A 57,671-nucleotide genomic window follows, 5' to 3' on the forward strand; every position below is an offset into this window, starting at 1 on the left:
GCCCCAGTCGCCCGGCAACGGGCCGTCGCCACTGGCCGCCGCTGCAGCCCCCAATCCCAACCGCCCCAGGTTCGGCAGGGACAAAGGCCCGCGGCGCAACGGACCATCGGCTTCGCCACGGGCGCACGCCTCGGCGATGTGGCGCAAGGTATCGGCGCCTGAGTCGCCAAAAAGGGCGGCGTCGGCACTGGCACCGATGCCCAATGAATCCAGCACCAACACGATGGCCTTGCTCATAGTATTTCCTGGATCAAGTTGCGTTCGGCCAGGCGTGCACCACCTAATCGATAGGCTGCGCGCAAGGCGGATGCGCCCTGCTCGGCTTGCTCTGTATTGCGCGCGTGTACCCAGCCCAAGGGCCTTTGCGCGTTCACCTGTTCACCGACAAAGGCCAACTCGCTGAAACCGACTGACAGATCCAGCACGTCGTCTGGATGACTGCGCCCGCCGCCCAATGCGACCACCGCCAAGCCCACCGCCCGGGTGTCGATCTCGCTGACGCAGCCCGCCTCCTCGGCCCATACCGGTACCGACACGGCGGCCTTGGGTAAATGCTGGTCGGGGTTGTGGGCAAAGCCTTGCGGGCCACCCAGGGCACTGACCATTTGCTCGAAGCGCTGCAAGGCTGCCCCGCTCTGCCACGCCTGAAGCAATTGATCACGGGCCTGAGCCTCATCCCTCGCCAGGCCAGCCATCGTCAGTACCTCGGTAGCCAGGGCCAAGGTCACCGCCCACAGGCGTTCACTGCGCACCTCGCCCTTGAGCAGTGCTACCGCTTCGGCAACCTCCAGGGCATTGCCGGCACTGCGGGCCAACGGCTGGTTCATGTCGGTGATCAGGGCACGGGTGTTGACCCCGGCACCGTTGGCCACGGCGACGATGCTCGCGGCCAGTTCGCGCGCCTGTTCGGGCTCGGCCATAAATGCACCGTTGCCGGTCTTCACATCCATGATCAATACGTCGAGGCCAGCGGCGAGTTTCTTGCCGAGGATCGATGCGGTGATCAGATCAATCGACTCAACCGACCCGGTCACATCGCGGATCACGTACAAGCGTTTGTCCGCAGGGGCAAGGTTGGCCGTCTGGCCGATGATGGCGCAACCGACCTCGGCTACCACCGTGCGCAAACGTTCAGGGCTGGGTTGGCAGTCGTAACCGGGGATGCTCTCGAGCTTGTCCAGGGTGCCGCCGGTATGCCCCAGGCCACGCCCGGAAATCATCGGCACGTAACAGCCGCAGGCCGCCAGCAAGGGCGCCAGCAGTAAGCTGATCATGTCGCCGACGCCGCCGGTGGAATGCTTGTCGACGACCGGCCCCGGCAGATCCCAACTCAATACTTGGCCGGAGTCGCGCATCGCCTCGGTCAAGGCAATCCGCTCGGTCACGTCCATGCCCTTGATGAACACCGCCATGGCGAACGCCGCCACCTGCCCATCGCTGAGACTTCCGTCGGCAATCCCGGTGACAAACCGCTGAATGTCCATCGCGGCCAGGGTGTGCCCGTCGCGTTTACGGCGAATCACTTCTTGTGGCAACCACATACTGTGCTCCTTACAGTGAGATGAAAAAGCCGACAATCGCCGCGCTCATCAGATTGGAAAGCGTGCCGCCGATCATGGCCCGCAAGCCCAGCCGCGCCAGTTCTTGGCGGCGTTGCGGGGCGATACCCGTCAGGCCGCCCAGCTGAATGGCAATCGAGGACAGATTGGCAAAACCGCACAGGGCGAAAGTGACGATCACTTGGGTGTGGACCGACAACAGCGGCACACCGGCTTCGGCGGCTTTGGCCGGGGTCAGGTAGTTGGCCAGGTCGGCATAGGCGACGAACTCGTTGAGGACCAGTTTTTCACCGATAAAACCGCCGGCCATGACCGCCTCGTGCCACGGCACCCCGAGCAGAAAAGCGATGGGCGCCAGCACGTGCCCCAGCACCAGTTGCAGGGTCAACTGCGGGTAGCCAAACCAGTTGCCGGCCCAGCCCAGTAGCCCGTTGAACAGGGCGATCAACGCGATAAACGCCAGCAGCATGGCGCCGACGGACAGTGCCAGGCGCAAGCCGACCTGGGCCCCTTCGGCGGCAGCGTCGATGATATTGGTGGGGCGATTCTCAGCCTGTCCCAGTTCCTCGACCACCTGTTCGGTGCGGGCTGGTTCGGTTTCCGGCTCCATCAGTTTCGCCATCAACAGAGCACCGGGCGCCGACATGAAACACGCCGCGATCAGGTACTTGAGCTCCACCCCCAGCCCGGCGTAACCCAACAGCACCGAGCCGGCCACCGCCGCGAAACCGCCGACCATCACCGCGAATAATTCAGAGCGCGTCAGCTTGGCAATGAATGGCCGAACCACCAGCGGTACTTCCGACTGGCCGATGAAAATCGCCGACGTCACCACCATCGACTCGATGCGGCTGGTGCCCAGCAACAGGCGCAGGCCGCCGCCCACCAACCGTATGATCCAGCCCATCACGCCGATGTAATACAGCACCGAGATAAAGCTGCCGAAGAACACGATCATCGGCAATACGCGGATAGCGAATACAAACCCACCGCTGCCGAACACTTCAAACATGTGCGGCGAACTCAGGCCGCCAAACAGAAACTCGATGCCTTTGTTCGCATAGAGCTGCAGTGATGCCACCGCCCCCGATAGCGAGGCCAGCACTGTCTGGCCCCAAGGCACGTACAGCGCAAAAGCACCGATCAACACCTGGATCAAAAACGCTACCGAAACCGTGCGCCAGTTGATCGAGCGGCGCTGATGGGATAAAGCAATGGCAATGAGAATAAGGGTCGCTATTCCGACAAGACTGATCATGCAGGCGTCTCAACAATGGACCAAGCGGACGCAGGCCCGAAGGCCTGCCCAGGATTAGAAAGCGTCGAAGGCGCCCGGCAGCAATTGCGCCAGGGTCCAGGTGCGCGTGGCGGCCGGGTCACTGCCCTGGCAAATCACCACTGCATCCTTTGCCATCAACTCCAGCATCACCTGGCGGCAGGCACCGCAAGGGCTTATCAGTGAAACGTTGGGTGCATAAACCGCCATCGCCTTGAAACTGCCCGGCGCATGGCCCTGGCCGATGGCGCTGAACAAGGCACTGCGCTCGGCACAGTTGGTCAGCCCGTAAGAGATATTCTCCACGTTGCAACCCTGTACCACCTCACCGTCGGCGGTCAGCAACGCCGCGCCGACCGGGAAATGGGAGTAAGGCGAGTACGTGCTCTCGGCGGCACGCTTTGCCTGTTCCATCAAACGTTCTTCAATTGTCATTCACAGGGTCATCCCATCTTGTTGCGAGCACGGCCAGGGAGGTCGTGACGCTCTTGTGGTGTTATTTAAATAACAATAGATGTGATTATTCAATCTTTTTTTGCGCGCGTGCACAACGGTGTCTGGCGGAACGGCTTGAACACTCCCGCCGCACGCGGGGATGTGTAGTTTTCACAAGTAATTTCCCCCTCCCCTAGGTATGCTCCGCGTTTATTGCCGACCACTGAAACCGGGATGCCAGCCCACGCGCAGCTTATGGAGCCGTATCCTCAAGGACGTTTGAACGATGAGTACCCCCGCGCTGGACATCAGCAGCCTGACGCCACTGCCTTACCACCAGCAGGTAGTCGATTACCTGAAAGCCAGTGAACCTGCCGTGTGGAGCTGGGCCTCGTCCCTCGGGGTTCAGCAGGAACATGCCCAGGATGTGCGTGCGCAATTGCTGCGAGACACTTACCGCCTGAGCCCCGAGACTCATCCGCAGGCCTATCAGGCTTGCGAGACGGCGTTGCAGTGCTTGCAGATCCAGGCCCCTGCCACGCTTTACCAGGCCGGCGATGGCGCGATGAATGCGAGCCTGTATTATCTGGCCGGCGAAGTGCATGTGGTGTTCTACGGGCCGATCCTTGAACGGCTCGATGCCCAGGAGTTGCTGGCGTTGCTGGGGCATGAACTGGCGCATTACCGTCTGTGGTCGGAGCACGACGGTGACTTTCTCACCGCCGACCGGATTCTGAATCACGCGATGGCTGACGTGTACACCCCACCCAGCCTGGAACAGACCGCGCGGTTATATAGCCTGCACACCGAGATCTACGCCGACCGCGGTGCGGCGCTGGTGGCCAGCGGTCCAGAAGCGTCCATCACCTCGCTGGTGAAGATTCACACCGGGATTGTCAGTGTCGACGCGGCCAGCTATTTGCAGCAGGCCCGTGAACTGGACGGCAAGGATGCGCAGCTGTCCCAGGGCGTATCGCACCCGGAGGCGTTTCTGCGCTCCCAGGCCGTAGACAGCTGGTGGCAGCAGCTTCCGGAAACGGACGCCTGGCTGCACCGCCGGTTGCGTGGGCCGTTGTCGCTTAGTCGCCTGAATGTGACCGACCAGGTGGAGCTGACCGCCCTCACCCGCGGCTTTATCGCCAGCTTTATCGGCGCCTCGGTGTTGCAGTCGGAGGTGGTGCTGAATCAGGTGCGGGGGTTCTTTCCCGACTGGAAGGACACTGAAACGCCCCTGGACCTTGGCACGCTGAATGCCGAACGTATCGACGCGAGCATCCACGAATACCTGCACTTCATCATGCTCGACCTGAGCCTGGTGGACCGCGACCTGCGCGACGACGCGTTGCTGCATGCCGCGCGCACCGCGAAGAAGCTCGGCAGCGCTGACGACTTTATCAACGTGCTCAAGCGCGATATCAAATTACCCAAACGTGAGCTCGACCCGATCGTTCGCGCGCTCAAAGCGGAGGTCGACACATGGACCCAATAACCCAACCCGTCACCTTCACTCAATTGCTGCAAAGCCACGATGGCGCTGCCGTGCCCATCGACGATGTGGTGTTCCTGGCGTTGCCGCTGCTGCGCCAGGTGGCGCAATTGCATGAACAGGGGCGTGTCGCCCAGCTCAGTTACCTCAACGTGATGCTGGGGCCAGAGCGCACCCTGCAACTGCGCAACCTCGAGGGCGTGCCGCCGCGCCTGGCGCTGGAGGCAATCAAGCAGGTGCAGCCCAATCCGGAGTCGGCGCTGAATATCGTCGGCACGGTGCGCCTGACCCGGGATTCGGAAAGTGGCGTGGCCATTACCGACCTGCAGGTGCAGGAAGACCCGCACCAGGCCATCGACCGCCCGGTGTTCCTCACTGACTTGCACAGTTGGGAGCATCGTCTCGGGCATCACGACGAAATCACCGATATTTTCCAGCTCGGGCAGTTGCTGGCGTGCCTGGCCTGTGGGCTGGATTTTGCCGATATCAATGACGTAAAGACGTTTGCCCGGCACCGGCGCAACCTGTTCCAGCTCAACGGCCGGCTTAACCCGGTGCTGGCCAACCTGATCGTCGAGATGACCGAACTCAACCGGCACGAGCGCGCCACCGATGTCAGTTCCCTGGCCCGGCGTCTGGAGTCCTGGCGCGAGCAGCCGGCCAGCCTGGATGTCGAGCGTGTGCTGGCCCAGGCCGAAGGCCCGGCGTCGCGGCGCACCGTGGTGCTGGAGCACCTGCGCAACCGGTTGTTTGACCTGTCGCGGCGCAATCGCCTGCTGCACTTCCGGCCGACTCAGGCCAACGTCAACCTGACCGTGGCCAGCGTGCCGCTGGTGATGCGGATTGAAAGCATCCGGCCTGAAACGCTGTGCACCTGGCAGCCTACCTTCGGTGGTTTCTCCGAGCAGGTGTTGAGCGGCAAGCCGGTTGGCCTGCAGCAATGGCTGCGGTTTGAAGACCAGACCTGGCTGCAGGCGTCCCTCGAACGCATCATCCAGGAAACCCGCCGCGACCGTGCCGAGTTCGGCTTCAGCAACCTGCGCCTGGTGGTGGCCTTCATGCGCTGGCACAACCTCAAGGACACGCCGGAAGAACGCATCGTTACCCCGTTGTTGTGGCTGCCGGTGGAGCTGAGCCGCAAAAAAGGTGTGCGCGACCAGTTCATGTTGCAGTGCGATGAGACCGAGGCCGAATTCAACCCGGTACTGCGCCATCAATTGCGCCAGCTCTACGATATCCAATTGCCGGAAACCGTCGACCTGCAAAAAACCTCGCTTGAAGAAATTCACGCGGATATTGCGCGCCAGATCAAGCTGACCGAGCCTGGCGTGGAGTTGCGCCTGCAAAGCAAACCGCAAATCGAACTGATCCACCAGAAGGCAGTGCAGCACCTGCACCACTTCCAGCGCCGCCGCGCCCGTCAGCGCTCGGCCATGCCGTTGGTGAAGCCGGATTTCAGCTACGACCGCGAAGACTACCGCCCACTGGGCCTGCAACTGTTCCAGCAAAAGGTGCTGCCCAGCGCGTTGCCGCTGCGCCTCGCGGTCGGCGGCAAGCCGTCGGTGCGCGACCAACATCCGCAGATGGTCGCCAGCAGTACTGAAAACAGCACCTTCGCCCTGCCCGAGAATCAGGGGCATCGCTACGCCTGGGACATCGACCTGACCCAGGTCACCCTGGCCAACTTCAACTATCGCAAGATGTCGCTGGTGCGCGATTACGCGCAGTTGATCGACGAACCGGCGCAGAACGAAGCGTTTGACCGGATGTTCTCCATTGAGCCGCGGGAGGTCGAGGTCCAGGCACCGGACCCGATCCCGCTGCCGGAACAATGGAACGTGGTGGCCGGCGATGCGACGCAGAACGCTGCCGTCAGCCTGGCCCGTACCGGGCGCAATTTCATCATTCAGGGGCCGCCGGGGACCGGCAAGTCCCAGACCATCACCAACCTGATTGCCGACTATGCCGGTCGTGGCCTGCGGGTGCTGTTCGTGTGCGAAAAGCGCGCGGCACTGGATGTGGTGTTCCATCGCCTGCAACAGAGTGAACTGGGTGAGTTGTGCTGCCTGATTCACGACTCCCAGACCGACAAAAAGGCCTTCGTGGGCAACCTGCGCGAGTGCTATGAGCGCTGGATTGCCGGCGATGCCCAGTCGCCGCAGTTGCAAGCCCGACGCAACGCCACACTGGCCACCCTGGGCCAACAGTTGGGCCTGATCGAGCGCTTTGAACAGGCCATGGCCGAGGTGCCGGAGACCCTGGCCTGCTCAGTGCGCGAGCTGGTGCGGCATCTGATCGACCTGCCGGCCGTGGCTGCCAAGTTGCCGCCCGAAGTCCTGGAGCGCTTGCCCGAATGGCGCCACTGGCAGGCGCAAAGTGAACTGACTGGCCGCCTGTATCAGGCGATCAATGAGCGCTTCGGCCTCGACAGTTTTGCGCGTCACCCTTTCAGCCACCTGGCCTCAAGCCTCATTACCCACGAACATGCCTATGGCCAGCTCAAGGCGTTCCTGGATGAGGCCGGTGGGCTGATGGACAGCGTCGAGCCGTTTCTGGAGTCATCCTCCAGCCTGCTGTCCAGTGACACCCGCCTGGCGGATGCGCGGGTGCTGACCCAGGCAGCCGAGCAACTGACCGGCGCCAACCTGGCATCGCACCTCGACCTGTTGGAACCGGGCTCACCCGGTTCCCAGGCGTTGCAGGCCGAACAAGCCGCTCTGCAAACGCTGACCGTGCAACAACACAACGCCGCTGAAACCACCCGCCATTGGCGCGACAAACTCGCGCCCCAGGACACCCAGGCCGCGCAGGATCTGGTGCAGCGCCTGGAAGGCTCGTTGCTGCGTTGGCTGCAACCTTCCTGGTGGCGGCTGCGCGGCGAGTTGCAACGGCGCTACGACTTTAGCCAGCACGCCGTGCGCCCCAGCTACCGCAGCGTGCTCGATAACCTGGCCGGCGAACACCGCGCCACCGCCGAGTTGCAGGCCGAGCAGCAGCGCCTGCAAAGTCACTACGGCATCCAGGACATCGACCAGTTCGTGCAAAACCTGCAAGCCCTGCTCCAGCAACTGAGCACATCACCGTTATTGCGCCAGTGGGTCGAAGGCCTGCGCGGTAACCCGAACGCCCTGCCGGGTGTACGCCAGGAAGCCAGCCTGCGCCAGCCGGTTGCACGCCTGGCCGAGCTGGTTGCGCAGCACTGCGTGTTCGAACCGGCGCCGAGCCTGGGCGAGTTGGCCGAATACCTGCGCGACCTGCGTGAAGAACTCGACGAACTGCCCGACACCCTGCCCCTGCTCAATGAGCTGCACCAGGCCGACCCCGTCTGCCTGTTGGCCGTGCAGCAGCACGCCTTGGCGCAAAAGGCGCTCGATGGGTTGATTGCCCAGGAAAACCTGACCCGCCTGTATCGTGCCAACCCGCAACTGGCACGCTTCGATGGCCCGGCCTTGAGCCTGGCCGCGCGGCAGGTCAGCCAGGCTGAAAGCAGCCTGCTCAAACACAACGCCCATGTGCTCAGCGCCACGCTGCACCAGCGTTTCCTGGAACACGTGAAGCAATCGGCGATGTCGGTGACCCAACTGGACGCCCAGGCCCGTGAGTTCAAGAAAGCCTATGCCAAGGGCCGCCGTGAACTGGAACACGAGCTGGGCAAGACCATGCGTTATCGCTCCATCCGCGAAATGGCGAGTGGTGACAGTGGCCGCGTGATCAACGACCTCAAGCCTATTTGGCTGATGAGCCCGCTGTCGGTGTCCGACACGCTGCCGCTGACCCCGGACCTGTTCGACGTGGTGATTTTCGACGAAGCCAGCCAGATCCCCAGCGAAGAAGCCGTGCCGGCCTTGAGTCGTGCGCAGCAGGTGATCGTGGTGGGTGACGAGATGCAATTGCCACCCACTAACTTCTTCTCCAGCGCCGGCGAACAGGACGATAACGAACTGATTGCCATGGAGGACGGCGAGCAGATCGCAATCAACCTCGATGCCGACAGCCTGCTGAGCCAGGCCGCGCGTAATTTGCCGGCAACCCTGTTGGCCTGGCACTACCGCAGCCGCCATGAAGCGTTGATCAGCTTCTCCAACGCGGCGTTCTATGAAGGCCGGTTGATCACCATTCCCGACCGGCGTATCGAGCGCCCTGCCCCGGCCCATGCGGCCCTGGACTCCATGGATGCCCAGGCAGTAATTCAGGGCGCCGATACGCTGCTCGACAGCCCGATCAGCTTTCTGAAAATGAGCGATGGCGTCTACCTGAGCCGCAGCAACCTGGCCGAAGCACGCTACATCGCCAACCTGGTGCGTGAGTTGCTGCAACGCGAGACCGGCCTGAGCCTGGGCATCGTGGCCTTCTCCGAAGCCCAGCAAGGCGCCATTGAGCAGGCCCTGGAAGACCTGGCCGCCAGTGACTCGGCCTTTGCCACGCGCCTTGAGCAAGAGTATGTGCGTGAAGACGCCGGGCAGTTCAATGGGCTGTTCGTCAAGAACCTGGAGAACGTCCAGGGTGATGAACGCGACGTGATCATCCTGAGCATCTGCTACGCACCAGGACCGAACGGCAAGATGCTGATGAACTTCGGCCCGATTAACCAGCGCGGCGGGGAAAAGCGCCTGAACGTGATCTTCAGCCGTGCGCGTAAGCGCATGGCGATTGTCTCCAGCATTGAAGCGGATGCCATCACCAACACCCACAACGACGGTGCCGCGGCACTGCGCGGGTTCCTGCAATTCGCCCAGGCCAGCGCCAACGGCGACGCGCCGCGCTCCCAGGGCATCCTCGCCAACCTCAACCCGGGCGCCAAGCAATCCTTTGCCGTCAGCCTGCCCAAGGACAGCCTGCGCAGCGCCCTCGCCGCCGCGTTGCGTAAACGCGGGCATACGGTGCAGGAATACGTCGGGCGTTCGCAGTTCCGCTGCGACCTGGCGATCAGTGACGCCAGCGGTGAACACTTCAGCCTGGGCGTGTTGCTGGACGGCGATACAGCGGCCGCGACTGACGTGCGTGAGCGTTATATCTTCCGCCCGACCGTGCTGCGCAGTTTCGGCTGGAAGATTATCGACGTGCTCAGCCATGACTGGCTGCGGGCCCCGGAAGAGGTGCTGAATCAGATTGAAGCGCTGCTACGGGGTGAAGAGGCGCCTGCGCTGCCAGAGCCTGAACAGGAAGTGGAACCGGAAACCGTTGAGGTCGAGGCGCCGCCAGCCCCTGAAGCACAGACCCCGATGCGTGAGTTCACCTTTGGTGAAGGCAATTCCAACAAGTTCTGGCGTATCGGCGTCACGGAGGCGGACGTGGTGGTGAACTTCGGTCGCATCGGCACCAAGGGCCAGACCTTGATCAAGTCCCTCGACAACCCCGAACGCGCAATACGCGAAGCGGAAAAGCTGATCGCGGAGAAGCTGCGCAAAGGCTATCAAGAGCAGGCGGGGTCAATCACTCCGGAATGATTCAAGGACACTATAAATTTCGGAAATGACCTGCCGTGTCGCGCCCTCAATGGTTCCTTCATTGCGGCACAACACCCAGCCGTGATCCGCAACCGCTTGCTCGAACGCCTGGGTACAGGCGACATGTTCTTCCAGCCTGTGGATCACGGTACTGCTCAGCCCGCGCCGGCGTGCAGCGGCCCTTGCCCATGAAATATCAGGGTCGGTGACCACCCCCACATGCAGGTCCGGCACTTGCACGTTTCGATCAATGTTCAATTGCAGGATGTCTGCCAGCGGGACGCCCCGGCGAAACGCGGCATCCGACGGGTACCAGCGGTCAATCAATACGATGCTGTCTGCCGGCTGTTGAGTCAGCACGTGGCGGGAAATCCAGGCACGGCTATCAGCGAAGCGCTTACACACCTCCCACTCCAACGCCCGGCTGGGCGTTCCGGCGAGTTGGTTAACCAGGACCATCGTTTCACTGCGATAGGGATCGCTTTTTCTCTCGCACAGCCGTATCACCTTTTTGTTGTCCGCCCGCAGTGCTTGGGTAACGGCTTCCAGCAGCGTGGTTTTGCCGGTGCCCTTGGGCCCGTCCATGGAAACAAACAGCGGGCGGTCAGTGCTCTGGTTCAGCACGGCTTTTCGATCCGGGTGCGCAGGGTTTCGGCAATCACTTTCGCCAATGCCGATTGATCAAACGGCTTGGGTAAGCGCGTCAATGTGGTTTTGAGGTCCAGGGATATCTCTGCAAATCCAGACGAAAGAATAATGGGAAGCTTGGGGTACAGCGCCTCGATGTTGCCAGCCAACTCAATCCCCGTCATATCCGGCATGGCCATGTCCGTAATGAGCAAGTCAAAGCACGTGCCCTGCGCCAGGAGCGCCAACGCAGCGTGCCCGTCTGCCGCCGCCACAACATGATGGCCCAGATCTTCAAGCATGGCCCCCGTGCTGATCAGCACCAGCGGGTCATCGTCTACCAGCAGAATCTCGAGGCTTTGCTGATGGGGGGCATCGGGTGTGTTTGCAGTGGATGCCTGCGCCGCAAACTGTGTGGTATCCATCAGCGCCACCGGTAACCAGAGTTCTGCGGTTGTGCCCTCTCCTTCCTTGCTTTTCAGCACAAAGTGGCCCTGTGACTGGGCTGCCAGGCCATGGACCATCGAAAGACCAAGCCCCGTGCCTTTTCCTGCGCCCTTGGTGGTGAAGAACGGCTCCATGGCCCGTTGCAAGGTCGCGTCATCCATCCCGGGCCCGGTGTCGGTGACAGCGATGCAAATCAGCCTTTCCGAGTCATTCGGCCTGCCGGGATACGTATCCTCCCTCGCCGAAATCAGAATCCTGCCCCGGCCTTCCATGGCGTCCCGGGCGTTGATTACCAGGTTCATCACTGCCATTTCCAGTTGGCTCATGTCGACCAGTACCGGCCGCAGGATCAGTGGGAACTGTGTGTCGACGCTGATGCCTGCGCCTAGCATGCGGGACAGCAGGTCTGACATGTTTCTGATCAGCTCGCCTACATCCACAGGCTGCGGATCAAGCTCCTGGCGACGGGCAAAGGCCAGCATCCGCTGTGTCAGCGTCGCACCGCGCTGGGCGCCGGCGATGGCGTTATTCAGTAATGAGTAGGTTCTGGAGTCCGGTGGGACACGCTTCTTGGCGAGTTCGAGGCTCCCAAGAATCACCATGAGGAGGTTGTTGAAGTCATGGGCGATACCGCCGGTGAGCTGCCCCAGAGACTCCATTTTCTGGGCCTGGAATAACGCCTCCCGGGTTTCCTTGATCTCCTGTTGAGCCTGAACGCTCTCGGTAACGTCCCGGGTGATTTTCGCGAAACCCACGAGCTCGCCCTGCTCATTCTTTATCGGGTCGATAACGACATGCGCCAGGAACCCCGTACCGTCTTTGCGCAGGCGCCTTCCCTGCCCTTCATACCGACCTTCCCGGATAACCGTTTCAAGGGCGCGTTGCGGGACATTGTTGTCGACGTCCTCAGGCTGGAAAAACAGGGAGTAGTGTTTGCCGATGACTTCTGCCGGTTCATATCCCTTGATGCGCTGGGCACCGGCGTTCCAGGTGGTGATCACGCCGTTGGGGTCCAGCATATAGAGCGCGTAGTCGGTGACGCCTTGTACCAGCAGGCTGAATTGCTGCTCGCTCTGACGCAGGGCCTGCTCCGCAGCCTTGCGCTCGGTCAGGTCCCGTGTGACTTTGGCGAAGCCAATCAGCGTGCCATCGTCGGCGCGTATCGGGTCGATAATCACCAGCGCCCAGAGACGCGTGCCATCTTTCCTGATGCGCCAACCTTCGCCCTCGAAGCGGCCTGACTGTTCGGCGCTTTTGAGCGCTCGGCCGGGTAAATCCGAGGCCAGGTCTTCGGGGGTGTAAAACAGCGAAAAATGCCTGCCCAGCACTTCACTTTGTTCGTACTGCTTGATCTTCTTCGCGCCCGAGTTCCAGCTCCGAATCAACCCGTTCGTATCCAGCATGTAGATGGCGTAGTCGACCACTGCGTCGACGAGCAGTCGATACCGGTCGTCCTGATCGAACGACCCTTGTGCAGGTTGGGATGGCATCAGGAAAGTCTCGGGACAAATGAGTGGCTTGAACCCTCAGTATGTCTAAAAAAATCCACTGCCAACCAGTTTATTCATCTGAACGCCTTTTTTGAGTCAAACACCGCCGTTGCGAGCGAACCGCGGAATCTTCAACCCCAGGCTTTCCCGCAACGTCGTACCTTCATACGCCGTGCGATACACACCACGCGCCTGCAACAACGGAATGACCTCCTGGGTGAATCGGTTGAACTGCTCCGGATGGCCGATGTAGATGTTAAAACCATCCACCGCACGGGCTTCAAACCAGTCAGCCATCTTGCGCGCGACGGTTTGCGCCGATCCGACAAACGCCCCCGGGCGCAACTGCCGACCAAACTCCACCGCCTGGCGCAACGTAAAGCCTTTGTCCCGTGCCTGGTCAGCAATGCGTTTGGCCGCCGTGAAAAAGCTGCTGCGTGCAGCCTCCAGGCTTTCCTGCGGAAACGGCGCATCCAGGTCGTACTGACTGAAATCATGCCAGCCGAAATTGCGCCCGAACTCCTTCAACGCCAGCTCAAAACTGTGGTCAGCCTGGTGGTAGTGCTGCTCGATTTCACGGGCATGCTCATCAGTGTCGCCCACATAAATCTCGGCACCGGGCATCACCAGCAGTTGCTCCGGTTCGCGGCCATGTTGCAGCGCCCTGCCCTTGATATCCCGGTAGAACGCCTGGCCCTGCTCGATGCTGGCCGCGTGGGTGAAGATCACATCGGCCGTGGCAGCGCCCAGATCACGGCCTTGTTCCGAATCGCCGGCCTGGAAGATCACCGGCTGGCCTTGGGGTGAGCGCTGGATGTTCAGCGGCCCGACCACCGAAAAGTGCTCGCCCTTGTGATTCAGGCTGTGGAGTTTGCTCGGGTCGAGAAATTGGCCGGTGGCCCGGTCACGCACGAAGGCCTCTTCCTCATAGGAGTTCCACAGCCCCTGCACCACCTGGACGTGTTCGGCTGCGCGGCCATAGCGGGTGTCGTAGTCATAATGCTCGTCGCGGCTGTAGTTGCCGGCGGTACCGGCGTCGCCACTGGTGACCACGTTCCAGCCGGCGCGGCCTTTGCTGATCAGGTCGAGTGAGGCCAGGCGGCGCGCGACGTTATAGGGTGAGTTGTAAGAGGTGGTCAGCGTGCCGACCAGGCCCAGGTGCCGGGTGCTTACGGCCAGGGCCGATAACAATGTCAGCGGCTCGAGCCGATTCAGGTAATGGGATGGCGAGCCCGGGGTGATGAACTGGCTGTCGACGATGAACATCAAGTCGAACAACGCCGCCTCGGCCTGGCGCGCAATGTCGATGTACCAGTCGACGTTGACGCTGGCATCGGCGGGCAGTTGAGGATCGAGCCATAGATTGTGGCGGCCGGGCCCGCCGCAGCCCATGGTCAGGGCGCCAAGTTTCAGCTGTCTTTTGGTCATGTCAGAGGTGTTCCTTGAAGCATTCAGGGCTGGGTTTTGGCGACGGCTGGCTGCAACGACGCCGCAAAGGAATCGTCGAACAGCCTGGCTGCCGGGTACGACTTGACCAGGCCTTGGCTTGCGAAAAAGTCCACGGTCTTTTGCGCCTCTACAGGCGATTGAGCCGTCAGTGGTTCGACCGTCGTGCGCGCCCGGGCAAACCAGGCGCGGGCGATATCAGCATCAGCCCGGGTGCGTTTGGCCCAGGCGTCGGCATAAGCGTCGGTATTGGCCGGGCTTTGGCGCGTCCAGTCACGGGCTTTTTTCAGGCGTTGCAGAAAATCGCTGATTTGCGCACGTTTGCCGTCAACGGCCCGGGTGCTGGCAGCGATGAAGCTCTGGGCCGGGATCAGCCCTTCAGCGGTCGCCAACACGCGTGCACCCTGGCGTTCCTGTTGGGTGACGTAGGGTTCCCAGGTGGCGATGACGTCAACTGAACCGCCTTCCAGTGCATGGGAGGCATCCAGCGCGCTGAGGTAGCGCAACTCGAGGGAGTCTTTTGGCACGCCGGCTTTATCCAGCGCGGTCAGCAGCAGTTGCTGGCTCCAGGAGCCTTTCCAGAGGGCTGCGCGCTTGCCTTTCAGGTCGGCAAGGCTGTGGATCGACGAATCCTTTTTCACCAGGATGGCCACGCCGTCGAGGCTTTGCTGACTGACTGCAATCACTTTGATCGGCGCACCCAGTGCGCCCAGGAACAGCACGGGGGCATCACCGAGCAAGCCGATGTCCAGGCTGTTGGTGTTGAGCGCTTCTGCCACCGGTGAGCCGGCGGTGAATTGCTTCCATTCGAGGGTATAGGGCAGATCGTCAAGCACCCCCGCCGCTTCCATCACGGCCTGGGCGTTGTAGCTTTGGTCACCCACCACCAGGGTTTGCGCGTTCGCGCTCAGGCACAGCAAAGCAGCCATCCCGGCCGCCAGTTTTCTCAGGTAACGCACGTTCGTCTCCAGATGCCCTCGCAGGCATTTCAAGTCGATCCGCGCGTACGGTCTCGGCAGTGTTCGTAGGGCTGTCTACGATGGGGTGCAAACCCATGCCTGTAAAATACTTATAACGCATAACCTAATTCAATATTAATGCGCATAACGCATTTTTTGTAAGGCGCCGAGCGAACTGACATTGCGTACCCGTCGGCACCACCTACACTGATTTGAATTCGGCAGTTCTTCAGCTTTTTTTCGGCGGGCCTGGCCCGATGCACCTGCACTCATTGCTCAACCAATACAGCAGTTAACCGACTGACTAATCAGAGTAACTATGAAAGAGCAGCCTCGGCAGCTTGCATCGGCACCGCAACCAGTGGCGCACACCCGCGCCCTTTTTCGACAAACACACCTTCTGGCTCCGCTGAGTCTGCTGTGCATCGCCCTCGCCGGCTGCACCGTCGGGCCGGATTTTGCGCGGCCCGATGTGCCGGCGAACGCCGATTACTCACGGGAGAAGCTCACCTCCACGGCCAAGGCCGACATCGACACTGGCGGCGCAGCGCAGCGGCTGATCGCGGGGATGGATATTCCCGGGCAATGGTGGACGCTGTTCCGCTCACCGGCCCTGAATGCCCTGGTGGAAGAAGCCTTGCGTGCCAACCCGGATGTCAGCGCAGCCCAGGCAGCGTTGCGCCAAGCCAATGAGCTGGTGTATGCCGACCAGGCGTCGCTGTTCCCTTCCGTCAGCGGCAATGTGCAGAAAGCCCGCGAGAAAGTCTCGGGCGTCACCTCGGGCATCCCGGAGTCGCCGATTCTCACGGTGAGTTCGGCCTCGCTGAGTGTGTCCTATGCCCCGGACGTGTTCGGCGGCACGCGTCGGCAAATTGAGTCCACCTCGGCCCAAGCCGAGTACGAACGCTTCCAGCTGGAAGCGACGTACCTCACCTTGACCTCCAATGTGGTCAATACGGCAGTTAGCCTGGCGTCGATACGCGATCAAGTCGCGGCCACCGAGGAGATCATCCGGATCCAGAGCGGCCAACTCGATCTCCTGCAGGCGCAGCGACGGCTGGGGGCCATCGGCGACACCGATGTGCTCACGCAGCAGACCGCACTGGCGCAAACCCGTGCCAGCTTGCCGCCGCTGCAAAAGCAATTAGCCCAGACCCGCAACCAGTTGATGGCCTACCTCGGGCGGTTTCCCAATCAGGACCGGGACGAGCGCTTCAACCTGGCCTCCTTGCACTTGCCGGAAGAACTGCCCCTCAGCCTGCCTTCGGCGATCGTCGGCCAGCGGCCGGATGTGCGTTCTGCCCAGGCGCAACTGCATCAGGCCAGTGCCAACATTGGTGTGGCCGTGGCCAATCAGTTGCCCCAGTTCAGCATTACCGGTTCCGTGGGTTCCACGGTGGCCAGCGGGACCAAATTATTTTCGGCCGGCAGCGGTGTCTGGAGCCTCGCCGGGTCGATCACCCAGCCGATCTTTGATGCCGGCGCACTGGAGCATCGTAAACGCGCGGCCGTGGCAGCCTATGACGAGTCGGCAGCCCGCTACCGTGGCACCGTGATCGGCGCATTCCAGGACGTGGCCAACGCGCTGCGGGCGCTGGAGGCCGATGCCGATGCACTGAACCAGCAGGTGGTGGCCGAGCGCTCTGCGCAAGCCAACCTCGACCTGGTGCAGGCGCAGTTCAAGCTCGGCGCCGTGGCCTACATCAACCTGCTCACGGCCCAGCAAACCTACCAGAACACCGTGCTGGCCCGCGTCAAGGCGCAAGCTTCGCGTTACAGCGATACCACTGCGCTCTTCCAAGCATTGGGTGGGGGCTGGTGGAACCGAACCGATGTGGACCCCGCGACCAAGGGCCGGCCTGATCGCTTCGGCCTGCCGTCGTGGAACGAGATCATGCCGGCCAAGAACAAGGCAGCGCCTGCCGATTCGGCACGGTTCAACTGAACTGAACTCTTGAAACAGCGAGAACACCCATGGCTGATGTCATTACCGCTTCTCCCCTGCCACCCGAGCCCGGCGCACCGCGCAAGCGTCGACTGTGGCGGCCGATGCTCATCATGATCGTGGTGGTGCTGGTGATTGTGGCGATTATTGCCGGGGTGAAGTTCGTGCAGATTTCGGCGCTGATCGCCCAGTCAAAAGCGCCCTTGCCCGCTTCTGTGGTCACGGCCATGAAGGTGCCGTTCAGTGACTGGCAACCGAATGTCACCGCCGTGGGCTCAATGAAGGCGGTACGAGGGGTGGATGTGACCACTGAAGTGGGCGGCATCGTGCGCACCATCGGCTTCACGCCGGGGCAAGAGGTGGCGGCCCAGGCGCTGCTCGTACAGCTGAATGCCGACTCGGACATCGCGCAACTGCACTCCCTTGAAGCCACGGCCGACCTGGCCGTGATCGTGCTCAAGCGTGACAAGGCGCAACTGGCGGTTAATGCCATATCCCAGGCACAAGTCGACACAGACACGGCGGACCTGAAAGCCAAACTCGCCGCCGCCGAACAACAGCGCGCGCTGGTGGCGAAAAAAACCATTCGTGCACCCTTTGCCGGGCGCATCGGGATCACCAGCGTCAATCCCGGCCAATACCTCAACCCCGGCGACAAGATCGCCACGCTGCAAACCTTTGATCCGATCTACATCGATTTCACGGTGCCGCAGACTCAAATGGAGGCCATTGCCATCGGCCAAGGGGTTTCAGTGACGGCCGACGGCCTGTCGAATCAAACCTTCACCGGCAAGATCAGCACCATCGACACCCAGTTCGACTCGACCACACGTAACGTCACGGTGGAAGCCACCGTCGACAATCCCAAGAAAAACCTGGTGCCCGGGATGTTTGCCCGCGCCGTTGTCACCTCCGGTGCGACGCAGCGCTACCTCACCGTGCCGCAGACATCCGTCACCTACAACCCTTACGGCACCACGGTGTTCATCGCCACATCGACCAAGAACGACAAGGGTGAAGAAGCCCTCACGGCGCAACAGACCTTCATCAAGACCGGGCCAACCCGAGGTGATCAGGTGGCGATTCTGTCGGGCGTGAAGGAAGGCGATCTGCTGATCACCAGTGGCCAGATGAAGCTCAAGAATGGCTCGCCCGTGAAGGTCGATAACAGCGCCGCGCCGCTGAACGATCCTGCGCCGACTCCCCAAGAACACTAAAGGTGTCCCATGAAGCTTACCGATACCTTTATTCAGCGGCCGGTCTGGGCGATTGTGGTTTCGCTGTTCATCCTGATCCTGGGGCTGCGCTCGATCTTCGAATTGCCGGTAAACCAATGGCCACGCACCGAAAATACCGTGGTCACCATCACCACCGCTTACTACGGCGCGGACGCGTCCACGGTGGCCGGCTTTATCACCCAGCCGCTTGAATCGGCTATCGCCCAGGCCCAGGGCATCGACTATTTGTCGTCAACCAGCATCACCGGCGTCTCGACGATTACCGCCACGCTGCGGCTGAACTACGAGGCCAGCAAGGCACTTACCGAGATCAATACCCAGGTCAACTCGGTCAAGAACCAACTGCCGGCGCAGTCCCAGGAGCCGGTGCTGACAGTGGCGGTCGGGCAAACCACAGACGCCATGTACCTGGGTTTCTACAGCGACACCCTACCCACCAATAACATCACCGATTACCTGGTGCGGGTGGTCAAGCCCAAGCTGGATTCGATCCAGGGTGTGCAAACCGCCGAAATCCTCGGCGGCCGTCAGTTCGCCCTGCGCGCCTGGATGGACCCGACCAAACTGGCGGCGCATAACGTGACAGCCCAGGACGTGTCCACCGCCCTGGCCAACAACAACTACCTGTCGGCGGTCGGTTCCACCCGCGGGCAAACGGTGACGGTCGACCTGACGGCCGGGACCGACTTGCACACGGTGGATGAATTCAAGCGGCTGGTGGTCAAGCAGAAAGGCGATGCGCTGGTGTACCTGGAGGACGTGGCCACCGTCACCCTCGGCGCCGAAAGCTACGACAGCAGCGTGGCGTTTTCCGGCAAGCGCTCGGTGTTCATCGGTATCAAGACGGCACCCAATGCCAACATCCTGACGGTCGCCGACAGCGTGCGCGAGGCCTTCCCCGAGCTGCAATCCCAGCTGCCCACCGGGGTGCGCGGCGAAATCGTGTATGACTCCACGGAGTTCATCAATACCTCGATTTATGAGGTGGTGAAGACCCTTGTCGAGGCGATGATCATTGTGGCGGTGGTGATCTACCTGTTCCTCGGCTCGTTCCGCGCGGTAATCGTGCCGTTGGTGGCGATCCCGCTGTCGCTGGTCGGGACCTTCTTCATCATGTACCTGCTGGGGTACTCGATTAACCTGCTGACCCTGCTCGCCCTGGTATTGGCCATCGGCCTGGTGGTGGACGACGCGATTATCGTGGTGGAAAACGTCGACCGGCACATCAAGGAAGAAGGCAAAGGTGTGCTGGAGGCTTCGCTGGTTGCAGCGCGTGAGCTGGGTGGGCCGATTCTCGCGATGACGGTGGTGTTGATTGCCGCGTACGTGCCCATCGGGCTGCGCAGCGGCCTTACCGGCGCACTGTTCAAGGAATTCTGCTTCTCGCTGGCAGGTGCCGTGACCGTGTCGGCCGTGGTGGCGTTGACGCTCTCGCCGATGATGACTTCCCGGCTGTTCAAGACCGGGCAGGAAGAAGGTCGCTTCGCCCGCAAGCTCGATCAGTATTTTGACTGGTTGCGAGGCCGTTACCACCGCGTGCTCTCAGGTGGCCTGAACGTATGGCCGGTGCTGGTGACGTTCGGCTTTATGCTGTTCCTGCTGGTGGCGGCCAGTGGCATGACCGCCAAAAGCGAGCTGTCGCCCACCGAGGACCAGGGGCTGGTGTTCATGCAGATCAAAGGCCCGCCGACCGCCTCGCCGCAGCAGATGGAACGGATTGCCGACCAGGCCTTCCAGGTCGCCAACAAAGAGCCGGAATACGCGCAGATGTTCCAGCTGACCGGGCTGCCCATTCTCAACCAGGGCCTGGGCGGTGTGCTGCTCAAAAACTGGGGCGACCGCTCGCGCTCCCAAGCTGAACTGATATTGGAACTCCAGCAAAAATGGAACCAGATACCCGGCGCCACCATCGCGGCCTTCCCGCTGCCATCGCTGCCGGGCGCCCAGGGCTTGCCTGTGCAGTTCGTGATCACCACCACCGACTCGGTGGAAAACCTCAATGAGGTCGCCCAGGCCGTGGTGGCCGAGGCCCAGAAACAACAGCTGTTCTATTTCTCCGACATGGACCTGAAGCTCGACAAGCCACAAGCCAAGCTGGTGGTGGACCGGGAAAAAATTGCCGCACTGGGCATGACCCAGGCCGACGTCGGTGCGGCGTTATCCGCCGCTCTGGGCGGCAACTACGTGAACTACTTCTCCACCGCCGGGCGTTCGTACAAAGTCATTCCCCAGGTGTTGCAGGTTGACCGCCTTAACCCGGACCAGATTCTCGATTACTACATCCGCACGCCCGCAGGCGCAATGATCCAGGCGCGCACCGTGGCGCATATCGAAACCACCACCCAGCCGGAGTCGATCAACCACTTCCAGCAACTTAACTCGGCGACCCTGTCGGGCGTCAGCGGCGTGGCCCAGGGCGAACTGCTGGCGAAACTGAACACCATCCTGACCAACATTGCGCCGTCGGGCTACACCTCGGACTTCTCGGGTGAATCGCGCCAGTTCATGCAGGAGTCCGGCGGGTTCTTCGGCTTGCTGATGTTCTCTATCCTGATCGTCTACCTGGCCCTGGCGTTCCAGTTCGAGAGCTTCCGCGACCCGGTGGTGATCCTGTTCTCGGTGCCCCCTGCACTCTTCGGCGCGCTGGCGTTCATCACCATGGGATTTGCCTCGATCAACGTGTACACACAGGTGGGGCTGGTGACGCTGCTGGGGTTGATCACCAAGCACGGGATTCTGATCGTGCAGTTTGCCAACGAGTTGCAGCGCGCCGGTCACAGCAAGCGTGAGGCGATAGAAGAAGCGGCCGGCGTGCGCCTGCGGCCGATCCTGATGACCACGGCGGCGATGGTGCTGGGCGTGGTGCCGCTGGTGTGGGCTTCCGGCGCCGGGGCTGCGGGACGGCATGACATGGGCCTGGTGATCTTTGCCGGGTTGTCGATCGGCACCGTGCTGACGCTGTTCATGGTGCCGGCGATGTATATGTTTATAGGTTCTACGCACCATCAGGAGGCGCAGCAGCCGGTTCCCGTGTAGGAGCGAGCTTGCTCGCGAAGGACGTTAACGATGACGCGGGCATTCAGAATGAACGCGGCGCCCTCAGGTTCTTCGCGAGCAAGCTCGCTCCTACAGTGGGTCGCTGGTGTGGGCTTCCGGCGCCGGGGCTGCGGGACGGCATGATATGGGCCTGGTGATCTTTGCCGGTTTGTCGATTGGTACCGTGCTGACACTGTTTATGGTGCCGGCGATGTATATGTTCATAGGTTCTACGCACCATCAGGAGGCGCAGCAGCCGGTTCCCGTGTAGGAGCGAGCTTGCTCGCGAAGGACGTTAACGATGACACGGGCATTCAGAATGAACGCGGCGCCCTCAGGTTCTTCGCGAGCAAGCTCGCTCCTACAGTGGGTCGCTGGTGTGGGCCTCCGGTGCCGGGGCTGCGGGGCGGCATGACATGGGCCTGGTGATCTTTGCCGGGTTGTCGATTGGTACCGTGCTGACGCTGTTCATGGTGCCGGCGATGTATATGTTCATTGGCTCCACGCACCATCAGGAGGCGCAGCAGCCGGTTCCCGTGTAGGAGCGAGCTTGCTCGCGAAAGACGTTAACGATGGCGCGGGCATTCAGAATGAACGCGGCGCCTTCAGGTTCTTCGCGAGCAAGCTCGCTCCTACAGTGGATCAGATCATCGGCGAGCTACTCACCACCCGCAGCGCCAAGCCTTCGTACGCATCCAGGGTGATGGTGAAATCGCCCTCGGGCGTCAGATCGCCTTCCACCCGCTCATTGATGATGTCCACCACCGGCCCTGGCGCGATATTGGGCAGGTGCAGGGTTTCCGTGATGGGCGTGGAGCCGAAATTAAGCGCCGTGATCTGAGTACCTTTGCCCGCCGGCAGTTCGTGAACCATGATCAGCAGCCCTGGGTGTTGCACATCCGGCACCAGGATCTGGCGGCTGGCGGCGATGTCGTAGGCTCGGCGCACGGCGAGGATTCTTTGCAGTTGCGAGGCAAACGAATCCGGGTCGGCCAGTTGGGTGATCAGGCTGCCGTACAAGGTTTTCGGACGCGGCATCTGCCCGGCGGATTGCTCCGCGTCGGGGTTCAGGTCCACCAGGTCATAGGCGCCGCGATGGATCCAGCGTGTGTCGCCATCGAGCATCAAGTGGGCCACCTCTTCCGCCGGCAAAGGCAGTGCGCCTACCAGGTCCCAGCCGGACAGTGCAAACACCCCAGGTTGCATCGCGTTGTACATCACCAGCAGCAGGTGAATCTGGCGGATCTGTTGGATATCCGCCGGGGTAATCGCTTCAAGGTCGCGAATGCCCAACGCCGCCGTGATGATGCTGGCGGTGGTGCACGACACGCCGTTGGTCACGAATTTCAGGTTATAGGGTGCGTGTTCGCCGGCGAGGCGTTCGTACATCTGTTCGCGGATGTGCTCGCGCAGGATGCCGCCGGGAAAGGTCTGGCCCTGATACAGGTAGTTGTCATGGGCGTGCAGGGTCCAGAAGTGCACCAGTTCCAGGGTCAGTTCGTCATGGTTCTGCAAGGCATGGATCAGCGAGCCGGGGTCGATGCCCAGGGTGTGCATCTCCCGCAGCATCAGGCGCAGGAATTCGGTATCGCCCATCAATAACGCGTGCTGGTACGCCGGCCGGGTGATGAAGTCGTAGGACAGGTCGGCGCCGCCGTGGGACATGGCGGCGATGTCGTCCACCGTCAGGTTCAGTTCCTGAAAGCTGAAACCGCCCGCCTTGCGAATCGCGCCGCCGAGTATCTGGTTGCCGGTGATGGACAGCGGGTGGCTTTCAGACCAGGCGTTACCTTCGAGTTTTCGCTCCACGCCGAGGAAGCCGTTGGCGTCCAGGCGCAGGATCTTCGCGCCCATCACGTCGATGGCGTGCAGGGCGTCGCCGATGATCATCTGCTGCGCGGCGAAGGTTGGGTCCAGCCAGTTCAGTGACGGTTGGCCTTCCTTGAAGTAATGCAGGTATACCCAGCGCCGGGGTTTGCCATCCACGCCGATCACCACATCGGTCGCGCTCCAGTCGGTTTCCTTGACTCCGGGCTCGAAGAAGATCACCCGTTGCAACTGGCCGACGATGTAGTGCTTGTCCCTCAGCACGTCGACCTGCTGCGGGCTGAGGTTCTGTGCATCACGCCCCTCGGCAATCTCGGGCAGCAATGGCCAGTCTTCCTCGCGGATTTCCACCATGTGGTAGAGCCCGGGGTAGTCTTCGTAAGCCATCTCGGCCAGGCGGAAGTCCGCGCCTTTGCCGGTGTGGGACGGGATCACGTCGTCGATGATCACCGCGTTGTGCGCGGCGGCCATGCGCGCCAGGGATTGCAGTTGGGCCTCGGTGCCCAGTTGCGGGTCGATGTCGAAGCTGATGCGGTCAAAATTGCCGTCAATCGTGGGGGTGTGCTCGGTGCCGGAAAGACCACCCGAGCGCTTCAACGGGCCGTTGTGAATGCCCTGGATGCCGATCTTTGACAGTGCATGCCATAACGTCTCATCGCCCAGGGCTTCGAGTACGCTGCCGTTTTCACGGGTGACGATGGACGCCGGGTACGCAGTGAACCACACCGACGACAGGGCTGAAGCATCGCGGGGCCGCGTATGGGCATACGGCTGCTGCCACAATCTGCCTTGCCCCGAGTAGAGTTTGGCGCGCTGCTTTGCGGCCTGCAGCATTGATTGTTCTACCAGCCAGGCCACATGTTTCTTATCGGCGTCCGTCATAAATCAATCACCTGCACCCATGAAGTAGTCGGTTGCGGTGGCTGTATGTGAACCACCGTTCGTTACTGTATGAGGCCCCGGGTGACGATTCGTTGCATCCGAGATGGCTGCCCTTCCCGGCCTAGACCCACCCACCGTCCACAATGAAGTTCTGTGCGGTGCACATCGCCGAGACATCAGACGCCAGGAACAGCGCCATATTGGCGATATGTTCCGGCTGCACACTTCCCGGCAAACACTGGCTGCGGCTGATCAGTTCCCGGGCGTCATCATCCACCCACATCGCCAGTTGTTTTTCGGTCATCACCCAGCCCGGCACCAGTGTGTTGACCCTGATCCGGCTCGGGCCCAGCTCTCGCGCCAGGGCCCGGGTCATGCCGTGGGCGGCGGCTTTGCTGGCGGCGTATACCGGGTAGCCGCTGGAAGCCATCATCCAGCCAATGGAACCCAGGTTGATGATCGCCCCGCCCCCTGCGGCTTTCATCATGGGCACCACGGCCCGGGCGGCAAAAAAGGCGTGCTTCAGGTTGACCGAGATCAGTTGGTCGAATGTCTCTGAGTCGACTTCATCCAGGGTGTGCCGAACGTCATTGGCGGCATTGTTCACCAGCACATTGATCGGCCCCAGGGTTTGCGCCAGGCGCCCGATGGCGGCCTTGTAAGCGATCTCGTCGGTGATATCGCAATGGGCGAATTCGACGGCATGCCCCTCGGACGACAGGATTGCCGCCAAGCGGTCGCCCTGCCCTTGCGCCCGGTCCACGAACGCAACCTTGGCACCCTGGCGTGCGAAGGCTCGCACCATGGATTCGCCAATCCCGGAAGCACCGCCGGAAATCAGCACGGTTTTATCTCGCAGGTCCGGGTACATCGCCTGTGCGCCAGCCTGTTGTTCAGTGTTCATGTGACGGTCACTCCGCTGTATTTAGTCTTATTTTATATTGCAAAATTTGCGAATTTGTCTATATATCAGCACTGCATCTGATCGAAATACAATAAATAGTCGAACTATTTAATCAACAACAATAAAAGGTAGCTCAGTCATGCGGCAATCCCGATTCCTGCTTACCGGCCTCGGCCTCTCGTTGGCGATAGCCAGCCTCGGCGCTCAGGCGGCTGGCCTGTCCAGCGAACACAAACCCTTCGGCAAAACCAATGACGGCACCGCCGTCGAGCAGTACGTGTTGCGCAACAGCCATGGCGTACAAGCCACGGTGATCACCTACGGCGCTGTGTTGCAGTCGCTTAAGGTACCGGACAAACACGGCCAGTTCGCCGATGTGGTGCTGGGCTTCGACAACGTCCAGGGCTATCAGGCCGGCACCGCGTTCTTTGGCGCGACCATCGGGCGTTTTGGCAATCGCCTGGCCAAGGGCGCTTTCGAGCTGGACGGCAAACACTATCAAGTGCCCCTCAACGACGGGCCGAACTCCCTGCATGGCGGTGCGCTGGGCTTCGACAAACAGGTGTGGAAAGCCCAGCCAGTCAAGCAAAAGGACTCGGTGGGCGTGACCCTGAGCTACCTGTCGAAGGACGGCGAGATGGGCTTTCCCGGCAACCTGAAAGTCGATGTCACTTATAGCCTCAACGACAAAAACGAGCTGCACATCGACTACAAGGCCACCACTGACAAACCCACCGTGCTGAACCTCACCAACCACAGTTACTTCAACCTCGCCGGCGCGGGTAACGGTGACGTGCTCAAACAGCTGGCCACCTTGCACGCCAGCCATTACACCCCGGTCAACAGCACCTTGATTCCCACCGGCGAACTGGCCCCGGTGGCCGGTACACCGATGGACTTCCTCAAACCCACCGCCATCGGCCAGCACATCAAGTACGATCACCCCCAACTGAAATTCGCCGAACCGAAACAAGGCGGCTTTGACTTCAACTGGGTGCTGGATACCCAGGGTGATGTGGGCAAAGTGGCTGCCGAGGTTCACGACCCGCAGTCCGGGCGGCGCTTGCAGCTCTATACCAGTGAGCCCGGCGTACAGTTCTATACCAGCAACTTCCTCGACGGCTCGATCAAGGGCAAGGGCGGCAAACCTTATGCCCACTGGAGCGCGTTCACCCTGGAAACCCAGCATTACCCCGACGGCCCTAACCAGCCGAACTTCCCGTCAACCCGCCTTGATCCCGGGCAGACCTACACCCAAAACACCGTGCTGAAATTCTCCGCCGACTGAACCCGCTTGATCGTTCCCACGCTGCGTGGGAACGATCAAAGCTTGCGCAGGGATCAGCGTTGTTTCATGCGGTCGATCACCACCGCCAACAGTAGGATCGAACCGCGGATCACATACTGGTAGAAGGTGTCGATGTTCTTCAGGTTCATCGCGTTCTCGATGATCGCCAGAATCAGCACCCCGGCAATCACGTGGCGAATCATGCCAATCCCGCCGCTTAACGACACCCCGCCCAACACGCAGGCAGAAATCACCGTCAACTCGAAACCCTGGCCAATCATCGGCTGCCCGGAGGTCATGCGTGAGGCAAGGATCACGCCGGCCAAGGCGCCGATCACCCCGTGCACGGCGAAGATGATGATCTTGGTGCGATCAACGTTCACCCCCGCCAGCAACGCGGCTTCCGGGTTGCCACCGATGGCCATGGTGTTGCGCCCGTAGGTGGTGTAGTTGAGCAGCCAGCCGAAAAACAGGAAACACACGATGGTGATCAGGATCGGCACCGGCACGCCGAACAACTGGCCGTTGCCGAAGACGAAGAACCCATCCTGGGAGACGCCCACCGCTTTGCCATTGGCAAAGATATAGGCCAGGCCGCGCACGATCTGCATGGTCGCCAGCGTGGTAATCAGTGCATTCACCCGCAGCTTGGCGATCACAATCCCGTTGATCAACCCCACCACCAGGCCCATCAGCAGTGCGGCACCGATGCCGAGCAACACGCTGTCGGTGTCGCGCATCACGATCGCCGCCACGACCCCGGCGCAGGCAATCACCGAGCCCACCGACAGGTCGAAATGCCCTGACGCCAGGCAATACAACATGGTGCACGCGGCAATCCCTGTGGTGGAGATCGCCAGCCCCAGGCCGCGCATATTGAGCGGCGACAGGAAGTTGTCGATCAGCAAGGTGCAGAGCACGAAGATCCCCACCGCCGCCATCAGCATCGCCCAGTTGTCGAGCAGGCTGCGCAGGTCCAGCGGTTTGCGCGCCGTGGGCACAGCAGTGTTTTGGCTTGTCATAGTCACCTCGTCAGTTCCCCTGGCTCGCGGCGCGTTGGCGCGGCAGGGCCATTTGCAGCAGGTTGGATTCATTGGCGTGTTCGCGGCTCATCTCGCCGCGCATCGCGCCCTCACACAGCACCAGGATGCGATCGGAAATGCCCATCACCTCCATCAGGTCGCTGGACACCACAATCACCGCAATGCCGCGAGCCGCCAGGTCATGGATGATCTGGTAAATCTCGGCCTTGGCGCCGATATCGATGCCCCGGGTGGGCTCGTCCAGTAGCAGGACTTTCATCGGCATCGACAGCCACCGCCCGAGAATCGCCTTTTGCTGATTGCCGCCGGAGAGGTACATGATCTTCTGCGCCGCCGTGGGCGTCTTGACCTTCAGCGCCTTGATCTGCGTGGCAGCGTTGTCTTTCTCCCACCCACTGCGCAACAACCAGCCAAAGCGCGAATGGGCACTGCGCGCACTGATGTTGATGTTCTCGGCCACGCTGGACAGCGGCACGATGCCCTCCTTCTTGCGGTCCTCGGGGCACAGCAAAATACCGGCGTCGATGGCGTCACGGGGTGAACGCAGGCGCAGCGCATGGCCGCACAAATCGAGGCTGCCGGCACTGCTGCGTTCAAGGCCTCCCAGCAGCCGCAGCAACTCGGTACGCCCGGCGCCCACCAACCCGAACAGGCCGAGAATCTCGCCCTGGTGGGCCTCGAAACTCACCGGTTCGCGCAAGCCGGGGCCCAGCAAGCCGTTGACCTTGAGTGCCACCGCACCCCGCTCGCGGGGCCGGTAGTCGTAGATGTCCTGAATGTCGCGACCGACCATGCAGGTCACCAGTTGATCGTGGGTCAAGCTGCTCATGTCCTCGAACGTGCGCACATAGCGGCCGTCCTTGAATACCGTCACCGCGTTGCAGATGCGGAACACCTCTTCCATGCGATGGGACACGTACAGCACCACTTTTCCCTCGTCCCGCAGGCGACCGATGATTGCCATCAGGCGGTCGATCTCCCGTGCTGACAGGCTGCTGGTGGGTTCGTCGAACGCAATCACATGGGCGCCACGGGACAGCGCCTTGGCGATTTCCACCAACTGGCGCTGGCCCAGGGACAGGCGGCCGACTTTCTCCTGGGGGTCGATTTCATCCGCCAGGCCCTTGAGGCACGCCAATGCCTGCTGGCGCAACGCGCTGCGATTGATCAAACCAAAGCTGGCCGGCAGGTGCCCGAGGAACAGGTTTTCGGCCACGCTCATTTCCGGCACCAGGTGCAACTCCTGGTGGATCACCGCGACGCCGCTGGCGATGCTGTCGGCCGCGCACTTGAAAGCCATGGTGTGCGCGCCGATCTGCACGCTGCCTCTGCTTGGCACATAGGCGCCACCGAGGATTTTCAGCAGCGTGGATTTACCGGCGCCGTTCTCGCCCATCAAGGCGTGAACCTGCCCCGGGTGGGCGCTGAAGCTGATGCCATCCAGCGCCTTGACCCCGGGAAACGTCTTGCCGATATCGTTGAAGCACAGGCTGGCACCGGTGCTGTGGGGGTGTTTCTGTTGCGCGTGCATAACCACCTCGTCACACAGGTCAGGCAGCCCTGTCAGCAGGGCCGCCGGGGAACGTCAGCGGTCTTCAGTTCCACAGACCGATCTTTTCCAGCTCCTGCTTGAAGTTCTCGCGGGTGATCAGCGTCACCTCGTCCATCGCTGTGTACTTCGGTGGTTCCTTGCCGGTGGTGACCCACTCGAACATCATGCTCGCAGTGTTGTAACCCTCGATGTGCGGGCTGGGCAGCATGGAGCCGAAGAAGCCGCTGTTGGCTTTCTTCAGTTCGCCGATGGCGTCGGTGCCGTTGATGCCGATACCGATGACGTTAGCGGCGGCAAAGCCGGCGCTTTCGGTGGCGCGCACGCCGCCGAGCACGGTGTTGTCGTTCATGCCGCCGATGATCAGGTTTTTCGCGCCGCTGGGCAGTTTCACCAGTGCCGAGTTGGTGGCGTCCATGCTGCCGGGTACGTCGAGGGTCTTGAGGGCGGCGAACAGAATGTGGTCGTCCGGAATACCCGCAGCCTTCAGGGATTTGACCGAACCGTCGGTGCGTTTTTTGCCGGTGTCGAGTTCGTTGTAGGTGTTGATCACCGCGTAGGTATCTTTCCAGTCCCAACCGCGTTTTTTCGCTTCAGTGGCCATGGCACTGCCCTGCTTCTCGCCCACTTCGAAGGCGGCCATGCCCAGGTAAGGCACGTCCTCCATGAAGTTGCCCTTGGCATCCACAAAGCGGTCATCCACGGCGATCACTTTCAAGCCATTGGCTTTGGCCTTGGCCATGATGGCCGGGCCCAGTGACACGTCCGGCGGGCAAATCACAAAGCCCTTGGCGCCGTTGGCCGCGAGGCTGTCGATAGCCGAGAGGGTTTTCTCGCCGTCGGGCACGGCGATCTTGATCACTTCAAAGCCCTTGTCCTTGCCGGCTTTTTCGGCGAAGGCCCATTCGGTCTGGAACCAGGGCTCTTCGGCCTGCTTGACCAGAAAGCCGATTTTTACTGGCTCTGCTGCCAGTAACAGGCTGCTCAGGCTGACGGCCGACACCGCCACAGCGGCGCAGCACAGGGAACGGATACCACGACGACGATTCATAGGGTGACTCCTTGTTGTTGTTTTTGAATGCGTTAAACAGCGGTAAAGCCAGTGGGTTATCCCGCAAAGCGGTGACAGGTTTTCCCCGGCACATCGACCTCGATCGCCAGCACCGCGCCGTCCAGCGGGTGATTCAGCGGGCTGGCGGCACTGGTGATGTACAAGGTCTTGAGGTCGGGGCCCGCGAACACGCAACTGGTGGGACGGCTGACCGGCAACTCGATCACCCGGTCGACTTCGCCGCCCGGCGTCAGCCGCAGCAGGCAACCGCCGTCCCAGCGGGCATTCCAGATATAGCCTTCGGCGTCCATGGCCGAGCCGTCCGGGCCACCACGAGCGTGAGGCCCGAACCAGACGTGCGCGGGTTCAAGCTGACCATCGTCGGTGATCGCGTGCCGATACAACGTGCCGTCCAGGCTGTCGCCGAAATGCACGTGGGTGGCGGCGTCGTTCCAGAGCAAGGTGTTGGGGATGCCCAGGCCTTGCAGCAACGGCGTGACCTGCCCGTCGGCATCGACCCGGAACAGGCCGCCGGAACGCCGCAGCACCGGCAAATCTTCACCGTTCTCGCCGATGTTGTTCTGCATGGTGCCCAGCCACAGCCGGCCCTGGGCATCGCAACGGGCTTCGTTGGCACGGTTGCCCGGTTGCGGGTCGGCGACGCAGAGCAAGGTCAGGCGGGGATCGCTCGGCGCCGAATCGAGGTCGAGGCGATACACGCCACTGCTCAGGGTTACCAGCGCATCACCGCTGGCACACGGGATAAATGCCGAGACGGGCTCAGGCAGTTGCCAGGTGTGCAGTTGCCCGTCTTTCAGGCGTAACGCCTGCTGGCCGATGATATCCACCCAATACAGCGCCTGGCCCTGCTCGTCCCAGAACGGGCCTTCGCCCAGCCGAGCGCGGTGCGGTGTGACGGCATTCCACGACATGAAACCTCCTGCTTTCTTGTTGTTTTCAGGTGGTACGGGTCACAGCGCGTCGCGCGACGGCTGCCCATCTACCAGACGCTGAATGCGCAACGGGTTGGCATTCTTCAGCGCGTCGGGGAGCAGGCTATCAGGGTAATTCTGAAAGCACACAGGTCGCAGGAAACGCTCGATCGCCAGGGTGCCCACCGAGGTGCCGCGAGCATCGGAAGTCGCCGGATAAGGCCCGCCGTGGACCATCGCGTCACACACCTCGACGCCGGTGGGATAACCGTTGAGCAGGATGCGCCCGACCTTTTGTTCCAGCAGCGGCGTCAACTCGCCGAACTGGGTGAAATCCGCCGGCTCGCCAATGATTGTTGCCGTCAGTTGGCCGTGCAGGCCGTGCAACGCGGCACTCAGTTGCGCCTGGTCGGCGACTTCCACGAACACTGTGGTGGGGCCGAACACTTCTTCTTGCAGCACTTCATCGCCGTTGATCAGCAGGCTGGCATCCGCTTTGAACAGTTGTGGCTGCGCCTGATTGCCGGTTTGCGCCTGGCCCGCCAGGTGCTCAATGCCAGAATGGGCCAGCAGCGTATGCAGGCCTTTGCCGTAGCTGCTCAAGGTGCCGGCATTGAGCATGGTTTGCGCCGGCTGGTCGCCGATCAGTTGGGCGACCTGTTGGATGAATGCGCTGAACGGTGGCGATGCAATCCCGATCACCAGGCCCGGGTTCGTGCAGAACTGGCCACACCCTTGCACCACCGAGGCGACCAGGTCGCGGGCGATGCTGTCTGCCCGGGCTTGCAGCGCCTGGGGCAACAGGATGACCGGGTTGATGCTGGACATCTCGGCGAACACCGGGATCGGTTGCGGACGTGCCGCCGCCATATCACACAGGGCGCGGCCACCCTTGAGCGAGCCGGTGAAACCCACGGCCCGGATTGCCGGGTGCTTGACCAGTGCTTCACCCACACCGCCACCGAAGATCATATTGAACACGCCGTCGGGCATCCCGGTGCTCTGCGCCGCCCGCATGATCGCATCGGCGACCCGCTCGGCAGTGGCCATGTGGCCGCTGTGGGCCTTGAACACCACCGGGCAGCCGGCCGCCAGCGCGGCGGCGGTGTCGCCACCGGCAGTGGAAAAGGCCAAGGGGAAATTACTCGCCCCAAACACCGCGACCGGCCCGAGACCGATGCGGTACTGGCGCAAATCCGGGCGTGGCAAAGGCTGGCGATCCGGCAGCGCCTGATCGATCCGCGCACCGTAGAAATCACCGCGCCGCAGCACCTTGGCGAACAACCGCATCTGGCCGCTGGTACGGCCGCGCTCGCCCTGGATACGCCCGGCGGGCAACGCCGTTTCGCGGCAGACCAAGGCGACGAAGTCATCGCCAAGCACGTCCAGTTCGTCGGCTATCGCCTCCAGGAACGACGCGCGATGCTGCGCGCTAAGGCTGCGATAGGCCGGGTAAGCCGCCGCCGCGGCGTTGGCTGCCGCATCGACTTCCTGCGCCGTCGCCTGGTAGAAATCATAGGGGAACGCTTCGCCGGTAGTGGCGTCGACGCTTTGCAGCGTGACGCTGCCGGTGGCGCTGCGCTGGCCGCCGATGTAGTTGTGGCCGTAAATCCGGGTCATGCCTGTCTCCTTTAAAGAGTGCCTACGCCGCCGGGTGCAACGACCCCTTCGACCTTGGTAATGCCGTTGATCAAGGGCGCGCCGAATTCGGCCTGGCTGATTTCGAACACATCGCCTGGCTGGGTACGAATGCCGTCGGCAAACGACAGGGTTGCCGTGCCGAAGAAGTGAATATGCACGTCCCCGGGCCGCAGGAACTGGCTGTATTTGAAATGGTGGTATTCAAGGTTTTCGAGGCTGTGGCACATGTTGGCTTCGCCACTGAGGAATTCGTTCTGCCACAGCACCTCGCCGTTGCGCAGGATGCGGCTGGTGCCCGCCAGGTGCCTGGGCAGTTCACCCATGCGCAACTCGGGGCCATAGCTGCAACTGCGCAGTTTGGAGTGGGCCAGGTACAGGTAATTCTTGCGCTCCATCACGTGATCGGAAAACTCATTGCCCACCGCGTAGCCCAGGCGATACGGCTTGCCGTCGTGACCAATTACATACAGCCCGGCGATTTCCGGCTCTTCGCCGGCGTCTTCGGCAAACGCCGGCCACGGGAACGGCTGGCCCGGGCTCACCACGATGCTGCCGTCGCCCTTGTAGAACCACTCGGGCTGCACACCGGCTTGGCCAGAGGCGGGTTTGCCGCCCTCCACGCCCCATTTGAAGATGCGCATGGTATCGGTCATCGTGCTCTCGTCACCGGCCTGCTGGTGCATCTTGTCCCGCGCCGACGCGCTGCCCAGGTGGGTCAGGCCGGTACCGCTGACCAGCGTGTGCGCCGGGTCGGGGTGATCCAGCGGGGGCAAGACCCGCTTATCGGCCAGCAGTTCGGCGTAGTCGTGGCTGGCGGCCAGGCCCAGATGCTCTATTTGCTGTTGCAAGGTGACACCGGCCTCGATGGCGGCGAGTGCCAGGTCGCGCACCGTGCGTGCCGATTGCACTTCGCGCACCTGCCCACCCTCGACCACGCCTACCCGGCGTTCGCCGTTGCTCAATTCAAACTGCACTAAACCCATGAGTCTTCTCCTGATTGCCAATTAAGTACGCGTGGCGCCACGGGCGCTGGCGGCGAACTGGTCGGGCGGCAGCACGTGTTTGCGCTCCAGCAGCCGGTAGACCACGCCCGTCAGCACTACCCCGAACAGCATCACGCAGGCCAGGAAGTACAGGCCCGACGCGAGGTTGCCGGTGTACTCCTTGAGTGCGCCAATCACGAATGGCCCGATGTAGCCGCCGAGGTTGCCCACCGAGTTGATCAAGGCGATACCCGCCGCCGCACTCGCGCCGGCAAAGAAACGTCCCGGCAAGGTCCAGAACACCGCCGTGCAAGAGAACAGCGCGAACGCCACCAGGCACAGCGCTGCCAGTTGCCACAGCGGCACCGTCAGCCAGGCGCTGAAGAACAGGCCGATGGCCCCCAGCACGTAAAGCACCGCGAGGTGGCCGTAGCGATCATTCAGGCGGTCGGAACTGCGGGGCACAATCAGCAAGCCGATGATCCCGAAGATGTAGGGCACTGCCGACACGAAGCCGGTGGTCAGGTCGCTGCCGCCGAACTGTTTGATCAAGGTCGGCAGCCACAGGCCCAGGCCATAAATGCTCAAGGTCACCGGCAGGTAGAACAGCGCCAGCAGCAAGACACGTTTGTCCTTCAGGGCATGCAGCGGGTTGCCGTGCCGGGTCTGGCCGTAGGCTTGCAGGTCTTTGGCCAGTTCACCGGTGAGCCAGTCCTTCTCGGCCTGGTCCATCCATTTGACCTGTTGCGGCCCGTCCGGCAGGTAACGCAGCACCGGCCAGGTCAGCAGGATCGCCGGGGTGCCGATGACAATGAACAACCACTGCCAGCCGTGCAGGCCGAGGATCCCGTCCATGCCGAGCAAGCCGCCCGCCACCGGGCCGGTGATCATCATGGCGATGGGCTGGGACAGGATGAACAGCCCGAGGATCTTGCCGCGGTGGCGCACCGGGAACCATTGGGTGATGTAGTAGAGGACGCCCGGGAAGAACCCGGCTTCGGCGGCGCCCAGCAGAAAGCGCATCACATAGAAACTGTGGGGGCCCTGGACGAATGCCATGCCGATGGTGATGGCGCCCCAAGTGACCATGATCCGCGCGAACCAGCGCCGCGCGCCGAAACGGTCGAGCATCAGGTTGCTGGGGATTTCCAGAAGGAAGTAGCCAATAAAGAACAGCCCTGCCCCCAGGCCATACGCGGCATCACCGATGCCGACATCCGCGCCCATGTGCAATTTGGCGAAGCCCACGGCCGAGCGGTCCACGTAGGCAATCAGGTACAGCAAGATCAAGAAGGGAATCAGTTTCAGCGTGATGCGACGTATCAGCCGCTGTTCCTGGCTCATGTGAGCAGTCTCCGATTGTTATTTTTATAGAGCGTTGCGGGTCGCCTCTCGCGAAAATCCGCCAGGGCCAGGCCTCGTTGAATCGGACTATATAGTATTACTATTTAATCAACAATACTTCCAAAGCGTCGAATTTGCGCCTATGTTAAGCCGGGATTAGATCAATATAGTCTTACAATAAGAGAGTCGACCATGTCCGAGAAAAAGCCCGTCCTGCGCTCCGCCAGTTGGTTTGGTACCGCCGATAAAAACGGCTTCATGTACCGCAGCTGGATGAAAAATCAGGGGATTGCCGATCATCAGTTCCATGGCAAACCGATCATCGGGATCTGCAACACCTGGTCGGAACTGACCCCCTGCAACGCGCATTTCCGCCAGATTGCCGAGCACGTGAAACGTGGGGTGATTGAAGCGGGCGGGTTTCCGGTGGAGTTTCCGGTGTTCTCCAACGGCGAATCGAACCTGCGCCCCACCGCCATGCTCACCCGCAACCTGGCCAGCATGGACGTGGAGGAAGCCATTCGCGGCAACCCCATCGATGGCGTGGTGCTGCTGACCGGTTGTGACAAGACCACCCCGGCGCTGCTGATGGGCGCTGCCAGTTGCGACGTGCCAGCGATCGTCGTCACCGGCGGGCCTATGCTCAACGGCAAGCACAAGGGTCAGGACATTGGCTCGGGCACCGTGGTGTGGCAGCTCAGCGAACAGGTCAAGGCGGGCACCATAACCCTCGACGATTTCCTCGCGGCCGAAGGCGGCATGTCGCGCTCGGCAGGTACGTGCAACACCATGGGCACCGCTTCGACCATGGCTTGCATGGCCGAAGCCCTGGGCACTTCCCTGCCCCACAACGCAGCGATTCCGGCGGTGGATGCGCGGCGTTATGTACTGGCGCACATGTCGGGCATGCGCGCAGTAGAGATGGTGCGTGAAGACTTGAAGCTGTCGAAGATCCTGACCAAGGAGGCCTTCGAAAACGCGATCCGCGTCAACGCGGCCATTGGCGGCTCGACCAACGCGGTGATTCACCTGAAAGCCATCGCCGGGCGTATCGGTGTCGAGCTCGACCTGGACGACTGGACCCGCATGGGCCGCGGCATGCCGACCATCGTCGACCTGCAACCGTCCGGGCGCTTCCTGATGGAAGAGTTCTACTACGCCGGCGGCCTGCCGGCGGTGCTGCGCCGCCTCGGTGAAGCCAACCTGATCCCGCATCCGAACGCCTTGACCGTCAACGGCAAGTCCCTGGGCGAAAACACCCGGGAAGCGCCGATCTACGGCCAGGACGAAGTGATCCGTACCCTCGACAACCCGATTCGCGCCGACGGCGGCATTTGTGTGCTGCGGGGCAACCTCGCGCCACTGGGTGCGGTACTCAAGCCATCGGCTGCCAGCCCCGAGCTGATGCAGCACCGCGGGCGTGCCGTGGTGTTCGAGAACTTCGACATGTACAAGGAACGCATCAACGACCCGGAGCTGGACGTGGATGCCAACTCGATCCTGGTGATGAAAAACTGCGGGCCCAAGGGTTACCCGGGCATGGCGGAAGTCGGCAACATGGGCTTGCCGGCCAAACTGCTGGCCCAGGGTGTGACCGACATGGTGCGGATTTCCGATGCGCGCATGAGCGGCACGGCCTACGGCACCGTGGTGCTGCACGTGGCACCGGAAGCGGCCGCCGGCGGCCCATTGGCCACGGTCAAGGAAGGCGACTGGATCGAACTCGATTGCGCCAATGGCCGCCTGCACCTGGACATTCCGGACGCCGAACTGGCGGCGCGCATGGCCGACCTTGCGCCGCCTCAACAGCTGATTGTCGGGGGCTACCGTCAGTTGTACATCGACCACGTGCTGCAGGCAGACCAGGGCTGCGACTTCGACTTCCTGGTGGGCTGCCGCGGCGCTGAAGTGCCGCGTCATTCCCACTAATTGGGACAGGAGCAATGCTATGATGCCGCGTATTTCGCCAGAGTAGCCTCCCTGTTATGGATCAGCAGCCGACCAAGCCGCGCAAGAGCATGCACGCCCAAATCGTTCAGGACTTGGGCATGCACATCGTTTCCGGACGCTTCAAGCCGGAAGAACGACTGCCCATGGAGGCGACCTTGTGCGAGGAATACAAGGTCAGCCGGTCGGTGTTGCGTGAGGCCACGCGGGTACTGAGCGCCAAGGGCCTGGTCATTTCCAAGCCCAAGGTCGGCGCCGTGGTACGCCCGCGGGTGCAATGGCACCTGCTGGACCCGGACGTACTGTCCTGGCTGATGCAGTCGACACCCCACAGCGAGTTTTTCAATACCCTGGCCGGTGTACGCCGCATCCTGGAGCCGGAAATCGCCGCCATGGCTGCTTCCACCGCTACCGATGCCGATATTGCCGTCATCGAAAAGGCCTACCTGGGCATGGAAACCGCCCAGACCCACGACGCGCTGTTGCAGGCCGACCTGGACTTCCACCGGGCGATTGCCGATGCGACCCGCAACGACTTGCTGGCCTACATGTGCAACATGCTGTCGTTGCCACTTCGCGAGTCCATCAACATCACCAACCGTCGCCCCGACATCCAGGGCCTCAGCCTGCCCCGGCACAAAGCGATTCTCACGGCGATCAAGAACCGTGACGCCCTTGGCGCGCGGCATGCTTCCCTGGTGCAACTGGACGATACCCGAGTGGCGCTGGATACCGTGATGAATGTACTGACGCCGCTGTAGCGCACGGCAACCCACCGTCAAGATCGAGGCCGCCCTTGGATTACTTCGCTGCGTTAACCGCCTTTGTCGAAGCCGCCGAGGGCAATAACTTCTCCCGCGCCGCCGACCGGCTTGGCATCAAGGCCTCCACGGTTTCACGCTACGTGAAGGACCTGGAACAGGACCTTGGCATCGCCTTGTTCAACCGCTCTACGCGCACGCTGCACCTGACTGAAGGTGGCCAGACGTTCCTGATGCACGCACGCCGGGTGCTGGATGAACTGGAACAAGCCAAGGCCGCCACCTCCGCATTGAACGAGCAGCCACGGGGCGTGCTCAAGCTCAACCTGCCGCCCGCCTTTGCCCGTCACCATATCCTCCCCACGTTGAATGCCTTCCTGGTCCGCTACCCGCAGATCAAGCTGGAACTGATGCTGGATGACACTCACGTCAACCTGATTCATGCCGGCGCGGACCTGGCGATCCGCATTGGAACCCTGGCCGATTCCACCTTGAAGGCACGCAAGATTTGCGATGAGCGCTATCGGCTGGTGGCCAGCCCGGGGTTGTGCCAGGAGCATCCGGCGCCGTCCGCCCCTTCGGAACTCGCAGCGCTGCCGGTGATTCTGGGGCGGGATGTCGCGGCGGATGTTGCTTTTGCCAACGGGCATGAAGTGTCGCCGTTGGTGCATAAAGACGCTATCCGCATCAACGACCTCGACGCACAGCTGATCGCCGCACAACAAGGCCTTGGGTTTGCCTTGCTGCCCGACTGGCTGGTGGCCAAGAGCATTGAAGCCGGCGAGCTGGTGGTGTGGTTGCCGGAGTGGACTATCCGGATCGCCGGCCGCGAATCGGCGGTGTGGTTCGTTTATCCACCCAAGCGCATCGTGTCTTCCAAGGTGCGGTGCTTTATCGACTTTATCGTCGAGCAACTGGGCGAAACACCGCACTGGAAACGTCTCAACTGAAGCGGATATCCAGCGACCGCAGGTAGGTTTGGAGCCCGGCGTCCTGGATCGGAATCAGGAACGCTTCGGTGTCGGACTCGTTGAAGTGAGCATGCCAATAGCCTGGAGGCGTGACGAAGGCCAACCCCGGCGACCAGTCAACCCGCACCGGATTGCGGATTTGGCCATCGGCTTCCAGCTCGGTGCCCACCAGCGAGTAGCAACCCTTGGGGCAATCGATGATGAAATCCAGCGCAATCGACTGGTGCCGATGAGGCTTTTGAATCGACCCGGCCGGCAGGATGCCGTACATCGCCCACAGCACATGGGTCACGGTTCGGGTCTGCGGGAAGTTGCGATTGCCCAGCAGGATACTGATACGGCTGCGATCCTGGGCGCGGGGATCATCGGCGGCTTCACGCAGCTTTGCATTGGCCAGTTCTGCGGGATACAGCGTCGGCACGAAGCGATCGGCACTGCGGGTCACGCCCAGGTAACGCAACAGCGGCTCATCGTGCACGTAGTACAGGCGCGCATCCTCAGATGCACTGAACTGCGCCTGCAGCAGGCCCGGCAGCGCAATGAAGCAGCCTTTGGACCATTCGATGTGATGCTCGCCCTGGAGCACACTGCCCTGCCCCGCAATCACATAAAACACCTGTGAGGTGGCATTGGGTTGCAACTCCAGCGTGTCGCCTGCGTTCAGGCGAATGAAGTTCGCACACAGCCCCGGCCCGGTCGCCGGGCCTTCGCAACCCAGTGCATCACTGAGGTCCAGCGGGACCACCCGGGACGGGCCGCTGTCATACAGCGAGGCCGGGAAGCTGTGGTAGGGAATGCGGGGAATCAGGTTGGCGCTGATGGGGTTGGCGGCTTTGCTGTATTCGAAGTACTCGGCGTCGAGCAGGTGCAGTGGCTGGGTATCGGTCACATCAGGCTTGAATTCGCTGTTCATTATGATCACCTCAATCTACGGCTGGATTTCGCAACGGCCCGTGGGAGGTTGCGGCGGTGAAAGAACTATAGGCATTCAGCGGCGGTGGATTAATCCCTTATGCTGCACAGCAGTTATGCGAAATGGGGCAGGTACGAGTCCGTCTCCGTGTACTGATAGTTTGATCAAGCCAACTATCAAAGTGCCACTTTATAAATTAGTTAAATATATCTACATTATCGCCCATAAAAAATCCGCCGCAGAGACTGCGGCGGCAAACCAAAGGATTTTGTCGAAGCAGAGCGGCTAAGACACTGTCAAAACTACAGCAGCGTGCGCTAGAGCCTAGTGAATTTTAATTAATCTAGTTTAATCAACCCTTCATTGGCTCTTAACTTTGATCCGACTAAAAAACCATCGCGCAAAGGTCTGCGCTGCCATCCAGGGAGGTGTCGGCTCCTTTCACACAGCGAACGCTGATCAAGGTTAATGGGATTTGAGTAACCAGTTTGATTGTGGACTATCCCTTCACGCTTCTGTAATACCCGATGCGCCGGCCCGCTTCTTGCCCGGTCGGCGCGCGGCTTCGACCTGATCACGGCGCATTTGCAGATACCACTGTTTTTTTAGCGCTTCCCCCTCACGCTTGTAGTTGAACATTTCCGCATGATGAAGGTTCACCAACTCCAGGATTTTCCTGGGGATATCGGCGATTGAAGGGACCTGATATGTCAGAAAGGCATCGCCTAGTTGTTTTGCCAGGACATTCAACTGAATGGACTGTGCACCCTCCGAGGCTGTTGAAGTGACTAAGGCGCTGTTCAATATAATTGTAGGAATGACCAGGATCGCGCATTTACGCTCGCCGCTGAAATCGGGGTAGCCGGATTCGAATTGGTAAAGTACATAAATATAGAAGTCTGCCCACCTGCGTTTAAGGTTGTTGGCGATGTAATGTTCGCCGCTGATGGTGGCCATCCAGCCGGCTTTCTCCGCAAGCGGTAGCGCTGTGCACACAGTACCGGCAAGAACGTGCTGCCGCAGGCCGACAAAGTCTTCATCGACGACCTTGGTCTTAACTTCCAGGGCCCAGCCATTCCAGATGGATCGGCAAAACAGTTCTGTGTCCTGGCTAAAAGGGTCATCTGTGACGCCGCATCGATCGAAAATCGGCTGTGGAAAGCACACATAGATATCCGAGACGTCCGTTTCGCCATTGTCTTCACTATGGCTGTCAAAAATAGGGTTGTTCAGATAACACGCTGGCCGCTCATTGGTAGCGGGATCAAATAGGTGATGGTGTGCACATGGGTTTCTTTCTTCGAAGGCCTTGAACGCAGAAATCACGAATGATTCGAATACCCTTCCTACCCAGCCTGGATTGTTTCGCAGAATACGAACCAGCCTATCTCCAATCAACATTCATAACCCCTAAAAAACCGTTAACCCCAATCACCCGTTAGCAAGTGCCTCGAGGTAAGTCGACCGCCAGGACGTAAACTTTAGTTTTTTGGAGGTGGTCCATTTAAACTGGCGGCACTTTTCCATTTATGTAGAGAACCCCATGGCCAACCACGACCTCGCCTTCACCCCCGACCTCGACCCGGATTCCATCTCCTCCGACGTCATCGGCTTCAACGGCATCCTCGTCTCTACGCAAATCCCCACCCGCGCCGACGGCAGCCTGGAGCTGGGCGACATCACCCTGCAAAGCGAATGTACCCTGCAAGCCCTCAAGGTGGCCCTGGAGCGCGCCGGCAGCTCGATTGACCGGGTCATGCACTTGACCATTTACCTGACCGACATGGCCGACCGCGCTGCGTTCAACGAAGTCTACAAACGTTATTTCGCCAAGCCTTGGCCAGTCCGTGCAGCGGTGGGCGTGGCAGCCCTGGCCGTGGAAGGCATGCGGGTTGAAGTCACGGCGATGGCCGCCAAGGCCTGAGCCAAACGCTCTATATCACCCCACTGTGATCAAATGTGGGAGCTGTCGAGCCCCAGCGAGGCTGCGATGGGATCGCCTCGGTGTCACTGATACACCGCGGTGTCTGCATTGCGGGCAAGCCCGGCTCCCACACGAGCGGCATGGTAGATGTCGATAGCGCATTTCGCAGCTACAATGCCCGCCTCCGTGACAAGCCTGACTAAAAAAACTATGTCCTTGCCCAAGCATCACCTGGAATTGCTCAGCCCTGCGCGCGATGTCGCCATCGCCCGCGAGGCCATCTTGCATGGCGCCGATGCCGTGTACATAGGCGGCCCGAGTTTCGGCGCACGCCATAACGCCTGCAATGACGTGAGCGATATCGCGCAGTTGGTGGAGTTCGCCCGGCGCTACCACGCGCGGGTGTTCACCACCATCAACACGATCCTGCACGACAATGAGCTGGAGCCGGCGCGCAAGCTGATCCACGAGCTTTACGATGCCGGTGTCGACGCGCTGATCGTCCAGGACCTGGGGGTGATGGAGCTGGATATTCCGCCCATCGAGCTGCACGCCAGCACCCAGACCGACATCCGCACCCTGGGCCGGGCCAAATTCCTTGACCAGGCCGGGTTCTCGCAACTGGTGTTGGCCCGTGAGCTGAACCTGCAAGAGATCCGTGCGATTGCCGATGAGACCGATGCCGCCATCGAGTTCTTCATCCACGGCGCGTTGTGCGTGGCCTTCTCCGGCCAGTGCAACATCTCCCACGCCCAGAATGGCCGCAGCGCCAACCGCGGCGATTGCTCCCAGGCCTGCCGCCTGCCCTACACCCTGAAAGATGACCAGGGCCGCGTAGTTGCCTTTGAAAAGCACCTGTTGTCGATGAAAGACAACAACCAGAGCGCGAACCTGCGCGCCCTGGTGGATGCCGGCGTGCGTTCGTTCAAGATCGAAGGCCGCTACAAGGACATGGGCTATGTGAAGAACATCACCGCCTATTACCGTCAGCGCCTCGACGAGATTCTTGAAGACCGTCCGGACCTGGCCCGCGCGTCCAGCGGCCGCACCGCGCATTTCTTCCTGCCGGACCCGGAAAAGACTTTCCACCGTGGCAGCACCGACTACTTCGTCACCGACCGCAAGGTCGACATCGGCGCCTTCGACACTCCGACCTTTACCGGCCTGCCGGTGGGTGTGGTGGAAAAAGCCGGCAAGCGTGACTTGCAAGTGGTCACCCATGAGCCGCTGTCCAATGGCGACGGCCTCAATGTGCTGATCAAGCGTGAAGTGGTGGGTTTCCGCGCCAACATCGCAGAAGCTAAAGGTGAGTTCGAAGAAGACGGCGAGAAGCGCTACCGCTACCGCGTCGAGCCCAATGAGATGCCGGCCGGCTTGCACCAACTGCGGCCGAACCATCCGTTGAACCGTAACCTGGACCATAACTGGCAGCAGGCGCTGCTCAAGACTTCCGCCGAGCGCCGCATCGGCGTGTCGTGGGCGGCTCGCCTGCAGGAAGACCGCCTGGAGCTGACCGTCACCAGCGAAGAAGGCATCAGCGCCAGCGCTGCCCTGCCCGGCCCGTTTGGCGTGGCCAACAAGCCGGAACAGGCCCTGGAAACCCTGCGCGACCTGCTGGGTCAACTGGGCACCACCCAGTACCACGCCACCGCGATCAAGCTGGATGCACCGCAGGCGTTCTTCATCCCGAACTCGCAGCTCAAGGCCTTGCGCCGTGAAGTGATCGAGGCGCTGACCGAGGCGCGTATCCAGGCTCATCCTCGGGGCGGCCGCAAGGCGGAAACCACGCCGCCGCCGGTGTACCCGGAATCGCACCTGTCGTTCCTGGCCAACGTCTACAACCAGAAGGCCCGCGACTTCTATCACCGCCATGGCGTGCAACTGATCGACGCGGCGTATGAAGCCCACGAAGAAACCGGCGAAGTGCCGGTGATGATCACCAAGCACTGCCTGCGTTTCTCGTTCAACCTGTGCCCTAAACAGGCCAAGGGTGTGACGGGGGTGAAGACCAAAGTCGCGCCGATGCAACTGATCCACGGCGATGAAGTGCTGACGCTGAAGTTCGACTGCAAGCCTTGCGAGATGCATGTGATTGGCAAGATCAAGGGCCACATCCTCGGCCTGCCGCAACCGGGCAGCGTGGTGGGTTATATCAGCCCGGACGACCTGCTCAAGACCATCCCGCGCGGCGCACACTGAGTCGCCGGTGAGCGTCATGCTACGGCGTGACGCTCACCGCTGTTTTCGAGCGCCACCACCAACCCCGCTGCAACCCCGCCGCTGCAATCAAAATCGCCGCCACGCCCAGCCATTGCATCCAGCCCAGGCGATGCCCAAAGGCAATCCAGTCGACAAAGATTGCCGCAATCGGGTAGATAAATGACAACGCCCCGGTGATTGCCGTCGGCAACTTCTGGATCGCGCCATACAGCAACACATACATCAAGCCGGTATGCACCACGCCCAAGGTCAGCAATGCCGCCCAAGCATCTATCGAGGCAGACAGGCTGTGCCACTGCATCAGCGGTGCCAGCAGCAAGGCTCCCGTGGTCACCTGGATCAACGCCATCAAATGCGGCGGCACTTCCTTCAAGCGCTTGATGATCAGCGCCGCAATCGCATACAAAAACGCCGCGCCCAGGGCCAATGCCACACCCACCAGGTAATCGTCCCCGGTGTTTTGCTGACTGCCATGGGCGGTGACAATCGCCAGCATTCCAACGAAAGCTACGCTCAACCAGGCAAGCTTTTGCACGGTGATCTTCTCCCCCAGGAACACCGCGGCCAGCATTACCAGCATAAACGGCTGGACGTTATACACTGCCGTACTGATGGAGATTGAAGCCTTGGCGTAGGACTCGAACAGCAGCAACCAATTGCCCACAATCGCCACGCCGCTGAGCATCGCCAGCCCGAGCTTGGTGTAGCTCAGCAAGTCCATGCGCAGGTAGCCCAGCAACCCGCACACCACCAGCAGCGTCAGCGCGCCGATCACGCAGCGCCAAAACACCACTTCGACCACCGATACACCCGACACCAGCACGAACCAGCCGATGGTGCCGGAGATGAGCATGGCGGCGACCATTTCCCATGAACCGCGACGTATGGATTTGTCCATGATTGAGCTCCTCAAGTGAGGCTCAATTATGGCAATCTGGCTTGTAGTGACTCCAGATTCTAAATAAGGCGAACCTTGAATTTTGCCTATTCTTATTAGGCAAACCCCAGGCATTACTTTCGGAGCGAGCATGATTGACAGCATTGACCAGCAACTGATCGCCGCGCTGATGGACGATTCGCGCCTGTCCCTCAAGGCCTTGGCGGGCATCACCGGCCTCTCCTCCCCCAGCGTCGGCGAACGGCTGCGGCGCCTGGAAGAGCGTGGGGTATTGAAAAGCTACACCGTGGACATCGACCCCAAGCATTTCGGCTATTTGCTGCAAGCCATCGTGCGCATTCGCCCGCTGCCCGGGAAACTGCAGGAAGTGGAGCGCCAGATCCAGGCGATCCCCGAGTTCACCGAATGCGACAAGGTGACCGGCGATGACTGCTTCATCGCACGCCTGCATGTGCGCACCATGGACCAACTCGACACGCTGCTGGATAAGCTCAACGCGTACGCCGAAACCAACACCGCCATCGTCAAGAAAACCCCGGTAAAACGCCGGTTGCCACCACTGAGTGATTCATGATTTTGAGTCACTGATGCAGTGACGGGATCGCTATTCTGTCAACGCGGAGCGGTGTTTATGCTTGATCCACCCATTGAAACAACAGGCGTAAACACCATGTATGTCATCACCGGAATCACAGGCAAAGTCGGCGGCGCCCTCGCGCGCTTTCTCCTCAACGATCGTCAACCCGTGCGGGCAGTCATTCGCGATGCCAGCAAAGGCGCCGAATGGGCCGCCCTCGGATGCGAGGTCGCCATCGCCAATATGGACGACGCCGCCGCCCTCACCGCAGCGTTCAAGGGCGCCACCGGCGTGTTCATCCTGCCGCCTTCGGATTTCGACCCGGAGCTCGGCTTCCCCGAGGCGCGCAAGGTGATTGCCGCCGTTGCCCAAGCCATCGAGGCGGCGGCCCCACAAAAAGTAGTGTGCCTGTCGACCATTGGCGCCCAGGCCGAACACCTGAACCTGCTGACCCAACGCACCTTGATGGAACAGGCGCTGAGCGCGTTGAGCGTGCCGGTGACCTTCCTGCGCCCAGGCTGGTTTATGGAAAACGCCGCCTACGACGTAGCCACGGCTCGTGAGCACGGAGTGATCTACAGCTTCCTGCAACCGCTGGATAAGACCGTACCGATGATCGCCACCGCCGACGTCGGCCGCCTCGCTGCGCAACTGCTGCAGCAACATTGGAGCGGGCGTCGGGTAGTTGAGCTGGAAGGCCAGTGGGTCAGCCCGAACGACATCGCACGCACCTTGACCGAAGTGCTTGGTCGCGGTGTGACTGCGCAGGTGGTGCCTCGTGATACGTGGGAGCCGATGTTTCGTGAGCAAGGCGCGCAGAATCCAATGCCGCGCATGCGCATGATTGATGGGTTTAACGAAGGTTGGATCTGTTTTGAGCAGGCGGACGTGGTCAAGGGTGAGACCACGTTGCTCAAGGTGCTGCGCGAACTGGCTGCAAAAGCTTGATGCCATGGCCTGCAAGCCAGCTCAGTGATTGGGTACATATCCGTTATTTAGGTAACGGCCACTTAGGGTTCCGCTCTTACAGCGGGTCACTTTTGAAAAGCGCAAAAGTAACCAAAACGCTCTGCCCCGCCTGTCGGCACCTCGCTTAGGCTCGGTGTGCCCTCACTCCGGCATTGCTCCGCGGGCCGCCGCGACGGGCCATCCATGGCCCGGCGCGGCTAAACCGGCGTCCTGCCGGTTTACCCGCTCCGCAATACCTGCGTTCGGCCTCGGGCTGAATGGGGCAGTCAGATCAAGATCAAAAGCAAGAGCACAGCGGCCTACCGGCCGGCTTGAGTGTTAAGAGCGAAAGCAGGGCTGCTTTCCTGTAGGAGCGAGCTTGCTCGCGAAAAACCTGAGAACGCCGCGTTGAATCAGGATGCCCGCGTCATCGTTAACGACCTTCGCCAGCAAGCCCGCTCCCACATTTGGACCGTGCCCGCTTTAGCTTCTGATTTTGCTGTTGCTGTTGCTTCACCACACTCAAGCCGGCCGGTAGGCCGCTGTGCCCTTGATCTGCTGTTGATCTTGACCTTAGGCGCCCCGTTAAACCACGCTGGCCGAACGCAGGCTTTGGAGCGTGGGTAACCCGGCAGGACGCCGGGTTAGCCGCGATGGGCCAAGGATGGCCCATCGCGGCGGCCCACGCTCCAAAGCCGGAGTGAGGGAACTCCGAGCCTAAGCGAGGAGCCGAGTGGTGGGGCAAGAGCGTTTTGCTTACTTTTGCGCTCTTCAAAAGTGAGCCGCTGTAAGAGCGGAACCCATATCAGCCGTTACCCAAATAACGGATATACACCCAAAACTCCCCTAATCGTGCAAAGCCTTAGCCGCCCCCAACAACCCCCGAAACTTGCGATAACGCGCCTGCAACACACCTGCCTGAGCACCATCCGGAAAAAACCGTTGCTTCACCGGCATCCCCACCTGCAACAACTCCCCACCCTGCCCACTCGCCAAAAACCCCAACTTCGCCGCACCAATACACGCCCCCAACTCACTGCCATGCAACGTATAGATCTCCCGCCCAAGAATATTGGCCAACAACTGCGCCCAATACTCACTGCGCGCCCCACCACCCACCAACGCACAAGCCCCCACCGAGGCCCCGGCCGACTGCACCGCATTCAGCGCATCCAACAGCCCGAACCCAACCCCTTCCATCACCGCATAACCCAACATAGCCGGCGTGCAATCATGCCCCAGGTTCATAAACCCACCCCGCAACAACGGGTCGTTATGGGGCGTACGCTCCCCCGCCAAATACGGCAAAAACAACGGATTGGAAACCGCCACAACCTGCCCCGTAGGCAACTCGGCCTGCACCCGATCCAGCAACGCCTGCTCATCAACCGACCCCGTCAGCCGGGTCACCCACCGCAGACAACTGGCCCCGGCCAACATCGCCCCCATGGTGTACCAACGCCCAGGCAACGCATGACAAAAACTATGCACCGCACTCGACGGATTCCCCGCCGAGTGATCAGTAATCGCCACGATGGCCGCACTCGTACCCAACGTGATAAACGCATCACCTGCATTCACCGCCCCAATGCCCACCGCAGCCACCGGGTTGTCCCCGCCACCGCCGGCAATCACCAGGCCCTCAGCCAAGCCGAGGCGCACCGCCGCAACAGCATTCAAACGAGCACTAACCGCCCCGCCTTCCACCAGCCGTGGCATCTGCGCCAACCGCAACCCCGTCGCCCGCAGCATCGGCTCAAACCACTCCCGATTAGCCACATCCAGCCACAACGTCCCGGCACCATCAGACACATCACTCACCCGCTCGCCACTGAGCCGCAAGCGCAGGTAATCCTTGGGCGACAACACACAATCAATCGCCCCAAACACCGCCGGCTCATGCTCCTGCAACCACAACAGCTTCGGCGCGGTAAGCCCAGCCATCGGCAAACTGCCAGTGACCTCGGCAAACTCGCTGCCCAGCGCCTCGGCCTGGGCCATGGCACGCGAATCGTCCCAGAGAATCGCCGGATACAACACCCGATCGTCCTCTCCCAACAGCACGGCCCCGTGCATCTGCCCAGACAAACCAATGCAACTCACCCGGTCATAAACCTCCGGCTGACCCACGCGCAACCGGTCCAGCGCGCTGAGACACGCCTGCCACCAATCCTCAGGATCCTGCTCCGACCAGCCACTGTGCAAACGCGATATCGTCAAGTGCGCACCGGCATGGGCAAGCACGTTGCCTTGCTCGTCCATCAAGATCGCCTTGAGTTCCGAGGTGCCAAGATCAATGCCAAGGGAAACCGGGTTGTTCATATCAGGGGCAGCCGCATGAATTACGAATTTTCAGGATGGGCGCAAGCCGCACGCTGTGTGTTTTACGCTTGGGCGACGCCATGCGCTCAAGCAGCAGGTTGACTGCACGAGCGCCCAGCTCCTGGACCGGCTGCGCGATCAGGGTCAGTCGCGGCACGAAGAAGTCCGCCCACTCAAAATCATCGAAGCCCACCAAAGCCATCTGCCCGGGCACATCGATATGCGCATCGCGCAAAGCATGCATCGCACCCAGGGTCATCAGGTTGTTACCCGCCATGATCGCCGTGGGCGGTGTTGCCAGGGCCAATAACTGCGCGGTCGCTTGCCGCGCCGGCTCGCTGCTGGAGCCGCCATTGACCAGCAACTGCGGATCGAACGGCAATCCTGCTGCTTGCAATGCAGCTTGGTAACCGGCGACGCGTTCATCGGAAGTACCCAACCCCGCGCGCCCGGAAATAAAGCCGATACGCCGGTGGCCATGCTCGATCAAGTGCGCCACCAGGGCCTGGGTAGACAGGGTATTTTCCACCCCGACCTGATCAAAGCGATCGCTCATCATCCGGTCCACCAGTACCGCCGGCACTTCATTGGCCTGCAAGTATTCCAGGGCCTGCGAACCGGTAGACGGCGCCAGCAGAATGCCGTCCACCCGCCGATGGTGCAGCGTCGTGACCACCCGCAACTCCTGCTCGGGATCGTCATGGGTGTCGACAAACAGCATCATGTAACCGTGTTTGGCGCACTCGGTTTCAATCGCGTGCACCGTTTCACTGAAGTAATGGTTGGACAGCGCTGAGATCGCCACGCCAATGGTATTGGTGGTGGACCGGGCCAGGGAGCGCGCCAGCGTATTGGGGATGTAGCCCAACTGCCGGATCGCGCTCTGCACCGCTTGCACCGTGTCCGGGCTGACCTTGCGAGTGCCGTTCAAGACGTGGGAAACCGTCGACGTCGACACCCCTGCAATTCTTGCCACATCCTCCATGGTTGCCACGGTGCTCACTCCTGCGCTCTTTTAATGTTTGCTGGACCAACCGCTGTAGGAACCGACGTTGTCGCGGGTGATCAGTTTTGGCGCCAGCAGGGTAACCGCTTCGGCAGGTTGTTTGTCATTGAGAATGTCATTGCCGACGTTGACGGCCGTCTGGGCCATGGCCCATGGGTCCTGGCTGGCGGAAGCCTGGATCAGAGTGTCGGTCTTCAGGGCATTCTCGATATCCGGCGCACCGTCCACGGAGGTGATGATGATGCCGCTGCGTTTCAGCTGCTTGGCGGCCAGGTCGCTGCCGATGGCTTGCGGGTCGTTGATCGCGAACAGGCCGTCGATTTTCTGGAAGCGCGTGAGGTAGCCCTGCATCACGTTCAAGCCGCCTTCGCGGGAGCCTTTGCCGTCCTGATCGTCAGACAGCACCTTGATATCCGGCGCGCCGGCCAGCGCGGCTTTGCAGCCTTTGACGCGATCGGTCACCGCCGTGACCTGCGGGCCATTCTGGATGATCACGTTGCCCTTGCCCGAAAGCTTGTCGACGATGAACTGGCAGGCCAGTTTGCCGGCTTCCACGTTATCGGTCTGCACCGTGGCATTCACGCCCTTGGCGTCGACGTCCACGGCTACTACCACGATCCCGGCGTCACGGGCTTTCTTGATCGCGGAGGCCATGGCCGACGGGTCGACGGCGTTAATCAGGATCAGGTCGACCTTGGACGAGATGAAGTTATCGATCTGCGAGAACTGCTTGCTCAGGTCATAGTCGGCCGACACCGAGGTGACCTTGACCGCCGGGTTCAGCTCCTTGGCCCGGGCTGTGGCACCGTCGGCAAGCGTCACGAAATACGGGTTTCCCAGGGAGCCCATGCTGATGCCGATGGCCTTCAGTTCACGGGCTTCCACGGCTTGGGACATCAACACGGCAACGCCCAGGGAGGCGACAACAGGAAAAATGCGTTTGAAGTTCATGATGACTCTCTTGTGATTGTTGTTTGAGTGAAATCAGGTCCGCGCACCGGACTGGCGATAGCGATCCAGCGCCACTGCGCCAATGATCACGATGCCCTTGATGATGTACTGCCAGATATCCGACACGCCCAGCAGCACCAGGCCGTTGGTCAATACTGCGATGATCAGCGCACCAATCAGCGTGCCGCCGATGGTGCCGACGCCGCCGGTAAAACTGGTGCCGCCGAGAATCACCGCCGCGATTGCATCCAGTTCATAGGATTGCCCCAGTTGCAGGCCATTGGCCGCGAACAGGCGTGACGCGCTCATCACCGCGCCCAGCCCGGCCAACGCACCGGACATGGCATAGACGAACAGCAGCACTTTCCACACCTTGATCCCCGACAGCCGCGCCGCTTCCGGGTTGCCGCCCACGGAGTAGATCTGCACCCCCATCACCGTGCGCCGCAGGATGAACCACGACAGCGCAATAACGGCCACCGCGATGATCACCAGCCAGGGCACGCCCAGCACTGAATCGTTGCCAATAAACGCAAATGGCAGGTCGGGGTTGAACACGGTCTTGTCGTCGGCCAACAGGCGAGCCAAACCGCGCATGGCCGTCAGCGCACCCAGGGTGACGATAAACGGCGGCAGGCGCATGAAGGCGATCAGGCCACCGTTGACCAGGCCCAGTAAGAGGCCGAAGCCAACCCCGGCAGCAATCCCGAACATGCCGAATTGCGGCGACATCGAGGCTTGCAGTGCGACCACGGCAGACGCCGCGAGAATCGCCCCCACCGACAAGTCGATGCCCGCCGTGAGAATCACAAAGGTCATCCCCGCCGCCAGCACCACGTTGACCGACGCCTGCTGGGTGATGATCGACAGGTTCTGCACCGTCATGAAGTTTTCGCTGGCCAGGGCAAAGCCCACCAACAGCAGCACCAGCACCGGCAGCATGCCCACCGTGCGCATCAGTTCGCGAATACGCTCAGCCTTGCCGATCGTTGCCACAGTCATGGTGTTGCTCCCGCTTGTCGTTGAATTAGCCATGGGCAGCCACCTGCTCGCTGCCGGTGGCGAGGTCGATGATCGCCTCCTGGGAAATATCCAGCCCTGATGCCCCGCCGACTTCGGCCACCAGTTGCCCTTCGCGCATGATCAGCACGCGGTCGCAGGTACCGATGATTTCCGGCAGCTCGCTGGAGATCACCACGATGCCCACGCCAGCTTTGGCCAGTTGGTTGATGATGCGGTAGATCTCGGATTTGGAGCCGATGTCCACGCCACGAGTCGGTTCATCGAGGATCAGCACATGAGGCTTGACCTCCAGCAACCGTGCCAACAGCACCTTCTGCTGATTGCCGCCGGACAACGCCCCGACATTGACCTTGCCCGACGCCACGCGAATCGACAGGGACTTGATCGCATCGCGTGAGCGTTGTGCGGCGTGGCCACGGTCGAGCACCCCACCGGCATGCGCATCCGGCACACAGGCGCAGACGTTGATGTTGTCGGCCACGCTCATGTCGAGAAACAGGCCCTGAGCCTTGCGGTCTTCGGTGAGGTACACCACACCAGCGCGAATTGCGTCCGCCGGGTTACGCAGTTGGGTCACGCTTTTACCGACCACCTCCAGAGTGCCGGAGGTACGCGGGTCGGCTGCAAAAATCAGCCGCGCCAGCTCGGTACGGCCTGCGCCTACCAAGCCGGCAATGCCCAGCACTTCACCGGCGTGCAGGTCGAAGCTGCAATGGCGCACGCGCTTGCCGTCGGCCATGTCACGCACGCGCATCACCACCTGGCCGGGGTCGTAGGCGGCATGTTCCTTCTTGTAGAAACCGGAAAGGTCGCGGCCCACCATCATTTTCACCAGCACCTCGGCCGACAGCACGTCCCGCGCCAGTTCGCCGACGTACTCGCCGTCCCGCAGCACCGAGACCCGGTCTGACAGTTCGTAGATTTCCGCCATGCGGTGGCTGATGTAAATGATCGCCAGGCCCTGGCTGCGCAGTTGCTTGATCAGCGCAAACAGACGGTCGGTTTCCCGGGAGGACAGCGGCGTGGTGGGCTCGTCCATCACCAGGATTTTCGCATGTGCATGCAGCGCCCGGGCGATTTCCACCAGTTGGCGCTCGGCAATGGACAGGCTGGCGACGCGGGTGGTGGGCAGGAACTCCGCGCCGAGCCTTGCCAGTACCTCGGCAACCCCGGCTTCCATGCCCTTGCGGTCGATGGTCCAGCCACGGCGCAGTTCACGGCCCAGGTAAATGTTCTCGGCCACCGTGAGGTTCGGACACAGGCTGAGTTCCTGGTAGATCACGGCAATGCCGAGGGCTTTGGCGGAGGCTGGGTTGTAGCTGGCGACGGGCTGACCATCGATGCGGATGGTGCCGCCGTCATCGGCCTGGTAGGCACCGGAGAGGATCTTCATCAAGGTCGATTTGCCGGCGCCGTTCTCACCCATCAAGGCGTGGATTTCACCGGGGTAGACCTTCAGGCTGACGTTCTTGAGCACCCGCAGACCGTTGAAGGTCTTGCTGATGCCCTGCATTTCAAGCAAGGGTTCAAGGCTCATGACTGAGCTCCTGGTTTTATTATTTTTGTGTTCGGGCGTTTGCCGATTGGTGCCGACTCTAATCAGATATATTTGCTTACGCAAGCGCTTGCGTTAGCCGTTTATCGCTTGATTAAACGTTTCATCTAATGAATAAATGTTCATCAGGTGATCTGGACCGGTTTAGCGCACACAAAATCGCTCTTTTTTTATCTGGATCTATCCATTTGAGTGTTTATGTAAAAAACAACACCGCTTTTGGCCACCACAACTCTGTCGTTTGCTGTTTATCTGCTATCGTCCAAAAACATCATCTCCTCCTCATCGCGCCTGCGCGATCTTCTGTGAGCATGCTCTGCGGCGCTGCGTTTGCGCAGCGTCTGGCCTCAAGTTCACGGAACACTTCACGATGGAAAAATCTTCAGTCGACAGCCCCATCGAGCCGCAATCCCGGGCCGAGAAAATCGTCGAATTCAAACGCCAGAAAACCCTGCTCAAGACCGGCGCCCTGCAGGACGCGATCTTCAACAGCGCCTACTTCTCCAGCATTGCCACCGACGAAAAAGGCGTGATCCAGATCTTCAACGTTGGCGCTGAACGCATGCTCGGCTATGCCGCCGCCGATGTGCTGAACCGTGTCACACCGGCCGACATTTCCGACCCCGCCGAGCTGATCACCCGCGCCGCCGCCTTGAGCCTGGAGCTCGACACGCCAATCACGCCCGGCTTTGAAGCCCTGGTGTTCAAGGCCTCCCGGGGCATCGAGGACATCTACGAGCTGACCTATATCCGCAAGGACAACAGTCGCCTCTCAGCGATGGTCTCGGTCACCGCCCTGCGCAACCGCAACGACGCGATCATCGGTTACCTGCTGATCGGCACCGACAACACCGCGCGCAAGCAGGAAGAGGCGGAACGCAAAGGCTTTGAGCGTGCCCTGGAAGAGAAGAACCTGGAGCTGGAACACGCCAGCCACATGAAGTCCGAATTCCTCGCCACCATGTCCCACGAGTTGCGCACGCCGCTCAACGCGGTGATCGGTTTTTCCGAGGCGCTAAAGGATGGCCTGGTGGGCGACATGAGTGATATCCAGCGCGAATACATCGGCGACATCTTTACCAGCGGCCAGCACTTGCTGTCGCTGATCAACGACATCCTCGACCTGTCCAAGGTCGAGGCCGGGATGATGGACCTGGAGCTGGAAGCCGTGGAGTTGGCGGGGTTGTTGGCCAACAGCCTGCTGATCGTGCGGGAAAAGGCCGCGCTGCAACGCATCCAGTTGAAGCTCGAGAGCCAGGACGATTTCGGCACTCTGGAACTCGACCTGCGCAAGACCAAGCAGATCATCTACAACCTGCTGGCCAATGCGGTGAAGTTCAGCGAGCACGGCGGCTCTGTGACCCTGTCGGTGCGCGAGGTGAGTCGTGCACACGTCGGACAGGTTCCTGGCGACTGGCCCACCTATGGTTTTGCCCTGCAACCCAGCGAGCACCAACAGTTCCTGGAATTGAGCGTCAGCGACACCGGCATCGGTATCGCCCGGGACGACATGAGCAAGCTGTTCAAGGCCTTCAGCCAGATCGACAGCAGCCTGGCGCGCAAATTCGAAGGCACGGGCCTGGGCCTGGCAATGGTCAAGCAACTGACCGACCTGCACGGCGGCAGCGTCGCCGTGGCCAGCCGCGAAGGCACAGGTGCGTGTTTTGTGGTGTGGCTGCCGCTGCATCGCGCCGCGAATGCGGAGGCTGTATGGCCGTAATCCTGATCGTCGAAGACAACGAGGCCAACATGCGCCTCGCCCGCCTGCTGCTGGTGAACGCCGGCCACAGTGTGTTGTGGGCGGCCGATGCCGAGTCTGGCCTGACCCTGGCCCGGGAAAAACAACCGGCGCTGATCCTGATGGACATCCAGTTGCCCGGCATGGACGGCCTGGCGGCCACTTCATTGCTCAAGCAGGACCCACACACCGCCCACATCCCGGTGATCGCCCTGACAGCCATGGCCATGAAGGAAGACCGCGACAAAACCCTGCTGGCCGGCTGCGACGCCTACATCATCAAGCCCCTGCGCTACAAAGAGCTGTACCAGGTGATCGACACGCTGCTGCAAAAGAACATTACTCCTCCGACTTGAGTCCTCTCCATGGCCCGCCAACCCGCAACGCTCTTGATCGTTGATGATGAAATCCAGGTGCGCAAGCTGCTGGAAACCCTGCTGCGTCACGAGGGTTACCAGACCGTGAGTGCCGCCAGTGGTGAAGAAGCCTTGAAGATGGTGGCGCAACGGCCGCCGGACTTGATCCTGCTGGACATCATGATGCCGGGCATGGACGGCTATGAAGTGGCCAACCAGCTCAAGGGCAACCAGGCCACGGCGAACATTCCGATCATCATGCTTTCGGCCTTGAGTGAATCCAGCGCGCGGCTCAGTGGGCTGGAAACCGGTGCAGAAGAATTCATCAGTAAACCGGTGGAACGGGTCGAGTTGTGGCTACGGGTGCGCAACCTGCTGCGGCTCAAGGCCCATGGCGATCGGTTGAAAAACCATAGCCTGATGCTGGAGCAGCAACTGCAACATCACCAGCATGAAACTGCCCGGTTGAATGTGCATGACATGGCGCGCCTGGAGCTGGAAAAAGACCTGCGCCTGGCCGTCGAACGCGAAGAGTTCGTGCTGCATTACCAGCCCAAGGTCGAGCTGGACAGCGGTCAGGTGTGTGGGCTTGAAGCCTTGTTGCGTTGGGACCGGCCCGAGTACGGTGCGGTGTCTCCGGCGGTGTTTATCCCGATCCTGGAGAGCCTGGGGTTGATCGTGACGCTCGGTCGTTGGGTGATCGATAACGTGTGCAGCCAGATGGCCGCCTGGCAATCCACTGCGGTGGGCGCCGTCGAAGTTTCGGTCAATGTGTCGGGTCACCAATTGATCGAGGGTGACTTGATTGCCGATATCTCGCATTCCCTCACCAGGGCTGGGGTGGAGCCGCATTGGCTGGAGGTTGAGTTGACCGAAGGCTCGCTGATGGAAAACACCCAACACACCATCGCCAGCTTGCAGCGCTTGCGGGCCATGGGCGTGAAAATCTCCATCGACGACTTCGGCACGGGCTATTCCAGCCTGGCTTACCTGCGGCGGTTTCCGATTGATACGCTGAAAATCGATATCGCGTTTATCCGCGAAGTCACCAGCAACCCGCAGGATGCAGCTATTACCCGCACCATCATCGAACTGGCCCACAGCCTCAAGCTGCGAGTAGTCGCCGAAGGCGTAGAAACCCAGGCACAGCTGGAGTTTCTGCGGGAAGCCGGCTGCGATCAGATCCAGGGGTATCTGTTCAGCCGGCCGCTGCCGATGATGGAACTGGAGCGCCTGTTGCTGGAAAAACGCGGCCTGGTCAGGCCGCAGCCCCACTGACTTCGAACAGCCCCACCAGCTTCTGCAACTTGTTGGCATTGACCCGCACGGTTTCCGCGCTGGTCTGCAACACCCCCACCGTCAGGCGCATTTGCTCCGAAGAATGACTGACCTGCTTGATGGTCTTGCCGTAGTCGAGGCTGCGGGCGTTGAGCTGCTGGATGATGCTGAACATGCTCTCCACCGCCTGGTGCAGGTGCACGTTTTCCGAGGAAGCATCCTCGGCCAGGCGCAGGCTGCTGTCGACGTTGGTCACGCCGTTTTCCATGAAGCCCACGGCCTTGCGGGTTTCGCCTTGCAGGCCTTCGACCATCTGGCGAATGTCTTCCGCTGCCTTGGAGGTGCGTGACGCCAGCGTGCGAACCTCATCGGCAACCACCGCAAAGCCGCGGCCATGTTCGCCGGCGCGTGCGGCTTCAATCGCGGCATTCAAAGCCAGCAGGTTGGTCTGGTTGGTGATGTCGCTGATCAGCCCGGTGATGTTGCTGATCTGTGCCATGCGGCTGTCGAGCAACTGCACGCTTTCCGAGGAGCGCTGCACCACATCGCGAATCGACTGAGTGCCGACCTGCACCGCCAGGAACTGCTCGCGGGCCCGGCTGACCACCTCGTCCATGGCTTGCTTCATTTGCTCGGCACTCACCGAAGCCTGCTGGATTTCCCCCAGTTGCTCTTCGACGATGATCATCATGCGGTGGGTGGCGTCGGCCACTTCATGGGACATCAGCCCGGCCGCCTCGCTGCGGCCGAGCATCAACTGATTGGTGTTGCCGACGCTGTGGCTGGCCTTGACCACCTGGCCGACCACCGAATCCAGGCGGTCGATGAAACTGTTGATCCAGCGGCTCATGTCGCCAGTCTCGTCGTTGACCATGCGGCCGCTGTCCAGGCGTTGGCGCAGGTTGCCTTCGCCTTCGGCAATGGTGCGGATGACTTCGGTCATTTCATTCAGGCGTGCAGCCAGGCGCTTGGGCCCCAGGCGGCTGAACAGCATGGCCGCCACGACCATGCTCAGTACCTCCCATGCATCCGTCCAGGCTACGGGCAAACCACTGTAGTGACGCACCAGATAGTTGCAGGCAAACAAGCCGGCCATGGTTGCCAGGTACGGCTTCATCAAGCCGTGGCTCAGGGAGCGGCGTCGGTAAACCTCTTCCAGGTCGGCCTCGCACATCATGCCCCAGCGGTCCGGCGAGCCCGGCAGTTCAAAGGTCACGCCCTTGCCCACTACCGGGATGTGACGGTAATCGGAGTAGCCTGGATAGGTGACAAACAGGTTCGAACCCTTGCGGATGGTTTCCCGCACGCCGGGGTGCAGTTGTTGGGTGGCCGGGTCGATAAAACGCAATTCCAGCTCAGTGTGGCGTTGGATCTGCACGGTTTTCCAGGGAGTGTGCACGCCGCTCTTGAGGTTTTCGCCGTGGGTAAAGGCACCGTCCTCGAAGCGA

General features: G+C 61.2%; 42 protein-coding genes and 2 pseudogenes (2 of these 44 cut by a window edge). 18 read left to right on the forward strand and 26 right to left on the reverse strand.

The window, feature by feature from the left end; genetic code table 11:
* The 4 genes in view from AU074_RS03105 to AU074_RS03120 are tightly spaced (at most 54 nt apart) and all read right to left on the reverse strand, a layout consistent with a single transcriptional unit that may run on beyond the window.
* Positions 1-237, reverse strand: the start of a protein-coding gene (locus tag AU074_RS03105) for a phosphopentomutase (RefSeq protein ID WP_076013450.1). 1,017 nt of this gene lie to the left of the window's left edge; only the first 237 of its 1,254 coding nucleotides appear in the window; the start codon lies at positions 235-237; its stop codon lies beyond the left edge, outside the window.
* Entirely contained in the window at positions 234-1,541 is a 1,308-nt protein-coding gene (gene deoA, locus AU074_RS03110) for a thymidine phosphorylase (protein ID WP_076013451.1), read from the reverse strand. The genes AU074_RS03105 and deoA overlap by 4 nt, the downstream gene beginning before the upstream one ends.
* Before the next feature lie 10 nt (positions 1,542-1,551).
* A complete protein-coding gene (locus tag AU074_RS03115; RefSeq protein WP_076013452.1) occupies positions 1,552-2,817 on the reverse strand; it encodes a NupC/NupG family nucleoside CNT transporter in 1,266 nt (421 codons plus the stop codon).
* Positions 2,818-2,871: 54 nt separating this feature from the next.
* Positions 2,872-3,270 (reverse strand): cytidine deaminase, encoded by a 399-nt coding sequence (locus AU074_RS03120; protein ID WP_076013453.1) that lies wholly within the window; start codon positions 3,268-3,270, stop codon positions 2,872-2,874.
* A 286-nt stretch (positions 3,271-3,556) separates the two neighbouring features.
* Here AU074_RS03120 and AU074_RS03125 point away from each other — a divergent pair, with 286 nt between their 5' ends.
* Together AU074_RS03125 and AU074_RS03130 are read left to right on the forward strand one after the other, a co-directional pair.
* Positions 3,557-4,759, forward strand: a complete 1,203-nt coding sequence (locus AU074_RS03125) for a M48 family metalloprotease (RefSeq protein WP_076013454.1) — start codon at positions 3,557-3,559, stop codon at positions 4,757-4,759.
* A complete protein-coding gene (locus AU074_RS03130) occupies positions 4,747-10,203 on the forward strand; it encodes a WGR domain-containing protein (RefSeq protein ID WP_076013455.1) in 5,457 nt (1,818 codons plus the stop codon). The genes AU074_RS03125 and AU074_RS03130 overlap by 13 nt, the downstream gene beginning before the upstream one ends.
* Here the strand turns inward: AU074_RS03130 and AU074_RS03135 are convergent.
* The 4 genes from AU074_RS03135 to AU074_RS03150 all read right to left on the reverse strand — a co-directional run bounded on the left by AU074_RS03135 (position 10,186) and on the right by AU074_RS03150 (position 15,172).
* Complete coding sequence (locus AU074_RS03135) at positions 10,186-10,788, reverse strand: dTMP kinase (RefSeq protein ID WP_076013705.1); 603 nt, start codon at positions 10,786-10,788, stop codon at positions 10,186-10,188. The two genes, AU074_RS03130 and AU074_RS03135, sit on opposite strands and share 18 nt — an antisense overlap.
* A gap of 32 nt (positions 10,789-10,820) precedes the next feature.
* Entirely contained in the window at positions 10,821-12,767 is a 1,947-nt protein-coding gene (locus AU074_RS03140) for a PAS domain-containing sensor histidine kinase (protein ID WP_076013456.1), read from the reverse strand.
* A 96-nt stretch (positions 12,768-12,863) separates the two neighbouring features.
* Positions 12,864-14,195, reverse strand: coding sequence for an LLM class flavin-dependent oxidoreductase (locus tag AU074_RS03145; RefSeq protein ID WP_076013457.1), 1,332 nt, complete (start codon positions 14,193-14,195; stop codon positions 12,864-12,866).
* A 23-nt stretch (positions 14,196-14,218) separates the two neighbouring features.
* Positions 14,219-15,172: an ABC transporter substrate-binding protein gene (locus tag AU074_RS03150; RefSeq protein WP_076013458.1), complete on the reverse strand. Its 954-nt coding sequence runs from the start codon at positions 15,170-15,172 to the stop codon at positions 14,219-14,221.
* Between the two features lie 319 nt (positions 15,173-15,491).
* On the opposite strand from AU074_RS03150, the gene AU074_RS03155 reads away from it, so the two are divergent.
* From AU074_RS03155 to AU074_RS32965, 5 genes and pseudogenes are all read left to right on the forward strand, one after another.
* Positions 15,492-17,117: an efflux transporter outer membrane subunit gene (locus tag AU074_RS03155; RefSeq protein WP_256576825.1), complete on the forward strand. Its 1,626-nt coding sequence runs from the start codon at positions 15,492-15,494 to the stop codon at positions 17,115-17,117.
* A gap of 29 nt (positions 17,118-17,146) precedes the next feature.
* Positions 17,147-18,334, forward strand: coding sequence for an efflux RND transporter periplasmic adaptor subunit (locus AU074_RS03160; RefSeq protein ID WP_083676617.1), 1,188 nt, complete (start codon positions 17,147-17,149; stop codon positions 18,332-18,334).
* A gap of 9 nt (positions 18,335-18,343) precedes the next feature.
* Entirely contained in the window at positions 18,344-21,391 is a 3,048-nt protein-coding gene (locus tag AU074_RS03165) for an efflux RND transporter permease subunit (protein WP_076013459.1), read from the forward strand.
* A 103-nt stretch (positions 21,392-21,494) separates the two neighbouring features.
* Positions 21,495-21,662, forward strand: a pseudogene (locus tag AU074_RS32960) (efflux RND transporter permease subunit); the annotation flags it as partial.
* 103 nt (positions 21,663-21,765) lie between these two features.
* Positions 21,766-21,933: pseudogene (locus tag AU074_RS32965) on the forward strand (efflux RND transporter permease subunit); the annotation flags it as partial.
* A 100-nt stretch (positions 21,934-22,033) separates the two neighbouring features.
* On the opposite strand, the gene treS reads toward AU074_RS32965, so the two are convergent.
* Together treS and AU074_RS03185 are read right to left on the reverse strand one after the other, a co-directional pair.
* A complete protein-coding gene (gene treS / locus AU074_RS03180; RefSeq protein WP_076013460.1) occupies positions 22,034-24,100 on the reverse strand; it encodes a maltose alpha-D-glucosyltransferase in 2,067 nt (688 codons plus the stop codon).
* Positions 24,101-24,221: 121 nt separating this feature from the next.
* Positions 24,222-25,004 carry an SDR family NAD(P)-dependent oxidoreductase gene (locus tag AU074_RS03185; RefSeq protein WP_076013461.1) on the reverse strand — a complete coding sequence of 261 codons (783 nt, stop codon included), beginning with the start codon at positions 25,002-25,004 and terminating at the stop codon, positions 24,222-24,224.
* A 139-nt stretch (positions 25,005-25,143) separates the two neighbouring features.
* Here AU074_RS03185 and AU074_RS03190 point away from each other — a divergent pair, with 139 nt between their 5' ends.
* Positions 25,144-26,292 (forward strand): aldose epimerase family protein, encoded by a 1,149-nt coding sequence (locus AU074_RS03190; protein ID WP_076013462.1) that lies wholly within the window; start codon positions 25,144-25,146, stop codon positions 26,290-26,292.
* Positions 26,293-26,345: 53 nt separating this feature from the next.
* Here the strand turns inward: AU074_RS03190 and araH are convergent, their stop codons facing one another.
* From araH to AU074_RS03225, 7 genes are all read right to left on the reverse strand, one after another.
* Positions 26,346-27,314 carry an L-arabinose ABC transporter permease AraH gene (gene araH / locus AU074_RS03195; protein WP_076013463.1) on the reverse strand — a complete coding sequence of 323 codons (969 nt, stop codon included), beginning with the start codon at positions 27,312-27,314 and terminating at the stop codon, positions 26,346-26,348.
* Positions 27,315-27,324: 10 nt separating this feature from the next.
* Complete coding sequence (araG, locus tag AU074_RS03200; protein WP_076013464.1) at positions 27,325-28,866, reverse strand: L-arabinose ABC transporter ATP-binding protein AraG; 1,542 nt, start codon at positions 28,864-28,866, stop codon at positions 27,325-27,327.
* 64 nt (positions 28,867-28,930) lie between these two features.
* Positions 28,931-29,935 (reverse strand): substrate-binding domain-containing protein, encoded by a 1,005-nt coding sequence (locus AU074_RS03205; protein ID WP_076013465.1) that lies wholly within the window; start codon positions 29,933-29,935, stop codon positions 28,931-28,933.
* A 56-nt stretch (positions 29,936-29,991) separates the two neighbouring features.
* Positions 29,992-30,867 carry an SMP-30/gluconolactonase/LRE family protein gene (locus AU074_RS03210; protein ID WP_076013466.1) on the reverse strand — a complete coding sequence of 292 codons (876 nt, stop codon included), beginning with the start codon at positions 30,865-30,867 and terminating at the stop codon, positions 29,992-29,994.
* A gap of 39 nt (positions 30,868-30,906) precedes the next feature.
* Positions 30,907-32,487, reverse strand: coding sequence for an aldehyde dehydrogenase (NADP(+)) (locus AU074_RS03215; protein WP_076013467.1), 1,581 nt, complete (start codon positions 32,485-32,487; stop codon positions 30,907-30,909).
* Positions 32,488-32,498: 11 nt separating this feature from the next.
* Positions 32,499-33,491: an AraD1 family protein gene (gene araD1 / locus AU074_RS03220; protein ID WP_076013468.1), complete on the reverse strand. Its 993-nt coding sequence runs from the start codon at positions 33,489-33,491 to the stop codon at positions 32,499-32,501.
* A gap of 21 nt (positions 33,492-33,512) precedes the next feature.
* A complete protein-coding gene (locus AU074_RS03225; protein ID WP_076013469.1) occupies positions 33,513-34,835 on the reverse strand; it encodes an MFS transporter in 1,323 nt (440 codons plus the stop codon).
* Between the two features lie 192 nt (positions 34,836-35,027).
* Between AU074_RS03225 and AU074_RS03230 the strand changes: the two genes are divergently transcribed.
* From AU074_RS03230 to AU074_RS03240, 3 genes are read left to right on the forward strand one after another with little or no spacing between them, the layout of a single operon-like run.
* Complete coding sequence (locus AU074_RS03230; protein WP_017480274.1) at positions 35,028-36,764, forward strand: IlvD/Edd family dehydratase; 1,737 nt, start codon at positions 35,028-35,030, stop codon at positions 36,762-36,764.
* 56 nt (positions 36,765-36,820) lie between these two features.
* The gene (locus AU074_RS03235) at positions 36,821-37,543 is read left to right on the forward strand and encodes a FadR/GntR family transcriptional regulator (RefSeq protein WP_076013470.1); all 723 of its coding nucleotides are present in this window, start codon (positions 36,821-36,823) and stop codon (positions 37,541-37,543) included.
* Between the two features lie 35 nt (positions 37,544-37,578).
* The gene (locus AU074_RS03240; protein WP_076013471.1) at positions 37,579-38,493 is read left to right on the forward strand and encodes a LysR family transcriptional regulator; all 915 of its coding nucleotides are present in this window, start codon (positions 37,579-37,581) and stop codon (positions 38,491-38,493) included.
* Here AU074_RS03240 and AU074_RS03245 read toward each other — a convergent pair.
* Positions 38,486-39,427: a cupin gene (locus AU074_RS03245; RefSeq protein WP_076013472.1), complete on the reverse strand. Its 942-nt coding sequence runs from the start codon at positions 39,425-39,427 to the stop codon at positions 38,486-38,488. The genes AU074_RS03240 and AU074_RS03245 overlap by 8 nt on opposite strands.
* 507 nt (positions 39,428-39,934) lie before the next feature.
* Positions 39,935-40,828 carry a hypothetical protein gene (locus AU074_RS03250; RefSeq protein WP_076013473.1) on the reverse strand — a complete coding sequence of 298 codons (894 nt, stop codon included), beginning with the start codon at positions 40,826-40,828 and terminating at the stop codon, positions 39,935-39,937.
* A gap of 142 nt (positions 40,829-40,970) precedes the next feature.
* Here AU074_RS03250 and AU074_RS03255 point away from each other — a divergent pair, with 142 nt between their 5' ends.
* Positions 40,971-41,351, forward strand: coding sequence for a RidA family protein (locus AU074_RS03255; RefSeq protein ID WP_010170818.1), 381 nt, complete (start codon positions 40,971-40,973; stop codon positions 41,349-41,351).
* Positions 41,352-41,561: 210 nt separating this feature from the next.
* Positions 41,562-43,550 carry a U32 family peptidase gene (locus AU074_RS03260; protein WP_076013474.1) on the forward strand — a complete coding sequence of 663 codons (1,989 nt, stop codon included), beginning with the start codon at positions 41,562-41,564 and terminating at the stop codon, positions 43,548-43,550.
* Between the two features lie 19 nt (positions 43,551-43,569).
* On the opposite strand, the gene AU074_RS03265 is transcribed toward AU074_RS03260, so the two are convergent.
* A complete protein-coding gene (locus AU074_RS03265; RefSeq protein ID WP_076013475.1) occupies positions 43,570-44,469 on the reverse strand; it encodes a DMT family transporter in 900 nt (299 codons plus the stop codon).
* A 130-nt stretch (positions 44,470-44,599) separates the two neighbouring features.
* Between AU074_RS03265 and AU074_RS03270 the strand changes: the two genes are divergently transcribed.
* Positions 44,600-45,043 carry an Lrp/AsnC family transcriptional regulator gene (locus AU074_RS03270; protein WP_076013476.1) on the forward strand — a complete coding sequence of 148 codons (444 nt, stop codon included), beginning with the start codon at positions 44,600-44,602 and terminating at the stop codon, positions 45,041-45,043.
* A gap of 96 nt (positions 45,044-45,139) precedes the next feature.
* The gene (locus AU074_RS03275) at positions 45,140-45,994 is read left to right on the forward strand and encodes an NmrA family NAD(P)-binding protein (RefSeq protein WP_076013477.1); all 855 of its coding nucleotides are present in this window, start codon (positions 45,140-45,142) and stop codon (positions 45,992-45,994) included.
* Between the two features lie 846 nt (positions 45,995-46,840).
* Here AU074_RS03275 and xylB read toward each other — a convergent pair.
* From xylB to AU074_RS03305, 5 genes are read right to left on the reverse strand one after another with little or no spacing between them, the layout of a single operon-like run.
* On the reverse strand, positions 46,841-48,316 hold the full coding sequence (xylB, locus tag AU074_RS03285; protein ID WP_076013478.1) for a xylulokinase: 1,476 nt from the start codon (positions 48,314-48,316) through the stop codon (positions 46,841-46,843).
* Between the two features lies 1 nt (position 48,317).
* On the reverse strand, positions 48,318-49,310 hold the full coding sequence (locus AU074_RS03290; RefSeq protein ID WP_076013708.1) for a LacI family DNA-binding transcriptional regulator: 993 nt from the start codon (positions 49,308-49,310) through the stop codon (positions 48,318-48,320).
* A gap of 21 nt (positions 49,311-49,331) precedes the next feature.
* Complete coding sequence (locus AU074_RS03295; protein WP_076013479.1) at positions 49,332-50,273, reverse strand: ABC transporter substrate-binding protein; 942 nt, start codon at positions 50,271-50,273, stop codon at positions 49,332-49,334.
* A gap of 33 nt (positions 50,274-50,306) precedes the next feature.
* Positions 50,307-51,275: a hypothetical protein gene (locus AU074_RS03300; RefSeq protein ID WP_003209708.1), complete on the reverse strand. Its 969-nt coding sequence runs from the start codon at positions 51,273-51,275 to the stop codon at positions 50,307-50,309.
* Positions 51,276-51,300: 25 nt separating this feature from the next.
* A complete protein-coding gene (locus tag AU074_RS03305) occupies positions 51,301-52,833 on the reverse strand; it encodes a sugar ABC transporter ATP-binding protein (protein ID WP_076013480.1) in 1,533 nt (510 codons plus the stop codon).
* A 388-nt stretch (positions 52,834-53,221) separates the two neighbouring features.
* Between AU074_RS03305 and AU074_RS03310 the strand changes: the two genes are divergently transcribed.
* The 3 genes from AU074_RS03310 to AU074_RS03320 are packed head-to-tail and all read left to right on the forward strand — an operon-like array spanning position 53,222 to position 56,223.
* Positions 53,222-54,571, forward strand: coding sequence for a HAMP domain-containing sensor histidine kinase (locus AU074_RS03310; protein ID WP_076013481.1), 1,350 nt, complete (start codon positions 53,222-53,224; stop codon positions 54,569-54,571).
* The gene (locus AU074_RS03315) at positions 54,562-54,945 is read left to right on the forward strand and encodes a response regulator (protein WP_076013482.1); all 384 of its coding nucleotides are present in this window, start codon (positions 54,562-54,564) and stop codon (positions 54,943-54,945) included. Before AU074_RS03310 ends, AU074_RS03315 begins: the two co-directional genes overlap by 10 nt.
* A gap of 9 nt (positions 54,946-54,954) precedes the next feature.
* Positions 54,955-56,223, forward strand: coding sequence for an EAL domain-containing response regulator (locus AU074_RS03320; protein ID WP_076013483.1), 1,269 nt, complete (start codon positions 54,955-54,957; stop codon positions 56,221-56,223).
* On the opposite strand, the gene AU074_RS03325 is transcribed toward AU074_RS03320, so the two are convergent.
* Positions 56,204-57,671, reverse strand: the 3' portion of a protein-coding gene (locus AU074_RS03325; RefSeq protein WP_076013484.1) for a methyl-accepting chemotaxis protein. Its footprint extends 683 nt past the window's final position; the window shows 1,468 of its 2,151 coding nt (coding positions 684-2,151); its start codon lies beyond the right edge, outside the window; its stop codon occupies positions 56,204-56,206. The genes AU074_RS03320 and AU074_RS03325 overlap by 20 nt on opposite strands.

It is taken from the genome of Pseudomonas sp. ATCC PTA-122608, assembly GCF_001952855.1.
Lineage (GTDB): Bacteria > Pseudomonadota > Gammaproteobacteria > Pseudomonadales > Pseudomonadaceae > Aquipseudomonas.

What these genes read in the sequence shown, in the direction of transcription:
- AU074_RS03300 (WP_003209708.1), bottom strand. Translation starts at nt 51,275, where the DNA reads ATGACTGTGGCAACGATCGGCAAGGCTGAGCGTATTCGCGAACTGATG.
- deoA (WP_076013451.1), bottom strand. Translation starts at nt 1,541, where the DNA reads ATGTGGTTGCCACAAGAAGTGATTCGCCGTAAACGCGACGGGCACACC.
- araG (WP_076013464.1), bottom strand. Translation starts at nt 28,866, where the DNA reads ATGCACGCGCAACAGAAACACCCCCACAGCACCGGTGCCAGCCTGTGC.
- AU074_RS03275 (WP_076013477.1), top strand. Translation starts at nt 45,140, where the DNA reads ATGTATGTCATCACCGGAATCACAGGCAAAGTCGGCGGCGCCCTCGCG.
- AU074_RS03230 (WP_017480274.1), top strand. Translation starts at nt 35,028, where the DNA reads ATGTCCGAGAAAAAGCCCGTCCTGCGCTCCGCCAGTTGGTTTGGTACC.
- AU074_RS03190 (WP_076013462.1), top strand. Translation starts at nt 25,144, where the DNA reads ATGCGGCAATCCCGATTCCTGCTTACCGGCCTCGGCCTCTCGTTGGCG.
- AU074_RS03155 (WP_256576825.1), top strand. Translation starts at nt 15,492, where the DNA reads ATGAAAGAGCAGCCTCGGCAGCTTGCATCGGCACCGCAACCAGTGGCG.
- AU074_RS03215 (WP_076013467.1), bottom strand. Translation starts at nt 32,487, where the DNA reads ATGACCCGGATTTACGGCCACAACTACATCGGCGGCCAGCGCAGCGCC.
- AU074_RS03250 (WP_076013473.1), bottom strand. Translation starts at nt 40,828, where the DNA reads ATGTTGATTGGAGATAGGCTGGTTCGTATTCTGCGAAACAATCCAGGC.
- AU074_RS03140 (WP_076013456.1), bottom strand. Translation starts at nt 12,767, where the DNA reads ATGCCATCCCAACCTGCACAAGGGTCGTTCGATCAGGACGACCGGTAT.
- treS (WP_076013460.1), bottom strand. Translation starts at nt 24,100, where the DNA reads ATGACGGACGCCGATAAGAAACATGTGGCCTGGCTGGTAGAACAATCA.
- AU074_RS03315 (WP_076013482.1), top strand. Translation starts at nt 54,562, where the DNA reads ATGGCCGTAATCCTGATCGTCGAAGACAACGAGGCCAACATGCGCCTC.
- AU074_RS03160 (WP_083676617.1), top strand. Translation starts at nt 17,147, where the DNA reads ATGGCTGATGTCATTACCGCTTCTCCCCTGCCACCCGAGCCCGGCGCA.
- AU074_RS03270 (WP_076013476.1), top strand. Translation starts at nt 44,600, where the DNA reads ATGATTGACAGCATTGACCAGCAACTGATCGCCGCGCTGATGGACGAT.
- AU074_RS03205 (WP_076013465.1), bottom strand. Translation starts at nt 29,935, where the DNA reads ATGAATCGTCGTCGTGGTATCCGTTCCCTGTGCTGCGCCGCTGTGGCG.
- AU074_RS03245 (WP_076013472.1), bottom strand. Translation starts at nt 39,427, where the DNA reads ATGAACAGCGAATTCAAGCCTGATGTGACCGATACCCAGCCACTGCAC.
- AU074_RS03295 (WP_076013479.1), bottom strand. Translation starts at nt 50,273, where the DNA reads ATGAACTTCAAACGCATTTTTCCTGTTGTCGCCTCCCTGGGCGTTGCC.
- AU074_RS03165 (WP_076013459.1), top strand. Translation starts at nt 18,344, where the DNA reads ATGAAGCTTACCGATACCTTTATTCAGCGGCCGGTCTGGGCGATTGTG.
- AU074_RS03145 (WP_076013457.1), bottom strand. Translation starts at nt 14,195, where the DNA reads ATGACCAAAAGACAGCTGAAACTTGGCGCCCTGACCATGGGCTGCGGC.
- AU074_RS03225 (WP_076013469.1), bottom strand. Translation starts at nt 34,835, where the DNA reads ATGAGCCAGGAACAGCGGCTGATACGTCGCATCACGCTGAAACTGATT.
- AU074_RS03260 (WP_076013474.1), top strand. Translation starts at nt 41,562, where the DNA reads ATGTCCTTGCCCAAGCATCACCTGGAATTGCTCAGCCCTGCGCGCGAT.
- AU074_RS03305 (WP_076013480.1), bottom strand. Translation starts at nt 52,833, where the DNA reads ATGAGCCTTGAACCCTTGCTTGAAATGCAGGGCATCAGCAAGACCTTC.
- AU074_RS03255 (WP_010170818.1), top strand. Translation starts at nt 40,971, where the DNA reads ATGGCCAACCACGACCTCGCCTTCACCCCCGACCTCGACCCGGATTCC.
- AU074_RS03210 (WP_076013466.1), bottom strand. Translation starts at nt 30,867, where the DNA reads ATGTCGTGGAATGCCGTCACACCGCACCGCGCTCGGCTGGGCGAAGGC.
- AU074_RS03310 (WP_076013481.1), top strand. Translation starts at nt 53,222, where the DNA reads ATGGAAAAATCTTCAGTCGACAGCCCCATCGAGCCGCAATCCCGGGCC.
- araD1 (WP_076013468.1), bottom strand. Translation starts at nt 33,491, where the DNA reads ATGGGTTTAGTGCAGTTTGAATTGAGCAACGGCGAACGCCGGGTAGGC.
- xylB (WP_076013478.1), bottom strand. Translation starts at nt 48,316, where the DNA reads ATGAACAACCCGGTTTCCCTTGGCATTGATCTTGGCACCTCGGAACTC.
- AU074_RS03320 (WP_076013483.1), top strand. Translation starts at nt 54,955, where the DNA reads ATGGCCCGCCAACCCGCAACGCTCTTGATCGTTGATGATGAAATCCAG.
- AU074_RS03265 (WP_076013475.1), bottom strand. Translation starts at nt 44,469, where the DNA reads ATGGACAAATCCATACGTCGCGGTTCATGGGAAATGGTCGCCGCCATG.
- AU074_RS03135 (WP_076013705.1), bottom strand. Translation starts at nt 10,788, where the DNA reads ATGGACGGGCCCAAGGGCACCGGCAAAACCACGCTGCTGGAAGCCGTT.
- AU074_RS03115 (WP_076013452.1), bottom strand. Translation starts at nt 2,817, where the DNA reads ATGATCAGTCTTGTCGGAATAGCGACCCTTATTCTCATTGCCATTGCT.
- AU074_RS03130 (WP_076013455.1), top strand. Translation starts at nt 4,747, where the DNA reads ATGGACCCAATAACCCAACCCGTCACCTTCACTCAATTGCTGCAAAGC.
- araH (WP_076013463.1), bottom strand. Translation starts at nt 27,314, where the DNA reads ATGACAAGCCAAAACACTGCTGTGCCCACGGCGCGCAAACCGCTGGAC.
- AU074_RS03235 (WP_076013470.1), top strand. Translation starts at nt 36,821, where the DNA reads ATGGATCAGCAGCCGACCAAGCCGCGCAAGAGCATGCACGCCCAAATC.
- AU074_RS03120 (WP_076013453.1), bottom strand. Translation starts at nt 3,270, where the DNA reads ATGACAATTGAAGAACGTTTGATGGAACAGGCAAAGCGTGCCGCCGAG.
- AU074_RS03185 (WP_076013461.1), bottom strand. Translation starts at nt 25,004, where the DNA reads ATGAACACTGAACAACAGGCTGGCGCACAGGCGATGTACCCGGACCTG.
- AU074_RS03125 (WP_076013454.1), top strand. Translation starts at nt 3,557, where the DNA reads ATGAGTACCCCCGCGCTGGACATCAGCAGCCTGACGCCACTGCCTTAC.